The organism is Deltaproteobacteria bacterium, from assembly GCA_016874735.1.
In the GTDB taxonomy this organism is placed as follows: Bacteria; Bdellovibrionota_B; Oligoflexia; order Oligoflexales; family CAIYRB01; genus CAIYRB01.
In genome coordinates this window covers 57,672-115,342 of the sequence record VGTI01000005.1, presented here as the reverse complement: position 1 = coordinate 115,342, position 57,671 = coordinate 57,672, and the positions used below count along the sequence as shown (strand labels likewise).

The window sequence follows — 57,671 nt, the reverse complement described above, 5'->3', positions numbered from 1 at the left end:
TGAGCACGTAACTCAACTGAAAAAAGTACCGGTTGGCGTGGGTCACGACGACTTCGTGGCTGTGCTTACGTTAAACCGTCCCGATGTTGCTAACGCCCTAAGTGCTTCTGTGATCACTGAACTCACCACTCATCTGCAATGCGTGGCCACTGATCCTCACTGCCGTGCCTTAGTGCTGCGCGGCAACGGGAAGCACTTCTCAGCTGGTGCCGATCTGGGCTGGATGAAAGAGGCCACTCAGTTAGATTACGATGGCAATGTGCGTGACGCCGACAAGTTGATCGGTCTCTTTGAGTCCCTGGCTAATCTGCCCTTCCCCTCCTTGGCCTGCGTGCAGGGATCCGCTTACGGCGGTGCCGTGGGGTTGGCCGCAGCTTGTGACATAGTAGTGGCGGTAGAGGGCGCACGCTTTTGTTTAAGCGAGGTGAAGCTCGGATTGATACCGGCAGTGATCCTGCCGTATCTAGTGCGCAAGGTGGCCCCCGGTACTCTCAGATACTGGGCTGTGACGGGACGCCTCATCGCTACATCCGAGGCTTTAGCAGCGGGACTGGTGCAGCGTGTTGTCGCAGCATCTGAACGCGATCAGGCGGTGATCGAGGAACTTAATTCCTTACTCCAAGCAGCACCTGAGGCACAGGCGGCGGTTAAGCAGCTACTACGCGAAGTTATCGCAGATGGGGCTAAGCAAGGTCCCTACACAGCTGCGGCGATTGCCGAAGCGCGCGTATCGCCGAGTGGACGTGCAGGTCTTGCCGCATTTTTTGCTAAGAGCTCCCCATCTTGGGCCATTCAACTTGCTCCCAACTGGAGACTGGACTGATCGTGACAAAGACTATCAAACGTTTATTTATCGCCAATCGCGGAGAAATTGCGCGGCGGATCGCTATGACGTCGCAAAGGCTTGGGATCGAGACAGTAGTCTTGACCGACCGTCCGACGCCGCCAGCCTATTTATTGGGGATCGTGACCGATTTCGTCAAAATTGACGAGGAATCGCCAGCGGTATATTTAGATGCTGCGCGCATGCTTAGTTATGCGCGGCAGGCAGGCTGTGATGCGGTGCATCCGGGCTTCGGTTTTCTCTCAGAAAATGCTGAGTTTGCAGCGCAGACTGAGGCATGTGGCATGACTTGGGTGGGACCGAATCCGGTCGCCATCACGGCCATGGCGAGCAAGGCATCGGCGCGATCCTATGCCGAGAAATCCCATGTACCTTGTGTCAAAGGAGTCTCCGGATTCAACGTGCCCGACAGTGAGCAGGGCGACTTTAGTGAACTCGAGGCATTTGCTGCGACCGCTGGTTACCCTTTGCTACTAAAAGCTGCCTATGGTGGCGGTGGTAAGGGCATGAGACTTGTGCATAAGCGCGAAGAGCTGAGACCTAATGCCCTCCGAGCACAGTCTGAGGCGAAAAACTCATTCGGTAACGGTAGTCTCATCTGCGAGCAGTATCTGGGCGCGCCGCGTCACGTTGAGGTTCAGATCCTGGCAGATAAACACGGTCGTGTTGTAGCCATTGGTGACCGCGACTGTTCCTTGCAGCGCCGCCATCAGAAGATCATTGAAGAAGCGCCAGCCGTTGGCCTCACTGCCACAACGCGCGCTGCTCTGCATCAAGCTGCTGTCAATCTTGCTGCTGCCGTGGGCTATGATTCTGCGGGCACAGTGGAGTTCTTGGTCGACTGGTCCGAGGGATCGCGCACAGCAGAACTCCAGAGGTTTTATTTTCTTGAAATGAATACACGGCTGCAGGTGGAGCATCCCGTCACCGAAGAGGTGTTCGGTCTCGATCTCGTCGAGTGGCAATTGCGGGTGGCACGAGGTGAGAAATTGCCGACCGAATTTGCGAGCCTGCGTCCTCGTGGCCATAGCGTCGAGGCGCGCATCTATGCCGAAGATCCGGAGCGGGACTTTTTCCCTGCCCCTGGTCCGGTTGCTGCCTTTGAGCCCGCATTGGGTCCTGGGGTCAGGTGGGAGCTAGGGCTAGGTGAGGTCGATGAGGTTACCGGACGCTTTGACCCGATGATTGCAAAGTTAGTCACCACTGCTGCCGATCGACCAGCTGCCCTGGCGCGTCTGGCAGATGCCTTGCGGCGTACGGTGTTTGCCGGCCCGGCCAATAACATGGAGCTACTGGACGTTCTGGTGAGCGATAGCGCTTTTGCCATAGCTCCAGTGACGACGCACTACTTGGGCGAGGTGACTGATCAGCTTAAAGCCAAGGTGGCGGCGCGCCGCGAGCCTCACGCTGCCGCGGCCGAAAGCCTGCTCGATGACTTGCTCAGTCATAAGCTGGTTGTCGCCGCAGAGACTAAAGAGGTAGGGGGCGGGCATCTGAGTCGGACCCAGGCCATTTTTGGGGCGGCCACCGACAGGGCAACTGGCAACGCCGTTAGCCTCATCAGCACCAAATCTAGTCAGGCGACTCTGGGAGCGGGTTATGGCCAGGAGATTGCAAGCAGGTCGGGTCACGGCATAGTTAAAGGTTTGAAATCCCAACCCTTCTGGTATGCTTATCTAAATACCAGTAAAGAGCAGATGGGGTGGATCGGTCTAGGCGGCGTAGTTTACACGCGCGTTCTGGCCGGAGCTGCCGCGAGGCTGGACAGACAGCGTCGGGGCGGTAATACTTCTGAAGTGGTGGCACCTGTTCCAGGTAAAGTCATCGCCATCAAGGTAGCAGCAGGTGATACGGTCACGATCGGTCAGACCCTGCTTGTGTTAGAGTCGATGAAGATGGAATTCGAAGTAAAGGCGTCGGGGGCTGGGACTATCGCTCAGTTCAGCGTCAAGCAAGATGATCAAGTGGCCGCAGGGCAGCAGTTGGCGGTCTGGGCTACTTAGAGGCAAAACCCTTAAAGCACATAGGCGAGGTGGAGCGTGGCTAGTGAGCATAACTTTAAACGCTTTATCAAAGAGTCTGGTTTTAAAGTACTGGCTTTGGCCAGACTCAGCCAATGCGAATACAGCGTTGTCTTCTATCTCCTCAATTGCGCCGCCTCGGGGCTAGACCAGTTCATCACGACTGAGGCAGAGTTGGCGTCGCTCATTGGCTACGATGATGCGACGCTTCGGACGACGCTGAGCGAGCTCGCTACCAAGCACATCATCAAGATCCACTACGGCGATCTCAATGCCAACGGTGACTCGACTTCAGCCAGTGTCGGCCTGCAGTACGATGTCAGTAAATGGGTCCTGACTTACGACGTTCAGGCCACATCCCACGATGCGATTGTGTTTCCGTTTAGGCGTACCGGCAGTGCTGCCCTACAGGTGCTTGAGGGCCAAAAGCGCGATCCTCGCAGTAGTAAGCGTGCCGAGGGTGAGGGTAATCATACCTGGCAGCGGGTGATCGAGTCATTCATCCAAAACCGGAGTTTAGACGATGACGAACTCGAGCAAGTCGAGGCGGCTGCCAAGATCTTGGTCGAGGTGCACCCGGTCGATCAGGTGCTGCTGATGCTGAGGCACTTTAATCTGCGCATTCCCACTCTCAGTCTTCTTGCTAGTAGCTGGCAGCATTATCAGGAAATATTCGAGAGTGAGACGCAAAAGGTCGACATGCTCGGAGCGCGCCAGAAGCATCAGGAGCTTGACCAAAAGCTGCGTGATCAGGGCGAGGCCCTGCTGGCTGAGGCCCAAAGCGCTCTGACTGAAGAAGAGCGGACCGTACTTCAAATCCTGGTGAAACACCGACATCCGCGGCGTCAGCTGTTTTGGGCCTATCAGCTACGCAGCCGCTATCCCAATTTAGCGAGTTTTTTCGCCGATAATGCATCGCTGATGCTACCGGTCACGACCGGTGGTGCTGTGGTCAAAAGACACGATTAATTTTGCTTAACCTCGGAGGAATCGGCTTATGAAACAGGCTCTGACAGCGCTCTTCTTGGTCGCGGGCGGCATGACTTTTAAGCCTGCCTTGGTGCAAGCTTCTGAGCACGCGGCGTTTGCTGAGGTTTCGACTGATGAATTGGACAAACTTGTCAGCTCCAAGGCCGTGTTCTTGATCGATGCTAACGGCGCTAAGACCTATGCCAAGGGCCACATCCCTGGTGCCATTAACTTCGCTGCTAACGAAGATAAACTGGCCACTGTTTTGCCTAAAGACAAATCGGCGTTGATCGTTGCTTACTGCGGTGGACCTCTCTGTTCAGCCTGGGAAGCGGCCGCGGCAAAGACTAAAGACCTTGGTTACGCCAATATCAAACACTACAAGGGCGGCATTAAGGTTTGGAAAGAGGCTGGCAAGAAGGTGGATAGCTCGTCCACTTAAAAAGCAGAGTGGGCTAGTTAGGAAAGTACCAGAAAAAGCTCAGTTCCATATGGGGCATGGGCTTACTGGTGAACGTCAAAACGTCGTTACCCTTGCGCACTTTTTCGTCCGCATACTCTTGCTCGGTCAGGCCTGGCACAGCGGTCGGATCTGACGCGACGCTAAAGGCCGTGCCTAGCGGCAGCGTTAATCCCAGGCTTATAGCCGTACCGAAGTTGCCTTTACCAAGCGCCTGCCAACCCACGCGCGGCGTGATGAGCGTTTGGCTCGCCTTTCTAGTCCAGAAGATCTCGGTGACGTCATCGTTGATGGTCACGGTTGAGCGAGTTTTGATCGTCAAGTCGCGCTTGCCGACGGCACCGCCGACAAAAAAACTCGCACCTTGCACGGGGTAAAACTTCCCATCGACGCCTATGTAAATACTCTGCGCTGAAAACTCCGTCAGCGGGATCGTGAGATAACCCAGCTGCAAGCCGGCCATCAGCTTGCCTTTGTAAATATAGGCAACCTGCGCGGCAGTCTGCGGCAGGAAAACACTAAACAGACCCACACCCGCACCAAAGCTGTGTAGCTTCATTGAGGAGGACGGCAGGTCTGAAGAAGGAGCATCAACCAACGGAGCAAAATCGCTCGTAGCTTTCTTGGCCTTGGACGCTTTACTCTTCTTGACGGCGGCTTTGTCAGCGGCGAATCCAGAAGACGCTATGCTTAGCAGGCACGTAACTAGCGATATTGTTAAGACTCGCCTCATGCAGCCTGCTTATGATGAATGGCTCCTCAGGACGGGCTCGAACCGCCGACCCAGTGATTAACAGTCACTTGCTCTACCTACTGAGCTACTGAGGAATTTCTTTGGAAAGAAAAATGCCAGTCAGATCAGATTGATATATGATTTTTGAGGACCCGTCAAGCGTCTTCCGTGCGTTTAGCCCGATTGTAGCAGCATCTTATTGATCACCCCGGTCATATAATCGATATCAAAGGGCTTTGTGACGTAGTCATTAGCACCTGCGGCAAAGCCATTTTGAATGTCTTGGGTGCTCTTGCGCGCCGACACCAGGACGAGTGGCACGGCTTTCAGCGAATGATGGTCCTTGATCAGTCGGCACAGCTCGTAACCGTCTACCCAAGGCAGATTCACATCGAGCAAGATGAGATCGAGTCGCGTCGTCTCCAGAACTTTTGAGAGCTCCAGGCCATCGACGGCCATGATGACTTTGTAGCCCTCGTTTTCCAGGATGCGTTTAAGAGCGGATCGCATAATCTCGTCGTCATCGACAACGAGAATGGTGCGCGTGTCGATGCGTTGGCGTAGTTCGCGAAAGTCGGCAAGGCTCACGACCTTCTTGTTGACGATCTTTTGGCGTTTGATCGTCTCAATCTGGCGGCGGAGCGACTTCTCGGCCTGCGGTGCTAGATTTTCCTTCTTCATGCTAGGATCCTAGGTCTGAGTGGCCAAGTCACATGGGATACTCAGTCTTATCGGCACCGTGGCGTTCAACTTTAGGGCCGGGGTATAATTCTTTGCGCCCCGGCAAATGATGCTCAAATAACCGTTAGTACTGGGAAAATTATACAGTGACTACATCGTCTAAGCTCACAGTCTCGTGGCGTATGAGTCAGCCTCCGGTGGCCGCCAAGTCCTGGCACAATTGGCGTGATTTTGTCCTCTCACCAAGCGACAACAAACTAGAGGCAGCACTAGGCTGGCCAGCTGGTACTGTTGCTGTCCTAGAACAGGGCTTTAAGTTGGGGCTCGGTCGCACATTAGGGTGGGAAGTAGACGGCGCAGTGGGCGAGGATCATGGCTTGGCCGCGCTGCAGGCGGCTGCGCGGGTGTTTCGTCGTGGCGTTGCCGCCAGACATGTTGGCAACACGGCATTAGAGCGCGTCATCCAGGGCACCTATGATATCGCAATCGTGCAGCAGCAGCCTGATCTGAATGACGCCGCTACATTTTACATCTTAGACGGGCGTGTTGCCGCACTTTGGCCCAAGCTCACCATGGGACCAAAGCGGCTTGTCTTGACCCTAGACGAGCACAGTAAAAGCCTGGCCTCAGTTGCTCAAATCCTCGCGTCACCGCATGCGCAAAAATCCGCGCGTTGGTGTGTCGTCGGCGGCGGTCTACTCACTGATGTCGCCGCTTTCGCCGCCTCACTCTGCAGCGCGACGGTGCAATTTGTACCGACGACGTTGCTCGCCATGGCGGACGCCTGCGTAGGCGGCAAAACTGGTGTTAATTTTGCTCCCTACGGCAAGAACCAAATCGGAACTTTTTATTTTCCCTCGCACGTCACAATTTGGCCTGGATGGCTGGCGACTTTACCCGAGCGTGAACTGCTGGGCGGCGCTGCTGAGTGTCTCAAACACGCCTTTTTGCTAGGTGACATGGTGTTGGCTGAGTCTTTAGCCGCAGCTCTGCGTCAACGCGACCTGACGGCACTCGCGACTTTGCTTCCGGCTGTCATCAAACTCAAAGTCGATGTCGTGACGGCAGACCCAGCGGAAAATGGCATGCGGGCCATCCTCAACTTTGGCCATACACTTGGGCACGCGCTCGAGGCCTATGCGCATGCGCACCAGTCTGGCGCCGCAATATTGACCCACGGGGAAGCAGTGGGCGTCGGCATGGTCTTTGCCTTGCTCCTTAGCAGCAAATATGCCGGACTGAAACCGCTTCAATGCCAGGAGCTCATTGAGGTCCTTAAGGCCGCAGGCTGCGTCTTGTCTGCTGCGGAGCTAGGCAAGCGGCTCGGCGCCACTGATCTGGCCTCATCCGCGCTGCGTGCGGCACTACGGGCACTCATGGCCAACGACAAGAAGACCATGGCTCCTGCAGGTGCGGAGCGCGCAGAGTGGATTTTGCTCGCGACTCCCGGAGTCACAGCCCGATCATCTTCCGGTGCTTGGACGACTAGTCTGTCGCTAGCTGTGATTGATGAGCTATGGACTGATTTTTTGCGCGTGCTTTAACCGCGTATCGCTGGCAGCTGTCGTTTCATCAGCTGGAATCATGAGCTTGATCAAAAGGTCCGTTCCGTATCGCACGTAAACGAACCATCAGAGAGTTCGCGGAAGTTAAGATCAATGGGGCGACAACACACTTGACAGTCTTCTGTGTAGCGTTGCGCACCAACAGATGAGTCAAAAAAAGTCGTAAATGACTCGCCGCACCAAGGGCAAATCACATCAATAGGATCTTCCATAAGCTTTTACTCCCTGTGATGATCATGTGTAACGAGATAACTGTCGTTCCCAAATCCGCTGATCGGTGTCACTATGTATCATGGGGAGACATAGTCATGATCGTCATTATCGGAGCTGGGCTCGCTGGTCTGACTGCAGGGCGTGCACTTTTGAACGCTGGCTGCCGTGATTTTATGATTTACGAGCGTGAGACGCAAGTCGGTGGACGCTTAGCCACGGAAACTGACGGCGAGTTTTTGTACGATGTTGGGTTTGCCGTTCTCAATCCGGCCTATCCCATGACGGCCAAGTACTTAACTTTATCTGAGCTTGGTCTGCAGTATTTTGATGCCGGTGCCGTGTTACTGCACGGCAAAGGACAGATGTCCACACTGTTTGATCCACTGTCCCATCCCGAGCGAGCGCTCTCGATGATGGCGCAACGATTTCCCTCCTGGGGCGATCGCTTGCGGACTTTAGCTTTGCGATTGCAACCCAAAGCACCGCAGAGGCCGCGAGATGACGGGGCGACAGCCCTAGAGGGACTGCGTCTTCTCGGCTTTTCTGAAGCATACATTGAATCTTTTTTTCGGCCATTTTTTGCGGGTGTCTTTTTAGATCGCGATTTATCGGTGTCCGAGGAATTATTTCGCTATCTTTTTGCCTTTTTCAGCCAGTCCCGTGTCGCACTTCCTGCCGGTGGCATGAATGCTGTTGCCGTCAATTTAGCCAAGGCGATCCCACAGGATCACTTGCGATTTGGTGTCGCTGTAGAATCGATAAGAAACGGGAAGATCACGCTTTCCGACGGAACAGTCGTACAACCCAAAGCTACGATCCTTGCTGTTGACGCGCGTGCGGCGGCGACTCTTATGGCCGATCAGAGTGATCCGCCATTTAGATCGGTGACAACGGCCTATTTTGCGGCGGCATCGAGACCGTGGAGGTCGCGCCTTTTAGCCTTGAATAGCTCCGGTCAGGGCTGGGTCAACCACCTGGCGACTTTGTCCGATATTCAGCCTTCCTATGCCAGGAAGGGGAGGCATTTAGTCGCTGTGAGTGGTGTACTGCCGTTACCCACACAGTCCTCCGCGCAGGCTCAAGATTTCTTGCGGCATGAACTTACAGGATTACTGGGGCCGGAAGCGGCTAGGTGGGAATGCTTGCGTACCTACCAGGTGGATCACGCCTTACCAGTGCAGTTTGGGCGCAAAGGTTATGAATCAGAGGGACTGATTTTCGCCGGTGATTATATGGAGAACCCGTCCATTCAGGGAGCGATGTTATCGGGTGAAAAAGCCGCACATATTGTCTTGCAGCGGAGGTAAGTATGAAAAACCAGACTGAGACTTTGATTATAACCGGTGCATCTAGAGGCATTGGAGCAGCTGCCGCAAGATTATTCTGCAAGAAAGGTTTTAGAGTCGTAGGTATCGCCCGCACCCGTAAAGCCCTGGACCTTTTGCAGATGGAATTCGGGGAGTCATTTGTGCCCGTAGTAGCGGATCTGAGCGATTTGGATCATGCCGAGGCGACGATCGTCTCCCTTTTGAAAGACCGTAAACTCAACCTGAGCGGCATCGTATTAAACGCGGGTGTATCATCCAGTAGTACGTTCGTCGATTCCTCCCGCGCCACGCAATCACTAGAAATGAATCTAAACTTCCACTCGCCGTCTATTTTTCTCCGCCATGCCCTTAAGCGGTTTAGTAAGTTGCCTCGAGGCAAAATCATTACTGTGAGTTCCCTAACGGCTCTCGTGCCATTCCCCAACAACGCGTCCTACGCCGCATCTAAAGCGGCGTTCTATCACTTACTGCGCTCGGTACGCCTAGAGTCTGGATATAAAAATGTTGAGATTAGCGCCGTACTTCCCGGTCTAACAGATACGCAAATGTCGGCGTCCTTTGAGTCAGTCTTGCCCAGTGCGGCGCCAGAGGATGTGGCCGATGCGATATGGCAGTGCTGGAAAAAACCGGCCTTTCCTCTAGTTGTTGGTCGGCTCAACCAGGTTGCCGAGAGTGTCAATCGTTTGCAGCCTTGGTTGTTCGACCGGGTGACTTCATCCATTGCTAAGTGGTTGCCCCATGAGTAGAGCTGCTGCCAGCGGAGAGTCTAAGCCTACATTAATGATCACTGGCGCGGCCGGCTTTATTGGTACTGCGTTGCGTCAGTGTCTCCGTGTGGAATATGACCTTATTTGCATTGACTTGCTACCTGCGCCTAGCCTGTCGTCTGGTGAGGAGTGGCATCAAATGGATGTCACAGACGTGGCGTCCGTCGAGCGTCTGTTGCGCCGTTTACAAAAGCCACTGTCAGGTCTGATTCATTTAGCTTGGTACTACGATTTCTCAAACCTGCCGCATCCGCGGTATCAGGCGGCAGCTGACAGCATGGCCACTTTAGTGGCAGCATTCGGGCGCTATGCCGCGTCTGACGCTCCGTTTATTTTCGCCTCCAGTATGGCAGCCATGGCACCGACTGTTCCCGGTGTCAAACAAACGGCGGCGTCGCCTCGTTCTGCAGCGTGGCAGTACCCCGCTTCGAAAGTGCGGGGAGAAAAAGCTCTGCGATCGGTCACGATCACGCAACCAGTAGTTGAGTTAGTGTTTGCAGGCGTCTATTCGGACGCTTGTGAGCTAGTGCCGCTATTTCAGTCGATCGAGCGCATTCGCCGTGGGAATATTCAGAGTTGGTTTTTTCCGGGGCGTACCGACCGTGGATTAACCTATGTCCACGTCGATGATGTCACGCGAGCCATCCGCTCTGCCCTGCGTGCAAGCTACCCCACGCCTCGTTTGATCCAGCGACTGCTCGTAGGCGAGGCAAGGCCGGTGACCAACCAAGAGATCTTTGACGCCGCTAGCGCGGCCTTCGGTCGCGTGCGCGTGCCAATCCTAAAAGTGCCGCCTTTCCTAGCTTGGCTCGGTGCTCAAGTCATCGGTCTTTTCAGTAGATCAAATTTTGTTAAGCCCTGGATGATCGCATTTGCCGAGGAACATTTCGAGTTTGACCTGGCGCACACCGAGGCGGTCATAGGTTGGACGCCGCAAAAGCGGCTTCTAGACACCTTGCCGACCATGCTAGCAATGGCCTCTGGTGATACGGATATGTGGCTCAGTCGTAATGAACGAAGGCCCTGGCGTCGTGCGCCGGAGCTAGGTTCTGGCTAGATGAGACAGAACCAAGGCCCACGCACGCGCAAAAGCGAAACTCACATCGATCGACGATACTGCCCACCCACGCGGTAGAGCGTATTAACGATGTCGCCTAGGCTAGCGTGACGCACCGTGTGCATCAACTCAGCAAAGATGTTGCCGCCTTGCATGACGACTTGGCTAAGACGGCGTAAAGCTTCCTCGCGCGTCTTGGTGTGACGGTCCTTGAAGGCGGCCAGACGTGTCAGCTGATCGTCCTTCTCTTCATAAGACGCGCGGATCAGCGGAATTTCGGGGCGCACGTATTCACCACTTAATACTTTGGGATTTAGGTAGGTGTTGACGCCGATGATTGGTAGTTCGCCCGTGTGTTTCAGGTGCTCGTAGTAGAGGCTCTCCTCCTGAATCTTGGTGCGTTGATACTGCGTCTCCATCGAACCAAGGACGCCGCCACGTCGCGATAGCGCCTCGAATTCCCGCAGGACGGCTTCCTCGACCAGATCTGTCAGGTAATCAAGGAAGTAGGATCCCTGGTTGATGTTCTGGCAGAAGTTAGGGCCAAACTCTTTGTTGATGATCATCTGAATCGCCATGGCGCGCCGCACGCTTTCCTCAGTTGGCGTGGTTACGGCCTCATCGTAGGCGTTGGTGTGGAGCGAATTACAGTTATCGTAGAGAGCTAGCAGGGCCTGGAGCGTAGTGCGGATGTCGTTAAAGTCCATCTCCTGCGCATGGAGCGACCGTCCAGATGTCTGGATGTGATACTTGAGCTTCTGCGACCGTTCGTCACCTTGGTATATGTCGCGCATGGCGATAGCCCAAATGCGGCGTGCGACGCGGCCCATTACGGCGTACTCGGGGTCGAGCCCGTTCGAAAAAAAGAAGGAGAGATTGGGCGCAAAATCATCGATGTTCATACCGCGCGCCAAGTAGTACTCGACGTAGGTAAAACCATTAGCCAGGGTGAACGCTAGCTGCGTGATGGGATTAGCTCCAGCCTCGGCAATGTGGTAACCCGAAATCGATACGCTGTAGTAGTTGCGTACCTTTTTGTCGATGAAGTACTGCTGCACGTCGCCCATGAGTTTAAGGGCGCATTCCGTCGAGAATATGCAGGTGTTCTGCGCCTGATCTTCCTTAAGGATGTCGGCTTGTACCGTACCGCGGACCACTTGCAGCGTTTGGTCGTAGATCCGCTGATGCTCCTCAGGAGTTGGAGCTCTACCTTTATCGCCGCAGAATTTATCGACTTGCTGGTCGATAGCTGTGTTTAGGTACATGGCGAGAATGATGGGTGCAGGTCCATTGATCGTCATGCTGACGCTAGTAGACGCGGCACAAAGATCAAATCCGCTGTAGAGCTGCTTCATGTCATCAAGTGTGGCGATGGAGACACCGGATTCACCGATCTTGCCATAGATATCAGGGCGACGATCAGGCTCTGATCCGTAAAGCGTGACGCTATCAAAAGCGGTGCTGAGCCTTTTGGCGGGATCGTTCTTACTCAGGTAGTGAAAGCGTGTATTCGTCCGCGACGGTCCACCCTCGCCAGCAAACTGGCGTTTGGGTTCCTCTTGCTCGCGACGGAAGGGAAAAACTCCAGCCGTATAGGGGAACTCACCCGGCAAGTTTTCTTTCAGAAGAAAGCGGAGCGTTTCCGCCTTACTCGTGGCAGCCGGTAGCGCGATTTTGGGAAGCTTCTGTTGGGCGAGAGACACAAAGGTCGGTTGGACCTTGATATCTTTGCCGCGGACTTGATAGGTGAACTCGTCCGCGAGATAGGACGTGCGGATCTCTTGCCACCGCCCCAGCTGCTCTTGCCAACGCGGATCAACATCCCGCCAAGCGGCGGCCGCGGCAGTTTCGCTGGTTTGAGCTTCCTCATGCTTACCTTTATCACGGAAGTGTTGGGCGGCGATCTCAAGGGCCTCGGCCGTTTGTGCCGCCTTAACTTGCTCGGCGCTAGCCGCATGGTAGCGCCGGACAGCGTGAGCAATTTCTGCCAAATAATGGATTCTGTCATCAGGAATCAGCGCATCGCGGTTACTCGAGACCACGGCGTAGCTCCGTTTGGTCGCAACGTCGTACCGACGGCCATTGATTTTACCGTTAATTTTACCGGCCAGCGCTTGATAAAGGCCATTAACGCCGTCATCGCTGAAGCGGCTGGCTATGGTGCCGTAGACTGGGTAGTTTTCGTCACTTACGCGTTGTCCCTGAAACCGCGTCCGCCGGAGCTGGGTGCGGACATCGCGCAGGGCATCGGGAGCCTGCCGGCGCTCGAACTTATTCACCGCAATGAGATCGGCAAAATCAAGCATGTCGATCTTTTCGAGCTGAGTCTGAGCGCCGTACTCACAAGTCATCACATACATAGAGATATCAGCGACATCGACAATTCCCGTGTCACCTTGGCCGATACCACTGGTCTCGACGATGAGAAAGTCGAAGTCTTGGCTGCGCATGACCTTAATGGCGTCTGCCGTACTCTTCGCTAACTCGCGTCCGGCATCTCTGGTGGCTAGCGACCGAATAAAAACGCGCGGATCGGCAGCGGAGTTGATGCGGATGCGGTCACCGAGTAGGGCGCCACCGGTTTTCTTTTTCGATGGGTCGATACACAGGAGACCGATGCGAATCTCGGGGAAATCCCAAAGAAAACGCATGATCAACTCATCAGTAAGCGAGCTCTTGCCAGCCCCACCTGTACCGGTGATCCCGACCACGGGCACTTGCTCAAAGCGCTTGCGTGGGTCAGCGATCGAGGCGACTAGTTCTGTTGCACTGTGCTTGCCGCTTTCGAGTAAGGTGAGTGCTCTGGCCAGCTTGGTCGTCTGATGGTCGCGCCGCTGACCCCAATCCGTGTAGGCAAAATCTGCCTCCATCAACATGTGGCCGATGATACCGTCGAGACCAGCACGCTGGCCGTCCTCGGGGCTATAGATTTTTGTAACGCCGTAGGCCTCGAGCTCAGCGATTTCACGCGGGACGATGACACCACCACCACCGCCGAAAATGAGGACGTCACTGGCACCGTTTTGATTGAGGAGGTCCCGGATGTATTTAAAGAGCTCCATATGCCCGCCCTGATAGGACGAGAGCGCGATGGCTTGAGCATCTTCCTGCAAGGCAGCTTGCACGATCTCCATGGCGCTACGATTGTGACCTAAGTGCACAACCTCGGCGCCTCGAGCCTGGAGCAAGCGCCGCATGATATTGATGCTGGCGTCATGACCGTCAAATAACGCGGTAGCGGTGACAAAACGCACTTTGTGGCGTGGGCTGTAGGTGCCCATCTTTTCCGGAGCGGTTTCAAGAAATCGACGGCTTGCTGGAGCCTCGGACTTTGAAGCGGACATGCACTGCTACCTCTAACCCAGGGGTTTCTTAGGGCCGGAGTTTAAATCAGCGCACCACGTTAAGTAAACCGCTTAAAAAAGCCGCCGAAGCCCTAGTCGCACCGTTTGTGTGGTGAGCTGATAGCGGCGTGAACTTGAGTCCAGATTGCGGGCAGCAAGACCGTAGCCCTCGTAGTAGCTGACATCGGGAATCACAACCGTCGCCATCTCCGTGGACAACCCTAAATCGATCCAGACGTTGCGGTCGATCAGGAGAGCGTTGACTATGCTGTAACCCATGAGCTTTGCAGTGCTTCCCGGGAAAGGGCTGCCACCGAAAAAGCCCCCTGGACTATAGCCGAAGGTCGCCTTGGGAGCGACTTCGCCACCAACCTCGAGACTGTAGTTGCCGCTCCCGAGCCGCAGCTGGGAGCCGAGCAAAGTAGCGTTGATAAAATGGGATTCCGCAGCATTGCCAAAGGCCGAGCGGCGCAGCTCGACATGACCGCCAAGATCGAGTTGCCAGGCGCCCGCAGTCCACGTGCGTCGCAATCCTGAGCTCAGACCCAGACGCGTATAAGTGGCATTATTGGTTCCAGGAGCTCCATTAGAAGCTCCCATCTTAGTGCCCGTAATCTCCCAAGGGCGCACGTGCCAATGAGCTCCCAAGGCGCGTTCCTGTCCGATGGCGAGGCCGATTGGGATGCCTAAGTGGGTTTGGTTTTCCGCTTTATCGGTGCTGCCGTTAGCCCGGACACCGGTCCTCGGGTTCATAGGCACCTGAATGTCTTGAAAAAGTCCGACGCCCGAACTGACGGTGAAGTAACCACCGGTTGACCGCGGTTCCGCCTTGAGGATCGATTCGTAATCAAAATCCTGGGCACGAGCGACAGCCGACGCTCCGGCAAGGGCCAGACAAATCACACCAAATAAACGGCTCACGGGCAACTCCACATCAACAGCAACAAAGCAGATTCAGCGACAACAGGCAAGGGAACGTGTCCGGACGAGCGCAGTCCGGCTGTGGCCCACGGAGCAAAACCTAGGCCAGCTACAGAATCGAGTTTTTATAGACCCTTACGCCTACCTCGGGCGGCATGACTCCGCGTCGCCTGTCGACTTTCTTGACAGGCTGGTGAGCTGGCATATTGGGCCCAGGCTTGACTCATCAAGTCTCGGGCCGCTTGAGTGCTGGGTGCTAGGCGGCTGGCGCCCCGCTCCGACCCCAGCCACACTGAGGTCACGATCTGCCGGTCAACGCCCACATACCAGCCATCGCGCAAATCATCGCTCGCTGCGGACATGCCTCCTGTGTTTACCACGGCGCCAGCCTTGGGCTTGGCATGACCCTCGGCCATCGCCACATCAAGGGCGCCACGGATGTGATCCGCACACGTAGAGGACATGACGATGGTGTCGGGCTGCCTGGTACGCTGGTAGATCAACTTACCCCTGCCGTCGACAATCCGCTCGATGGCGTAAGGCTCCTCGATCTTGCCACGTGCAGCAAAGGCCGCGTACGTCAGTGCAATCTGCAGGGGGCTAGACTTGATCTCGCCTAGAGCAAGGCGGAAGTCGGGTGCGGCTGGGCCTAGTCCCAGACGTTTGGCAAATGACGCTAGGGTACCTAGTCCCATAGTCGCGACTAGCGGCAGACCTAAAGTCGCATCTCCCGATCTCAACACATCAAATAGGGTTGGGGCCACGCTCTTTCCGCGCCTCGGTATCCCGTAAGGATCGTCATCTACATGGCTGGTCAACTTGAGTCCTTGCTCAAGAGCCAAAGCCACATAGATGGGAGCGATGAGTTGCCCAATCGGACGCCACGTGGCAGAGGCACGATTAAATTGCGACAAATTGAAGCTGCTGCCGCCTTGCATCGCGAGGATGGCCCCGTTATCGGGACTTACTGAAACCAGTGCGGCTTGTAGGTCGTGAGACGGCCCCTGCTTGGGAGCCTTTAATGCCGCAGCTTGGATGAGGCTTCCCACGGTCTCCACTGCCGCGTGTTGCAAATCCGCATGGAGCGTCGTGTAGATCTTCAGTCCATCGGTGGCGAGATTGAGAAGTCCCAACTTGCGTTCAATTTCGCTCGCCACCTGCTGCATAAAGTACGGGGCTTGATCGTCAAAGCTCTCGCGTGTCGGATATACCTTCACACTCGAATTAGCCCATAAACTAGCTGCCGTTCGCGTGATGACGCGGTCGACCAGCATGCGCTGCAGTACAAATTTTTGGCGTCGATGAGCAGCGCTCAGGTTTTTGTGCGGAGCATAACGTGAGGGACTTTTTGCCAGGCCAGCAATCATGGCTGCCTCGCCAATGGTGAGTTCTGTAGCATGCTTGCGAAAATAATTTCTTGCTGCAGCTTCGATCCCGTAGCTAGCGTTTCCTAGATAGATTTTATTGAGATAAAGCTCGAGGATGCGATCCTTGCTCAGGCGCCTTTCGATGGCCAATGCCAAAATAGCCTCTTTGACTTTGCGCTCGAACGTACGGTCTTGGCTGAGAAAGCTGAGGCGCGCCAACTGTTGCGTGATAGTGCTCGCGCCTTGACGAAACCCACCCCCACGCAAATTGATGAAAGCAGCGCGGATGATGGCCATGGGGCTGACACCACTGTGGTTGTAAAAACTTTTGTCCTCCGCACTTAAAAAAGCTTTCACCACCATTTGTGGCATAGCCTTCAATGGGACAAAGTAGCGCCTCTCGGTGGCAAATTCGCCAATCTTGCGTCCCTGATGATCAAACACTTCGGACGCGAGGGTGTCACGCTTAGTACCGAGTTGCTCGATGAGTGCAATTTGTGGGGATAACTCAGCTCGTAACTTGATGCAGTAGATAGCCAGCAAAAGGCATAGCGGAGTTAGGAGCAGGACGCTCACTGCTGCAAAAGTCTTAAGTTTGGTGTGCATATCTTGATTTTACCATGAGGCGGGAGCGCGGTCTGCATTGCTAGCCCCTCGTGACGTTCGGCTGAATTGCTAATTAATATCTGATATTCTAGGGCTTCCCGGTACTTGTAGTGGGTGCTGGGTGCGGTGTGGCGGTTGCTCGTATGGGGAAAGACGCATACACTCCGAAGTCCCAAGCTTTGAGGAGGGCCCGATGCAGGACGAGGCGCCAGCGCCATCAAAAATGGCCTCTCTAGTCGTTGTCTATGTCACAGTGTTTGTCGATTTGCTGGGATTTGGCATGATTCTGCCACTGCTGCCATTCTACGCTATGCACTTTGGTGCATCCGGACTTTGGATCGGCATATTGGCTACCGCTTATTCTGCCGCGCAATTTGCCGGCGCGCCGGTGGTTGGTTGGCTTTCCGACCGTTTTGGCCGCCGGCCGGTTCTCCTGGCTGCCCTGGCGGGCTCAGCGGTATCATTGGCCCTGGCCGGATTTGCCACAAGCCTCACCATGCTGATCGTGGCCCGAGCCCTTGCCGGCCTTTTTGGCGGCAGTATCGCTGCGGCACAAGCCTATGTAGCTGATGTGACCGCGCCGGGGGAGCGTTCGCGGTATATGGGTATGCTCGGTGCTAGCATCGGTATGGGTTTCGTATTCGGACCAGCTCTTGGGGCTGGGCTTTCGGTATTTGGCTTTGGCACGGCTGCGCTGGCGGCATCGGGGATCGCCTTTGCCAATCTGATCGGAGCCTACTTTTTGTTGGTAGAGTCGCGACACGGCGGTTCCACCACGAGCCGTCGTGCGAGCCTGTGGGTCGGCATCATACAGTCGATAAAGGCGGGACACTTACGACTTTTACTGATCGGCTCTTTCTTAATCACGTTTGCCTTCGTCGGTATGGAGACCACCTATGCGCTGCTTAGCGCTAAAAGATTTGACCTGTCGGCTCAAGGTTTGGGTTATGTGTTTACCTATATCGGAGTGGTCATTGTCGTGGTGCAAGGTGGTCTCATTGGACGGATGGTGAAGCGCCTTGGTGAGCAGCGCGTAGCCATGCTTGGAGCCGTAATTATGATGATGGGGCTGACCCTGATTCCCCTAGCGCCGTCGCTGGCATGGTCTGTTGCTGCCTTGAGTCTACTTGCGGCAGGGCAAGCCTTTACTTCGCCCACGATAGCGACCATGCTATCAAAATGTGCAGGCGTGGATGAGCAAGGTGAAGTATTGGGTCTGAGTCAGTCTTTAGCGGCGGCGGCTCGTGGCCTGATGCCCGTGATAGCTGGCGGGCTTTTCGACTTAGGGGCTGCCCTGCCGTACATACTTAGTGCAACGGTATCGCTGATTGCAGCAATTTTAATCGGATTGGTGCCGGTAGATGAAGGATCCACCAAATGGCGTGGTGCTAAACATTACGGTAACTGAGTCAGCAACCTGAGGAGAAACCGTGCGACTATGTAGCCTATGGTGGGTGGTATTGTGCGGCTTGACGGAAGTCAGCTTAGGTCAACCGTCGGAATTAAATTATGGTCATGTTGCCGTGTGGCATCACGGTCGGCCGGTAGTGAAGAGTGTAATGCTGCCACAGGCGATTCCAGGGCGGATCCTAGCGACGCCACTGCTGCAGGTGAGCCCGCTGCCAGATAATTTGCAGCCCACGTCTGAAAACTGTTTTTGCTATGATGTCAACGATGACCGTTTAGCGGTTGTTCATGCTTTTTATTACGCCCATAATGCCATCGTGAATTACAATCAGCTGCTGCGCGAGCTGAAATTGCCGCAACTACGCGATACCGTTCTTACCCTTGTTAAAGATGCATCAGCTCCTACCATGGGTACGACATCGTCACGAAAATCAGCGCAGATAGTGATCCGCTATTCAAGTCCGGCGATCGACCCATTCACAATAGATCGAGAGGTCGGCCGCGCTATTTTGCAAATGCTTCTGCCACATTTTCGCTGGCGGATGGCGTCCGGTGACAGTCCTCTGGCACCGCGAATTCGTGCGGAAGAAGATGGCATTGAGGAGGGCACGGCCAATATCCTTGCAGCGCTAGAATTAGGCACCGCCGGTAATTTGGCGCAGACGAGCGATACGCTGGATGCGCCTATCGTGCAGGATGTTGACACCTTTGTCCGGTTCCCCGACGTCGTCATGACGCGGCGGCAAATAATGAGAGAGTTGACGCAGTCGCCACGTTTTGCTGCGCGGTACGCGGGCTATGTATCGCGGCTACTTAAGCAACTAGACGAACCACAGCAGAGCGAATATTTGAGTCAGCTCGATCCGAATGTTAGTTCAGCTATCATCAATCAACCGCTTTGGCAGGTTGCGGTGCGGTATGGTTTCCGCGCAGCCAAAATTCTGGTGCTAAGGGCCCTTGGCTCGTGGTCGTCACCAGACTATAGCTACGTGGCCTATGGTCGCGAACTCGTGATGCAGGCCCAATTGATGGGATCCAAGTGGGCAGATGTTCTCAGCGAAGAATACCAGCGACGGGGATTGCCAGTTCCCGACGCGCGAATCGCGTTAAAACCGTCAGAACAAGCCACTCAAGCCACTCATGTGAGGTAAGCTATGTCCCCCGAACAAGCCCCAGTAGCAACCACCAAGCGCCTTGAATTTGCCATAGCTGCCGCCAAAGCAGCCGGTGCTATCACTTTACGTTATTTCCAGGACGGAGCTCTGCGGGTTGAAACTAAATTAGATAGATCGGTCGTAACTGAGGCGGATCGACTCGCAGAGCGACAACTACGAAATGCTATCGCGCAGGATTTTCCCGACGACGCCATCGTTGGTGAGGAGTATGGAGCGAAGGCAGGCGAGAGTGGTTGGACTTGGTATCTCGACCCCATTGATGGCACGCAAGCTTTCGTGCGTGGGGTACCGCTTTTTGGCACATTAATCGGTGCCGAATACCGCGGTGAGTCTAAAGTCGGAGTCATCTTCTTGCCCGCCTTAGGAGAGATCGTCTACGCGGCGCGCGGACAGGGGTGTTTTTGGGAGCGTGGTATGCACTGGGATGGCCTCTGTGGTTTTTCGCAGGTAGCGAGGACTAAGGCAGAAGTATCAGCAATCAGTGATCTGAAATCAGCACTCTTTTGCACTACTTGGATGCAAAGTTTTGTGGCGACCAACCGGGTCGATGTGTTCTCGCGGCTGTGTGAGGCGACGGGAGTATTTAGAGGCTGGGGCGACTGCTACGGCTACGCCTTGGTAGCAACCGGTCGAGCCGAGATTATGGTCGATCCCCAACTCAGTGTCTGGGACGCAGCACCCATGCAGGTTATTCTCGAGGAGGCCGGCGGTCTTTATACCACGTTTGAAGGTAAGCCAGATATCCACGGTGGCAGCGGTGTCGCCACCAATGGACGTCTTCATAAATCTGCACTTGCGGTGATCAAAGGATCCTGAAATCGCTGAGTCCAAGCCTTAGCGATAAAAGTTTTGGATCATCCAAAGCTTGCCACCTACTTGCGCATAACCACAGGACACCTGCCTGTAGGCAGCGTTGGCCATATTCTCGTAGTGACCACCACCTGGGCCCTCGCCCCACATCATTTTGAGACAGCCGTTTTGGGCCGTGCCAGTCTCACCACCCCACCCCGGGCATTCGTTTTGCGCGGATTCGCCGCACTTACCAAAGTTACGGTGAGCGGCTCCGATGGCGCCGTCGTCAGCAGACTGCTTATCGACACAGCTATTTGTGGTTGCGTCATTTTTCAACGTCAAGGCCGAGCGCCCTATAGAAGCGCGGTAGGCGTTTATAGCATTGAGGCAGTCAACCCGCAGATCGCCAGAGTTACTAACTAGGGCTATTTGGTTGGTTGAGTTTGTAGTTGTGCCATTGCTAGCACCGCTGTTGGTGCTCGACTGACCACCAAAACCATTATTGTTTAGTCCGCCGAGTCCTCCACCAAGCCCATTCAGGAGACTACCGAGGTCGAAACCTCCGAGTCCCCCGCCGTTAAAGAGGCCACCGAGGCTACTGGTGAGCCCACCGAGCCCACCGCCATTAGTGAATTGACTAATTAGATTGCCGATAAAGCCTCCGGGCTGGCCGTTGCCGCCACCAGGAGTGATCGTTGTTGGTGGCACTGCCGTCGTGGGCGTCGTGGGAACGCTAGCCGTGGTCGTGGCAGGCGTCGTGGCCGGCGGCACAGCAGCTCCGCCAGTGTCATCTTCGTCCTCCTCTTCGGAGGCACCAGGAGCCGGTGCTCGTGCGCTACCGCTGGAGGCAGGCTTGCACGCGACTAAGCCTACTATGTTTAATGAAATTAATAGTAACCAACCATCCGCTCGAACTCTTTTCATAAAAAACCCCGACTGCGACAACTCCGACTGACGGCCCTTATCGGCACTTTCGGGTAAAAACTTTAGATAAAAGTTAATTGTTTGCTTTTTTTTGAGCGCTATCATCTTAAAGTTCTCTGCATTACATGAGTTTAGCTTAGCAGCTCTAGTAGGTAGGCCACGTACCATCCAGCACCCATCATGAGCACACCTACCACGGTATTGACGTGCCCGCGCCAGTGCAGCCATACCACTGGTAACCCGATGCTCGCACCGATGAATACATGCTGTTTCATCTCGTCGCTGAGAAACCGCAGTGTTGCGGCCAAGACCAAGCCCAGGGCAAGCGGGCGCAATGCGATCTCGATGCGGCGCACGTATGATTTACTTCGGTGGCGGTAATAAATTTGCGTAACCACACTCGTGAGCGCTATGGGAGCGAGATACATGCCGATCGTGCTAGCCGTTGCCCCCTTAAATCCAGCAACCTGATAACCAACGAGAGTAGCCATAACCATATTCGGTCCAGGCATAAACTGACCTAGTACATAAGAGCGCATGACGGATTCGGTATCAAGCCAGTGAAAAGTGTTTACAACGGCATCGCTGATCGAAGGAAGCATGCCTATGGCACCGCCGAACGCCAGAAGGCTGGCACTGGCGAAGAGGAAAAATAGCTGCCAATAAATCACCAGCTAAACTCCCATAAGAGGCAGACGGCCGCGGCGACAAGTACCACGATGACCACGGGTAGCCCATAAAAGCTGGCAACCGTGACACTAGCAGCAATTAAGGCGCGGCCCCACCACTTACGACTAGCTCCAGTGGCCGGCTTGCCTTGGTCGTTCAAGGTCAAGCGCAGGCCAATAGCAAGCTGCCAGATGAAGCGTGCCGTTAACAAGAACGCACCGATCGCCATTCCTTGGAACCAGATTTTGACACGAAGATCATGAAGGGGCGCGATGCTATATACAGCTATAGCTAAGATGGCGCCGGGTAGTATCAGTGCCACTACGGCTAGTATAGCCGCCAATCTTCCCACCAAAAGCGATCCAGCGCACATGGCGAAATTGACCAGGTTTGGTCCAGGCAGCATCTGCGCTAGTGTAAGTAATTCTTGAAACTCATCTGCGCTTAACCACTTGTGTTTACGGACGATCGCTTCCTCAAAAAGTTGTAGACGCGAAGCGACACCAATACTGAAGGTGCCAATCTTGAAATTGAGCCAAATCCACTCAGTATGCGTTGCCCGCGTCATCAAGGTGCCATCAAGGATTATGCGTCAAAGAATCTAAATCAATCGACGATCAGTGAATGGTGCGAAAGAGGCCAGCATAACGCTTTAACAGTAAAGCCATATCGATGTCTCGGTCATAGATAGAGTACCAGCCCTGAGGTTCGTGGGGTGGATCACCAGTAAAGTCATCGCCCAGTGACCATGAGGATCCGGGTTGGCGTGGACGTCCCTCGCCACCCCAGGCCCAGAAGTTGGCCCCGGCCAGTTCGTCGCTAACTTTAGCCGCTGAATAGACGCGTCCAAGTAGCTTGTTGAAAAAATGCAAACGATGCGTCGCAGGGGCTTCTGCTTCATAACGACCTAGATCACGAGCGATACCAAATTCAGCAAGCACCAGCGGTTTACCAACTTTGGACATAACGGCGCGTGATTTGGCGAGGCTTGCGATCGCTTTTTTGACAGCTTCTCGATAAGTCCTGGGGTCAGCCGGATTATACCAACCAGCATTTTGAACCCAGATATGAGTCGTACCATAATCGATATCAGATAGCTCGTTCACGTCCTGCATCGTTTCGCCCTCGCTCCCCGAGATGACCAGGTGATGGGAGTCGAGCGATTTAATGAGCCTAGCGCTGTCAGCTACCCAGTCGACGAAGGCGCGCTTATTGTCGTAGGCATCTGGTTCGTTAGCGAGTTCCCACGACATGATAGTTGGGTCATCTGTGTAGGCGACTTGCGAGATACTGTTGACGCGCCTTACCATGAATTCGATATGGCGCGCGAACGCAGCTTTGGCCGCGGCGTTAGTAAAAAACTGCTCGACGTAACCTTTGTAGGTATTCCAATCGCCGCCCTCAGCCGGAGGTGGATAGGGTATGGGGCCTACACCAGCCCATTGCAAATATTGCGCAAAGCCACCCGACCAGTGCCAATAGTTACCGAGACAGAGGACAGCCCGCATCGAACGTTTAGCCATTTCCACCAGAGCAAAATCAAGACCACTGAGTACGGCTTGATTATACTCTCCGGGTCTGGGTTGCAGCGACGGGGACATGCGCCACGGTGCATCGTCTGGCCCCTCGGTGCCGGCCATGATTCGCAAGTTGCGAACGCCCAGTTTTGCCAGCCGATCGAGCTCGCGCACGAGTCTTGCGCGTCCTGCAGTATTACCCTCTGCCCCGAGATTCGCGGCATACCAGAGGTTGGTCCCGAGGTAGGCGTAACGTCTAGCGCCAATCACAAAATGCCGGCCCTGGACTTGGACAAACTCGCGATCGCCACTATTAGGACCTGCATAAGCTGCAGGTAAATCCATGATGCCAAGAACCAGTAGCAAACATGCAAACATGAACTTCGTAAGGCGATCACAGTCCCAGGGCAGGAGCATAGGCAGTATCCTCGGTCCAGATGGTGAAATTGGAATAGGTAGGTAGAGCAGGTAGGCAGAAATAACCTACCTGTTAGTTTGGCAGAAATTACTGGGCGAGGAAAGTGGCGCAAACTAATTTGCGACCGGTAAAGACCAACAAAAATTTATATTTACTTAGTTATCTTCTGGCTTTGGCTCAGCCATTCAAGCTCGCGACCGACATCGTGTTTTACTCTGGGGCTTATCGATATGTCGTGATTTTCAAAATAGCTCAGATTGTGTAGATCGAAATTAACTGGCCCCAGTTTATGGCAGGATATACAGCTAGTGTGCGCCACGTGGGTTTGGTGTGGGTCAGCAATACGAGCCGCTTTGCGTTTACGCTCGGGAAAAGTCCAGATTACGGCAGCGTCGAGCTCAGCCCAATCAGCGCCTTTGTTGGTCCGCTCTAGCTGATCCTTCAGGTCGACAAGGGACTCGTCGTCGCGGCGCACAGTGCCTCGTGCCTTAAGTCCATAGCTAGCCAAAATACGCCCATCACGTGCTGATTTAACCGTAAGCTCCTGGCGTTTTAGTTCGCTCCCTGCCGAAATGGGCTCAAAAGCGATAAACACCCACTCATCGATCATCGGGGGATCACGCCCCTCAGGCAACGAGAAAGCGGTGAGTTGTGTGAGATTTTGTGGTTTGGCAAAAGTGTGGAGAAAGCTACTTAAACGTTGCAAAAAGTCAGCAGTGGATTCCTGCTGGGAAAATTCAGGGCGCTCGCCTAGATCGTCGTATAGTGAGACCGGGTTGCTGCCGCGTAGCTGTTTTAACTTGGTGACCAGCACATCGACTAATTGCCGATTTAACTTATCGAACTCTAGTTCTTCGGCAGCCTGGAGATGCTCAGCACGTTCGTGAAGTTCTTGCCAACGGAGAGCCTGATCCTTATCAAGCCCAGCCTCCGGCTCAAATCTGTAAAGTGCATGAAACGCTCGATCGTCAGCGTGGGCTTGCCATCTGTCACGGACAAAATGTTGAGTGATGGGTTGCCACACCAAACGGAGCTCAGGCTGACAAAGTCTCGCATTGCGTGGTGTGACGAAAGGGAGAAGCGGCTGACATGGGGCAAATCGCATCGCCACTAAACGCCAGTCCTTTAGCTTATTTTCCGTCTCCAACGCGTCGCCGACACTCGTTTGATGAAAAGCGTCAAAGATAGCGTGCCACCACGGTGCAGGGAACAATGCCTCATCAGCGGCTATCTTTGTATGACCAAGGGCCGGTAACACCACAGCTAGATCTTTGGCTCTCGTTATGTCCCTTGAAGCTAGTTGAGACGACGGAGCGGCAAGGCCCAGGGCGGAGTGGAGCAACAAACTAGTCACGACGACAAAAGCGTTGGATGGGGGCATAGGGGTACCTCTCAATTAGGAGGCGGGAGGTTATCAAATGAAAACGATTCTCAAAATACCAAATTTTAGAAACTTTTGAAAACAAAATAAATACAATAGGTTAAAGTGTTTCTGTCCAGATCGCGCGCTCAAGAGGGAAGGCCATCAAAATGATATTGATTCTCAATATCAAAGATGGCAGTCTGGGTTCGTAGACGTCATTTTGTGTAACTCACGGAGCCAACCATGCAGCAGATGATAAGGATCCAGCAGTGCCCAGGCGGATTGGTGCATCTTTCGATAGGGGCCATGACGGTGCGCCTTGATCAGACGAGTTTTTTGGCTGTTGCGACAGTCATTCATGCCGCAGCGACTAGACTGCAGCAACAATCTGTAACTGCCGAGGCGCCCAAACTGCGGGTGATTAACGGAGAACAGCAATGAATTGCGTGAAATATCTCTTGGCAATGATGGCGATATCTAGTCCAACGTATGCGGCAGCAGATCCCACAGCACCCGCCAGCTTGATACGGCAGATGACTGGCTGCTTTAGCGTCGTCTTTCATTATATTGAGGACGGGACACACGACAAAGATTATCCCCCAGTCATTGAAAAAGCCGAGTTAGTGAGTGAATCACCTTTAGTCATAAACCGGACCCTAATTATACAAGGTCACCATCAACCTCATTGGACAGAGGAGTGGACGGAGCTAGAGGACGGCAAGTGGCGCCAGAGTGTAACCGGTCCGTTCGGTGATTTGCGTTATAGCTGTGAGGGTCCGTGGATACTAAATCAATGGAATTGTCTCGCTGATCCAGCTGCGAAGCCAAGGCGTGACAGTGATCGCCCTTACGATCATCTGCGTCGCCAAAATACGCTGCAAATAAACGAAAATCGTTGGATTCATGTCCAGACCAATCAGAAAATCGCGACCGATCAGTCAGTTTACTCGGTCGAAATTGGCTGGAACACATACGAGAGGGTAGATCAGCAACAGTGCCTTTGACTGTCGGCTGAGGTAGTAGCTTCGTGGGCCTAAGACTCTTGTCTCAGGCCCTTTTAGTTTGAGGGCATTGTCATCTGACCGTAGGACTCCCAACGCATCATCTTGACCACGGCCTGATCGTCAATCGCACTAGGCTGCATAGCGCGTGTTAGTGCGAGGAATAGCGCTAAACCGCGAAAATGGGATGGCCCAAGGCGATACTGAATGCCGCGCCAATAAGCGGCGAGGTCAATGGCACTACCGTGCATATCGACGACCATGGGATCTGGAAAGTAATGACTAGGCTCTACGTGCATCCGCGCTTGAGCCAACTCGGCGGCCTCAATGATTTTTTGTCGCCACTGCGTGCTAAGTGGGCGTTTCGAGCATTGCCACACGGCAAACACAAAAGGCAAATCAGTGAGGTCGCGCCAGATTTCGCTCAGATCAATCACGCTGCGATAAGCAGGACGTTTGACCAAAGCCTCGTCACCGATCAGCAAATCGATGGGACGCATGGTGCTGACTACGGCACTTAGGCCGCTACTGGAACCAGCGCGTTGCTCGTAATTCGCCTCACCAAACCATAGCCGGTAGAGGATGCGTGCCAGCTGAGTGCTAGTGGCCGAAGCTGGTGTTACCGAAAGCACGGGCACTTTCTCAGTGGGCACAGGGGGTAACGCGTCAGCAGCGGTAAATATGTAGTTGGCGGCACTGCGCACATCGCCTTCGTACCTTTGAAGCGCGATCTTAAAGATTTTTCTTAGGAGCGCTTGCCGACGATGAAGTAGTTCAGTCAACTCACCATCGTCCTGATGGAGACCAAGATAGACACTGAGCACTGGTCCTAGCGAAGCGATCCCGACAGGCACCGCCACTTCCATGGCGCTGTTTTTAACCAAGCAAACGCTGGAGCTAGGAGCTAACTGAATCTTGGCCTCGGCTAGCCACTTGTTGACTTGCGCTGGATGACCACGGTGGAACTCTAGTTCGGGTCCCAATAAACGCTCAAGCTCTTGCCTTAGTGGTAATAGGTTCCAATAAGGAATCCAACCTAGACGAAGAGGCGACGAGGCTTGCGCCTTACCGGATTGACCTAACAAATTAACACTCCTTGATCGCTTCCTCAGCGCATTCGATCGTACGAGTGATGTCGGCATCACTATGGGCCATCGAGACAAAACCTGCCTCAAAGGCTGAAGGCGCAAAATAAATCCCGCGCTGTAGCATGGCGTGGAAGAATTTCTTAAAACGAATGGTATCACCTTCCTTGGCCTGCTCCAGTGACGTGACCGGTCCAGGATGGAAGAAGAAGCCAAACATCCCACCCTCACTATCGGCCGTGAACGGCACGCCGCGACGACCCATGGTGGCTTTGAGTCCTGACACTAGCTTGGCCGTACGGGTCGCCAGGGCGGAAAAGGCTCCTGGCCGTCTAATAATCTCGAGAGTCTTTAGGCCGCTGGCTACGGCTAGAGGATTACCCGACAGCGTTCCTGCTTGGTAAACGGGCCCCTCAGGTGCCACCATAGCCATAATCGATGCGCGGCCACCATAGGCGGCTAGAGGTAGCCCACCGCCGATCACCTTACCAAGCGTCGTCAGGTCAGGGACGATGTTGGTGAGACCTTGCATCCCGCCTATAGACACGCGGCAACCTGTCATCACCTCGTCAAAGAGCAACAGTGTACCTGCCGCGGTGCAAAGCTCGCGTAGACCTTCCAGGAATCCTGGCTCCGGCCTGATGAAGCCAGCGTTGCCAACGATTGGTTCCAGAATGACGACAGCGATTTCGCCCCGGTTCGCAGCGAACACTGACTTAACTTCGTCCAGGTCGTTATAAGTCGCTACTAGGGTATTTTGTGTCGCAGCCGCGGTAACTCCGGGGCTATCAGGCAGTCCTAGAGTCAGGGCGCCGGATCCGGCTTTCACGAGGAGCATGTCGGCATGGCCATGATAACACCCTGTAAACTTGAGAATCTTATCGCGCCGTGTGAAAGCCCGTGCCACCCGCAGCGCTGCCATGCAGGCCTCAGTGCCGCTGGAGACCAAACGTACCCGCTCCATCGAGGGATAGATGTCACGAATCGTCGTGGCCAGCTTAGTCTCGCCCTCCGTCGGCGCACCAAAACTAAGTCCGCGTCGCATGACCTGGCTTAAAGTCTCAACCACCTCGGGATGCGCATGACCGGCTATAGCCGGTCCCCAGCTGCCGACGTAGTCAATGTATTTGTTGCCATCGATATCATAAATGTAAGCGCCCTGGGCGCGGTCAATGAACAGGGCATCACCGCCGACGGATCCAAACGCCCTCACGGGTGAGTTGACACCACCAGGAATCACACCACGAGCAGCGCGCATGGCCTGCCGGGATTTTTCGCAGTACATCAGAATTCCTTATCATCTTGCGTCAAAACATATAGCCTGGAGGGGCGACGATAATTTTTTTTTGCCCCACCCGCACCTACAAAATGACCAGCTAGCCTAGAGAGGGGGGGGCGAGGTCGACTGATGCGTATCCTCCATATCGATACCGAGCTTACTTGGCGCGGCGGTGAAAACCAACTGCGACTCTTGCTCAACGGGCTAAAAGGCACCGATCTCGAGAACCATGTGGCTTTGCGCCCTGGCAGCCTCGCCATAGAGCGCCTGCGGGGGCTAGCCCAGCAGATCGTGCTGCCAATGCGCGGTGGCTTTGATCTATTCGCCGCCAGACAGCTAGCCAACTACTGTAAGTCTAAGAAAATCGATATCATCGATGCCCATACATCTAACGGGCACGCCATGGGTTTGCTGCTGCGGCACTTTTGCCCAGGGACGCGTCTGGTTGTCCATCGGCGCGTCGACTATGCGCCGCACCGTGGCCTGCTCAATCGGCGTAAGTATCTGTCTCCTAAGGTGGATCGCTATGTGGCGATCTCTCATGCCATAGCCAACGTGCTCACCCAATACGGAGTGCCCGCGGCCCGTCTGGAAGTTGTGCGCAGCGCCATAGACCCGGCAATTTACGAACATATAGACGCGGTCCAGGCGCGGCGTGAGCTAACACAGAGCTTCGGTCTCGACTTTGGTACCATGCTGATTGGCAACGCCTCAGCGCTCACCGATCAAAAAGGTTACGAGGTCTTACTCGATGCTGCGGCGATCCTGAAGCGGCAGGGCGAAAATTTTCATGTTTTCATCGCGGGCGATGGCCCCCTTATGAGCGACTTGGAGTGCCAAAGGCAGACCCTAGGACTGGCGCATCACGTCACTTTCCTCGGCTTTATTAAGGAAGTTCCGACTTTCCTCCGGGCCTTGGACATTCTGGCGGTGCCTTCTCACTTTGAGGGACTGGGCACGATCCTGCTCGATGGATTGGCAGCTGGTTTAGCCGTCGCCGCTACGGCGGTCGGTGGCATCCCCGAGGTGATCATGCCGGAGGTGACGGGCCTACTCAGCGCCGATGGCGATGCCGATGGACTTGCCCTAAATTTGACGCGGCTCCTGCACGAACACGATTTAAGGAAGCGTCTTAATGCGGCTGGGCGTGCTCACATCGACGCGGAATTTTCTGTCGGTGCGATGATTGCCGGCAACCTCGATGTTTATCAAAAACTTCTGAGATCTTAGGCCATAGCAGTGGGATTTGGCTGGGCCGTCAGTTAAGGCGGTGTGCCTTGACATTGCTCTTAGGGACTCCACCTTTGAAGTGACGGGATCTATGTTTCAGAGCTTGGCTCCGAGCATGCCCGCATGGCCCCCACAAAGATTGGAGACACGATTCTTATGGATATGCAAAAACTCACACAAAAATCCCAGGAAGCTCTCGTAGCGGCGCAGCGCGAGGCCGTCGAACATGGACACGGCGAGGTGAGCGCGGAGCACCTGTTGCACGCTCTGGTGACGCAGGAGCAGGGGTTGATTCCTCGGTTACTCGAAAAGATGGACATCAATGCCAAGGACGTCGTCCGCGATGTTGAGAGGCTACTGACGCAAAAACCTAGTGTTTCTGGGTCTGGCTACAGTCCTGATCGGATCACCGTGACACAGCAACTGTCGCAAGCCATTATCAGCGCCGAAAAAGAAGCAAAGCGCCTCAAAGATGCTTACGTATCGGTGGAACATCTCTTTCTCGAGTTGATCAACGATAAAGGCAAGGTTGGGCAACTCTTGGCCAACTACGGCCTGAATAAGCAAGGATTTCTGCAGGCTCTCACCGCCGTGCGCGGTAACCAGCGAGTGGAAAGTGCTACGCCTGAGGACACCTACGAGGCTCTGACGCGGTATGGTCGTGATTTGGTGCAAGCTGCCCGTGACGGCAAGTTAGACCCAGTGATTGGACGCGACGAAGAAATTAGGCGCGTCATTCGCATTCTCAGCCGCAAAACTAAAAACAACCCGGTGCTCATCGGTGAGCCAGGGGTAGGCAAGACGGCAATCGTTGAGGGTTTAGCGCACAGAATTGTGCGCGGTGACGTACCCGAGGGACTCAAAGACAAAACCGTCTTTGCTCTCGATATGGGTTCTTTAGTAGCTGGTGCCAAATATCGTGGTGAATTTGAGGAGCGACTCAAAGCTGTGCTCAATGAGGTGAAGCAGGCTGAGGGGCGGACCATCCTCTTCATCGACGAGCTCCACACGATCGTCGGTGCTGGTAAGGCAGAAGGTGCGATGGACGCCGGCAACATGCTAAAGCCCATGCTAGCGCGCGGCGAATTGCACTGCATCGGTGCCACCACTCTGGACGAGTACCGTCAATACATTGAGAAGGACGCCGCTCTTGAACGGCGTTTCCAACCTGTAACGGTGGATCAGCCGACGGTGGAGGACACGGTATCGATCCTGCGTGGTCTAAAAGAGCGCTTCGAGGTGCACCACGGGGTTAAAATTGCCGATAACTCTCTCGTAGCCGCTGCGACTTTGTCGCATCGTTATATCACAGATCGATTCCTGCCCGACAAGGCGATCGACCTTGTGGACGAGGCATGTGCTAAGTTGCGTACGGAGATTGACTCGCTGCCGGCTGAGCTAGACACGGCGCAGCGTCGCGTGATGCGTCTTGAAATTGAGGAGGCTGCACTTAAAAAAGAGAAGGATGCAGCTAGTAAAACGCGTCTGGCGGAACTGCAAAAAGAATTGCAAGACGCGCGCAGCAGTGCTCACGTCATGCGGGCACGCTACCAGACGGAGAAGCAGCACCTTAACAAAGTGTCCGAACTTCGCGAAAAGGTCGAGGAGGCCAAGCGCCTCATCCAGGTCGCCGAGCGTGATTACAACTTGGACCGAGCGGCCGAGCTGCGCCACGGTAAGCTACCTCAGCTGACGGCAGAGCTTGAACGTGAGGAGAAAAAACTCGCAGAAAAAACTGGCGGAGAAAGCCTTCTCAGCGAGGAGGTCACGGCTGACGAAATCGCTGCGATCGTCAGTCAATGGACCGGCATTCCGATGACTAAGCTGGTCGAGGGTGAGCGCGACAAGTTGCTCAATTTGGATAAGCTTCTCCATCAACGCGTGATAGGGCAGGATGTGGCCGTGCAGCACGTGGCTGATGCCGTGATTAGGGCGAGGTCTGGGATCAAAGATCCTAATCGTCCGATCGGCTCCTTTATCTTTCTCGGACCGACCGGGGTAGGTAAGACCGAACTAGCTAAAGCGTTAGCCGAGGCGCTTTTCGATAGTCGTGACGCTGTCGTCAGACTGGATTTGTCGGAGTACATGGAGAAACACTCGGTTTCTCGCCTGATCGGAGCTCCTCCGGGCTACGTAGGATACGAGGAAGGCGGACAACTCACAGAGGCTGTGAGGCGCAAGCCATACTCGGTTGTGCTCTTCGACGAAATTGAGAAAGCTCATGCCGATGTGTTCAATGTGTTGCTGCAGATTCTGGATGATGGTCGAGCGACCGATAACCAAGGTCGTACGGTTAACTTTAAGAATACCATCATCATCATGACCAGTAATATCGGTGCTCAGTATCTGCTAGACGGGATCGATAAACACGGCATGATTGCCGACAAAGCGCAAAAGGCGGTGGAAAGCGCGTTGAAGGCGCATTTTAGGCCGGAGTTTTTAAACCGTGTTGACGACGTCATTTTGTTTAAGCCGCTAACGCAGTCTGAGGTTGAGCACATCGTCGATCTCTTGATCGACAGTCTGAGGCTACGGTTGGCTGATCGCCAAATCAAACTTGAGATGACAGAGGGTGCCAAGGCCTTTGTGGCCAAAGCCGCTTATGATCCGGTCTATGGTGCTCGTCCCCTTAAACGCTACCTACAACGTGAGCTAGAAACTCGCCTTGGTAGACAGCTCATCGCTGGTAGCATTCAAGACGGATCGCGTGTCACTGTCGACGTTAAGGACGGTGCACTTAGCTTAAGTTGCGAGCAGCCTCATTAAAGCTAAAAAGGTCGATGCCCAGTCTGAAGTGTTCAGACTGGGCATCTTTTTTTCCTCCAAAAGAATTTAGATTAGGTCCCTCTACTCACCACGGGCTGCCATGTATTTTTTCAGGCATCCCATTTTCATAAGGGGTAGCAAACGTTGGCTGTCTGACGCATTAAAGTTGATCGTAATCACGTTAACGATGGTCGGCATGCTGTTGATCACTTTCGCTGCTTCGGCTGGATTTTTCGGCGGCTCATTGGCGCCTACATCAGTTTTAGCAACTTCGGTGGTCGCTGCGGGTGCTGCGGCTTTATCACCAGTTGGTGCCGCGGTTGTTCCCGTACCCGGTTCAGTCGCGATGGTGGGCTCGTCAGCAGGTTGCGCAACGGCGTCACCTTGTTTCCACACATGACTAATGTCTACCTTGACATTGACAGTGATCGTCGAGCGGCGTCCTGTGCCAGATTTGTCGCTATTAGCGCCGGAACCAAAGCCTGTCGCATCGAAGATTTCGGTGACAGCTTTGAGGTCGAGGCTAAAGGCAAACGGTAGCAGGCCGCGAAGCATAGGGATGATATGACGCGCAGATTTGGGGTTGTGCGGCATCTTGTTGATCATGTCGTCCACAATCAAGTCAGTTCCTTTGCCGGGAGCCACAACAGGTGGCAGTGGCATAGGTGCCGGTACCGATGTTGGTGCTGGTGCGTTCGTCGTATCGTCGCCTTTGGTGGCGTCAGCTTCACCTGGCTTAGTCACTTGGACGCCAGTTGCTTCCGCAAGAATAATGAGCCCGTTTTGCTCCGCACCGTTATCGAGGCGTTTGCCTACACCGAAGCCCTTGGCCGTATCCAGCGGCTTTTCGGCCATAACATCATTTGGATCGGTGATCGTGGCCAGCCCATAAGTGTGTGCTGACACGTGGGCGATATTGACGGCCAATTGCTTGTCGCTGATGTCAGCCGGGGTGAAAACAAAAGCTATGTCGTTATGGTTGGCGTTACCAACATCGAGTGGGGCCACGCCCAAACCGCTTGGGTCCGAGCAGCCTAGGTCGGCTAAACTGCCACCGACAACGACGGTGGTGTAATCACCGCTAGTAGGTTGAGTCACTGTGACTTTGAGATCAGCTCCGGCATCGGTGTAGTATTTTTGCACCGTGCTTGCGATGACCTCTTGGCTATCTGTCGTCAGTGTGGACGCAGCAATTTGTGCCTTGTCCCCGCAGACTTGAAAGGACTCGCCCTTCGCCGTTCCCTTGGCGACAGTGGCTCCCCCGAAGTTCAGCCAAAGGACTTCGCCCGTGGACGTCGCGGTTGTCGTCGCAGCGCCACTGTCAAGTAAGCCCAACTTTGCTGCAAACAACTGGTCGTAGTAAGCCCTCGGAGGAGCGGTGACGACTTCGTTTCCGCCCGCGGGCGGCCCTTTGCGGACAAGTCCACCGCAACTCGTCAAACCAGTAGCTGTAACCACCGCCACGGCAGCGCGTGAAAGTTTTTGCCAATCGTGCCTCATCTAAATCTCCTCTAGGTAGTGGGTCTAACGAGCCGGCAGCGGTACCGCCGACAAAATCGACTCCGGGGCCTTCGGCAATCATTTGGAAAACCTTTAGAAAATAATTTAAAATTCCATTATTTCATTGACTTGAATCAAGCTCGGGAGAGGCCTGAAGCAGCCGATGGGTACCGTCGTCATGGATTTTCGGCGGATGTCGGAGCGGCAAGAGCCACCAAAACTGGTACAAAGTGTATAGGATTTGTATAATAGAGGTGGGTGTCTGGTGCTTGACCAGAGTCCGGCCAATCATCCCCCCTAGCATTTAGTGACTTTCATGAGTGGTGATAGTTTCAGTGTAAAGGCTATGACGAGACTAACGGGGCTCAACGAGCATACCCTGAGGGCCTGGGAGCGTCGTTATGGTGCCGTCACACCGCGTCGCGGCGATAATGGTCGCCGGGTCTACTCGCGCGAGGACGTCGAGCGGCTGCGTAATATCGCGGCGCTGGTCGAGCGCGGATTCGCCATCGGTCGCATTGCTACCCTCTCGGATCAGGAATTGGCGCAATTATTGGCCGATAATTTGGAGCTGGACCATATTGGTAACGGCGCACCGAAGGCGGAGTCATCGCTAAATCCAGCAGCTAATCGCGTGCCGACGCAGCTGGAGCGGATTCAGGAAGCGCTCCTCCAGTTTGATCTCGCTAAAATTCATGGCACCCTGACTGAGTCACGGTATCTCATGGGCGCGCGCGGTTTTGTTTTAGATTTAGTAACGCCGCTTATGGAGGCGGTAGGGTGGATGACACTGTCTGGTCGGATCACCATCGGTCACGAGCATGCACTCAGCGCGATTGTGCGCGCGCACTTGTCATTTATGCTGCTAGAAATTCCTCGTCGCGAAACTTCAGCTGATGGTGAGAATAATTCTTTTGCCCTGACCACGATGGAAGGTAATTTCCACGAGATCGGTATTTTAGTAGCCAGCGTGCTGTGTGCCTTACGGGGTGTCACCAACTACTTCCTCGGTCCGAATTTGCCGGTCCCGGCACTGACAGAGGCCGTGATCGCACTCAATGCCAGACATATAGTGATAGGCTCAACGTCGCTACCTCCTGGGACCTTGCCTATTACCGAGCATGAATATTTGCAGGAGCTGGACAAGAGACTGCCACCCTTTTGTGAAATCTGGGTGGGTGGTCCCTTGATCGAATTTAAGGAATCTAAGCTCAAGCATAAGTTTAGATTCATCCGTACCCTAGTCGGATTCGATGAGATGGTAGGGACGCTTTGACTCCGTCAACTTGAGCACACCGGATTCTGTGACGACCCAGCCCATGAGCTGATCATGGGGCTCCACCGGTAATTCGGGCAGAAGAAAGTTGTCGGTAGTCACGGCAATGACCTTGGCATCAGATCGCATGAGATACCGATCGAAATAGCCGCCACCATAGCCCAGCCGTACGCCATTGTGTGACACGGCTAGGGACGGAACGAGAATAGCCGTTGCTGCTGTTGGGACTAGCGCCGGGCTATCTGGGATTGGTTCTGGAATGCCGTAAGCACCTATGCGTAGAGGATCGCCGGCAGACCATCGGTAAAAATGCATCCCGTCACTAGATGTCACCGGTAATGCGTATTCAAGGTTGGGTAGCATGGTGGTCACGGGGAGGGGGTCAATTTCCCCACGGACTGGCATGTAGAGAAAAACCGTGGTCACTCTTTGCTCCACCAACCAGGTAGCAAGATGGCGGCATATCATGCGGCTTACGTGGTCGCTTACGTTGCGTGATATCAGCGCGCGCTGTCTGAGGAGAACTTCACGATAGGTTTTTTTTGTAACGTCGATGGAATGGTCCATGGGCAGAGCCTTTCCTGCTAAAGGTCACAAAATAAAAAGGGCCCGCTCGACGCAGCGAGCGGACCCGTTCTTTATACCTCTAGTCTGGAAACTTGGAAAACTAACTTAAGCTCTTACTGGACAGTGACGCTTACGGGTTGGGTGTATTCCCAGCGTCCAGAGATTTCTGAGAATGCACCTAGGCGCATCTGGAATTGTCCAGCTGGTACCCCTTGCAGCTGCAGAGAGTTACCCGAGGAGGCAAACCGATACTGGGGATTAGCCCAGCTACCGTTGGTGAACTCCACTCTGTAGTAAGCGACTTTACTGTCACCCTGCCAGGAGACGGTACCACCGCTGCCAGCGATCGTGCTGCCACTGGCCGGTTGTTGCAGGGAGATATTGCGGCGCGGCGGCGCTGAGACTTTGAAGGACCGAACCTCGGTTGCACCCGAGCTGTTCTCTACCTTCCAGAACCAGGTACCCGGCCACGGATGATTGAAATTATAAGAGCTACCACTGACTGGTACGCGCATGACCACAGGGCTCATGCTGGAGTTGCGTGAGAAGACGATGTAGCCACTGCCACCGTTCCAGGAGAACGTAGCTGGACCTTGAGATTCGTCGTAGGTGATGCTTGAGCCATCAGCAGGCTCAGCCAAACTGATGGGACCACTGCTAGCTGAGAAGCTACGCTGAACCCTGGGTGCTGCCGCTTGTGCGGGAGCTGGAGCCGCTTGTGCCGGAGCAGCAGGTGCAGCTGCCGCTGCTACAGGAGCTTCAGGTTTCGCTTTTTCTTCGGTCTTAGTGTCACTCGCTGTTGCTTCCGCTGGGTCTTCGGCATCGTCGGCGCCGCCTTCGGCATCGGTTTCGCTGGCGACATCTTCTCCAGTCGATTCCGTGTCGTCACCGCTCATGTACATAAACAGTGCAACGCAAATGACTAGGAACAATACGCCACCAAGTACAATCGACTTGGTTTTATTACTGCTCGAGAATCCACCTTCTTTAAAGATCTGTGAGACCGCATTGGTGTTGGTCCCAAAGTTGCTGGTGAACTCCCCTTTCAAGTCCGCCGTGAAAGGGTTCGACTGCGGTGTCGATTGGGATGAGAACGAGTCGTTCATCCCCGTGTTGCTGTTCGGTGCTTCGTTCATTGCTCTAGTCTCCATGATCGAGGTACTGGATATAAGAAAACGATAAATCGTTTACTTAGACTTCTACGTCGTGGGATCGACATGTGGTGTGCAAACTTTAGTCGTAGTGGCGAAGGCGTATCAGGAGAGCGGCGCTAGATGCTGTTTTTATTATAAAGTTTCTTCCGTCCGCGTGGCAACAGGTGACCGCTTTGGAAGCCACCCAGAGTTGCATCTCGGAGATAAAATGCTTTGTGATTTGAGCAAGTTTTAGACCTAAAGATAACCATCACGGCAAATCAGGATAAATCCTTCTCCGGCCGTGATGATCTTTCGAGCAAATAATTTAAGCAGTTTTCAGGGTAGCGCGTCCCACAGCTTGGTTGATTTCTTTCAAAACTTCTTTACCTTCGCGGTTCATAATCAGGATCTTAAGCGTCTGTAACTGCAGCTCGACTTGCTCGCATTCCGAGCACACGTAGCCTTGCATACCATGTGAAGTCCACATCAACATGTTGCCACCGCATTCAGCACAGTGACCTCGATGATTTGCTCTCTCCGCTTCATCGGCTCTGGCTTTCTCCTGAGAGCGGATTTGGTCAATTAATTCAGAATCTAACTTGTGAAAGTATTCTTCTTCGTTAGCTCTGAAATCTTCCCGAGGATGCTTTGCTGACATAGGACCTCCTATCAGCGAGGTTAAACCTGCTATCCTCTAGTAAGGGGTCTATCGTCAGTTTTAAAAAAAACTTTCGTACTTTCTTTATAAATAAGTAGTTACAGTAGGTTACGATTCAGTCGCGCCCCGGCTCTGGGGCCGTGTGACTGCCGATTTGTGCGATTTGGACCACCCTAAACAGGAAACTATTTGTTCGGGCACCAGCCGGTTTTGAGACGGAGAGCGTTACCCACGACAAAAAGACTCGATAGACCCATAGCTGCACCAGCGAGCATAGGGGACAGGCGACCTAACGCTGCAGCAGGGATCAAGATGGCATTATAGGCAAAAGCCCAAAATAGATTTTCTTTGATGTTGCGGAAAGTCGCACGTGAGAGTTGCATGGCTTCGGTGATCTTAGTGACGGCGTTGTCGCGGATAATGACTCCAGCGACGGCCACGGCGGCTTCTGCTCCACTGCCCATCGCTAGACCGACGTCCGCTACCGCTAGGGCCGGCGCGTCGTTGATACCATCGCCTGCCATGGCAACGACGCGGCCTCCTGCTCGTAAGTCTTGAACGAGTGTTGCCTTGTCTTTAGGAGTCAAGGGAGCATGGAATGGAATATCGCCGACAGAGCGCGCAATCGCCGCGACTATATCGGCGCGATCTCCGCTAGCAATGATGCTCCTTACACCCAATCGCTTAAGCTGAGCGATCGCAGACGCCGCGTCAGGACGCAGATGATCTTTTATGGCAAACACGGCGAGCACAGATTTTTCATCACTTAATGCCACGGCATTGCTGAGATCGTTAGGACTCAGCAACGATTTGCTGTGCTGATAGTTATCGAAAGATTTGCAATGGTCCAGCGATCCAATCGTGAGATTACCGATACCGATGAATTTACCTGTCACACCGTAACCAGGTCGCTCCGTGACGTCTTGAGCGGCTAGGGACTTTTTCGATGAAAGTTCTGTATCGATAAAGCGCACCACTGCGGCAGCTACAGGATGTAGCGATCCTATCTCAAGAGCACGTGCCGCACTGAGAATCGTCGTCCGTGGGATGGACTGCATTACGATATGACAGCCGTCAACTTCCATTTGCCCAGTAGTCAACGTACCAGTCTTGTCGAATACCAAAGTGTCGACTTTGTGGAGCGTCTGTAGGCTCATAGCATCACGGATTAGGATGCCATGCTTAGCCGCTATGCCGGTCGCCGCCATGATAGCAACAGGAGTGGCTAAACCAAGCGTGCACGGACAGGCAACGACCAGCACGGCGACCGCTGGGCTTAGGCCGAGAGTGGCACTGCCCGTGACCACGGTCCATGCTAACCAGGTGAAGAGTGCGGTCAGCATCGCTGCTGGTACGAACCAAGAGGCAACTTGATCTGCGAGCCGCTGGATGGGGGCCTTACTATTTTGCGCAGCCTCAACGACCCCTACTATCCGCGCCAACTCCGTGTCGCTGCCCACACCAATTGCCTTGATGACTATGGGCCCAGATAGATTCAAGGTGCCCGCCATCACCTGTGTGCCCGGCTCAACTTTTGTAGGGATACTCTCTCCAGTCATCATGGCCGCGTTAACTGTGGAGTCACCACGCTCGCATACGCCATCAACGGGAATACGCTCACCGACACGTACTAACACAAAGTCGCCAGATTTTAGGAGAGCTGCAGCGACTGGAGTCACCGTTTCCTCACCATGAACATCGCACTGCCAAAGCTGGGCAGTTTCGGGTCGTAACTTGGCAAGCTGGCGCAAAGCCGTCGAGATTTGTTGCCGTGCTCTCTCCTCCAGAAACTTACCAAGCAGTACGAAGGCGATGATCACAGCGACGGACTCGTAGTAATAATGCGCATGACCGTCTAATTGGAGATAAACCGAATAGCAAAAGGCGACGCCAGTGCCCATGCTAACCAATGTGTCCATGCCCAAAGATCGCAGTCGGAGCTGCTTCGATGCGCGCAGGAAAAACCCACGCCCCGGCCCGACCATCAGCGCCAATGTCAACACAGCCTGCATATAAGCAGAACCTGGAAATGGCGGGAATATCATGGCTAATATAAAAACTGGTAGCGCTAGAGCAGCGGCTAGGGCCGCCATCCTCTTGGCCTCGTTGAGTTCACGTTGCTCGCGCTCTTCTAATTTATCTAAATGACCTGAGAGGTTAGCTTTATAACCAAGCGACCGGATCAATGCCGCTATCTCAGATGCCCGTGCGCTTGTGGTGACTACGGCGGTTTTGGTGGCGAAATTGACGGTAGCTGCGTTAACACGGAGGTCGGCTTGTAAGCCTTTTTCGATCCGTGCCGCACAACTCGTGCAGCTCATACCCTCAATGTCGAGCTGGAAGGAATTAAGGCCGTCGTCGCTCATACAGATCCCCCCTATCGGCTGCCTATCAACTTACGAGCTTAAATGTAATCCTGAAGTATTTGATTAAGATGAGTTTGGCCCCAAGACAGCTCTAACTCCAAAATAAATACTGGCACCCCCGTGTCTTTAAAGATCGCGGGGTCGCGCCAGTAGTCTTTAGCCGTGGTGAACAACGATCTGTGACTTACCGCTAGCTTGATCAGAGCCTCTTTAGGTATGGGTTGGTGGTCCTTAAGACTGAGGCTCTCACCGATTTTTAAACCCAAAGATGCAACGGCATCCCTAAGTTGTTGCGGTGCAGCTATGCCGCTGACTAAGGCTGCTGGAGTATGTAATTGGGGATCAAAGGGCACCTGACCACTCACACTCACGGTCGGTGCGCTCGTGATCATGCGCGTCTTCAATATGGGCGTGCCACGTCGGACTTGTGACTGAACTTTAGTCACCTGCATGGCGCTAGGAGCGGTTTCACTGCTCCGCGTAAATATGACGAGATCGGCCCGTCTAAGACCTTGGGCTGACTCGCGCGCTAGACCCAAGGGCAAGAGAGCGGGTAGGGGATGCGACGCGTCTAGGAGGACGATATCGAGATCACGCTCAAGCCTTAAGTGCTGAAAGCCGTCATCGAGGAGCCAATGTGTGGGCTGATAGTTTGGGAACTCGCGGAGAAAAATTGCGGCAGCGCGCACCCGGTCGGGACCTGCGATCACCGGCACTTCAGGTAGTTTTGCCGATTGCATGCGCGCTTCATCTGGGATCAAGGTGGTGTTTGAGGCTGGGCGCACGACCTGTCCAGAGCGCAGTACCAAACAATCCCCGGATTTGATAGGAGCACCGTAGCCTCGCGTGAGGATAGCTGGGCGAGCCCCTCGACCCAATAGTAGCTGCGCCATAGCCATAGTAACCGGGGATTTGCCAGTGCCGCCGACTGCTATGTTGCCGATAGACCAGGTTTTACCCGGCAACCGCGTACGCTTACCTAGACCCAGACGGTAGTAGAGCGCTCTGCAACCCACCGCAGCACGGAATATGAGACTTAGAGCCCACAGCAGCGGCAGCAGGATGGGTCTCAATCTAAACCTCCGCTCGCCGTCACATAGTCGCGGTAGCGTTGTTGGCGCAACAGCTCATCGTGGGAACCGACCATCGTCACGTGGCCGCCTTCGACAAACCAAACTTGATCGAAGGCACCAAGCCAGGTTAACCGATGAGTCACCGCAAGGAGGACGCGGTGGTCGCGTCGCGAGGCTTCGATGAGGCGCACGGTGATATCACGTTCACTCCGAGGGTCTACAGCTGCCGTCGCTTCGTCCAGTAACCACAAGGGGCGTCGTCTGAGTATAGCTCTGGCAATCACTAGGCGCTGGAGTTGTCCTCCAGAAATATTACTACCTATAGCTCTGAGCCTAGTCGTTAATCCATCCGGCCATGACTTGACTTCAGCCTCTATATTGACTGTGGCTAGCGCCTCCCAGATCGCGGGATCGGACGGGATCTCTTCCGGCTCAAGTCCGTAGATCAGGTTTTCTTTTAGGGTGTCATCGAATAGGAAAGGATCTTGGCTCACCATCGACACTTGGCTGGCAAAGTCGCTCCAGCGGCAATCGGCATCCCAACTGATGGGATGCGCCAGTCCTGACAAGGTTTTTAGTAAGGTAGATTTACCCGACCCACTAGGTCCGATGATCGCGACCGAGCGACCTGAGGTAAGCTCGAGGCCGCTGGCCTCGAAGCGACACTTCCCGTCCATGCCGGCTTTGATTGCTTTGAGTTTGATATTGGCGCTTAGTGGGCGCTTTTTGTTATCAGTAGCAGGGTCTGTTTCCTGCTCATGCTGGGCGTTGGCGATCATGGCTTCGAAGACGTTGACACTGCTAGCTAGAGCACCTCTGGTCTCATGATATCTGGCAAGTTGCTCGCCTATTTCTCTTAGGGGGCGCAAAAGTAGACCTAAGGCCACGAAAAACTGCAGCATCAGATCGGGTGTGAATTTACCTAGGTAGCCGTGACCTATGGCGTAGACCGCGCTAGCAAAAACACTAAACCCAAAAAATTCAAGCACCGGTGCAAATGCGGATCGCACCATGATCGAGCGGCGGATCATATGGTAATACGCACGGCTCACAGTGCGAAAACTGGCAGTCTCTACGGCCTCACCTTGCTGCGACCTGATGAAATCAAAGCGTGAGCGAAAATCAAGCAGCGACGCTGCAATTCTGGCGAGCTCGCGTTGGTAGATCTCGGCAAATTTAGCAATCCTCTTACCTGTACGTCCCATACCGAAGGCAATCAAAGGCGAAAGCACGCCGAGAACTAAGGCAGATGGCCAGTGAACGATACTCAAGATGACAAAACACCCACCGACGGCGACGCTGTCGCGGACCAAACTCGTCAAAATGTCGGTGAATCTACTTTGTAGTAGCATGACGTCGTTCATGATGAGGGACATCCATGCGCCTGCAGGTCTTTTGCAAATCTCAACGAACGGTAGTCCCAACAACGCACTGAATAGCCGTTCACGGTAATTTTTGGCCAAGTAGAGGGCTAAGCCTTGCTGATTCAATTGATAGAGGTAGCTGGCCAGAGCCTTAGTCAAACCCGCTAGGAGAATAGACGTGGGTACGACAACGGTGAGCGATTCGGTTGCGATGGTTATGTCTTTGAGTTGCGGAAACCAGGCTGCCGATTTCTCCGGTAGTAACTCAACCAGGGTGAATTGGCTAATGCCTTGGGATTGAAAAAGTGCCTTGATAAAGCCCTTTACCAAAAGTAACAGGAGTGCCTGTGAGGCCGACAGTATCAGAAGAGAAGCGCCGATCCCGACGATCCTATGACGCTGCGCGGCCAGTGGCTGCAAAAACAGCTCGCGAACAAGTTGGCGATGTTTCATGCAGGTTTAACCACAGCCTTCGGTATCTCGGGAAACCGCGGGGCTATGATATCTGCCGCATTTTGCGCCGCCATTCCCTGTAATTTGTTACGAATGTCCTCAAAGAGGAAACGCATCTCTTGATTGCGCTCACTATTGGTGAGCAGGGAGCTCACGCTAGCTGCGACGTCATGAATGGAGAATTCCTGAATAAACTCCGCGACGACACGCCTGCCCGCTATGAGGTTGACGAGGCTGACGTATGGCAGATGTACCATCCGCCGGGCAATTTCATAGGATAGCGAGCTCATGGTGTAAACCACCACCATCGGTGTGCCGAGCAGAGCGCACTCTAGCGTCGCTGTACCCGAGGCTACGACGGCTGCATCAGCAATAGCCATGATTTCTAAACTCATGCCACGTACGAAGCGAATGTTTTCCAGTTGCCACGATTCTACTTGGATATCGCCACCTGACTTAACGGGCGCTAAGTTTAACTCTTGCCCCATATACGACCTGACGACGTCAGCCACCAGAGGCATCGGGATATTAGGTGCCACCGGGATGACGAAAAGTGCGTCGGGTAATTGCGCCTTCAAGGTCTGATGCAAGCGCAGAATTGTCGGTAGATTGAGTAAAATTTCTGAATTCCGACTACCTGGTAGACAAGCCAGGATCTTCTTGTGAGCGGCGACACCAAAACTGTCGCGGCGCACGACGACCTTACTGATACGGTCCTTAAGTGGCGAACCGACATATTGGTAATTCACGCCCCGAGTTCGGAAGAACTCCTCCTCGAACGGCAGTATTCCCAACACCGTATCGACGTCGCGCTGTAGTTTTTCCACGCGATTGGCGCCCCATGCCCAGAGCTTGGGCGCGACGTATTGAAATACGGGTATCCGTCGCATCGTCAGTTGCTCAGCAAGCCTGAGATTAAAGCCTGGATTGTCAATCAAGACGGCAAAACTGGGGTGCATGCGATCGACGTAGGCTAAGATGCGTGATTCCAGCATCCTGAGTTGACCGATTTTTGCGAGGACTTCGCCGACTCCCATGACGCTCAGTTCTGCGATGGACGCAATGGGGCTGACCTTGGCCTTGGTCATTGCGGCGCCAGCAATACCAAAAGCTTGATGCCTCGGCAGTCGCTCGCGCAGGGCTGCCACGAGATCGGCGCCTAATAAGTCGCCAGAGTGCTCACCAGCTGCGATCAAATAGGTTTGGGTTCTATGACTCAGCGGCAGACTCCTCGTTCACTACTGCGCAAGAACTCCACAAAAATACGACGCTCTTCAGAACTATCGATGTCCGTTTCAATTTTTTTGATGGCGTCGTCGACAGTGAGGTTTTCACTGTAAAGCATCCTGTACATGGCCTTTAAATCACGCAGAGACTCAGCGGAGTAACCGGCGCGTCTCAGCCCTACGACATTAAGGCCAACTGGGGCTGCACGATCCCCCTGCACCATGCAGTACGGCGGCACATCTTGCACAACCATACTACCACCACCGATCATCACCCTTGTGCCAATACGACAAAATTGGTGAACAGCGGAGTGTCCTCCCACGAAGGCGCGGTCCTGGATGATCACGTGTCCACCAAGGGACACACCATTCACGAGCACGATGTTGTCGCCGATCTGACAATCATGCGCCACATGGGTGTAAACCATCAGCAGATTACGCCGACCGATCTTCGTGATACCACCGCCCGACTCGGAACCAATAGAGATGTTGGCATATTGCCGGATGGAATTTTCCTCGCCGACGATGAGTTCAGCGTCCTCGCCATGAAACTTTAAATCTTGTGGTACTACGCCGATTGTGGCGAATTGATAGATAACGCTGCGCGCACCGATGGTCGTGCGATTTTCAATGGTAACGTGCGAGGCAAGCTTCACGTTATCGCCTAATTGCACCTTGGGGCCAACGAAGCAAAAGGGACCGATCTCAACCCCACGACCTAGCTGCGCTCCCGGAGCCACCACGGCTGTTGGGTGTATAACCACCGGAGCATTTAGATCCGAGACCGGTATATCGAATAAGCTATTGTCTTTTTCCAACTTCGCACCCCAAGGGCAGTGTCACGACGACGGACACTCGTTGTGACTATTTGATGAATGCCGATAACTTGACCTCGACTACTGGTTGGCCATCAACAAGACATTTGGCCTCAAACCAGAAGAACGGAGCGCGCCGTTTAGTGACGCGGACATCATAGGTAACGACATCACCGGGGACTACGGGGCGGCGAAACCGCGCATGAGTCACCTCGGTCAGGAGGCATTGACTGAGGCCTCCATCGACATAGAGGTGGCCCAAAATGCCAGCTGCTTGGGCTATGCCCTCGATCAGCAAGACTCCTGGCACCACAGGGTTGCCCGGAAAATGTCCGGCCAGAAAAGGGTCTGACACCGATACGTTTTTAACGGCTAAAATCCGCTCATCGGGCACCAACTCTAGGACGCGGTCGACCAGCAGAAAAGGATAGCGATGGGGAATACACTTCTCGATGGCCTTAATGTCCATCGGCATGGGTGGAACTTCAACGTTCATGACCTAAGCCTCAACGGCGCCCCCCAGGGGGCGCATATAGTTATTTCTTTTTCTCTGCCTCTGGTTTGTCAGTTGCGGGCTTGCTCGCGGGCAGCTTGCCGTACTCACTGATAACCTCTTGGGTGAGATCAACTGGACTGTCCAGATAAAGTAGACCGGCGCTATTAGTTTCAAAGACTCCGGTGAGCTTTTTGCCCTTGGCGATTCTGTCAACCAGCTGAGCAACCTTCATGGCAATTTGCTGGGTCGCTTTTTGCTCTTTGCGCTTAATGTTTGCCTGAAACTCCATCTCCGCATTGCGCAGCGTCATAAACTTTTCCTGAAATTCCTGCTGCTTCTTCATGCGAGCATCTTCACTCAATAATGCCGCTTGATTCTTCCACTCGTTATTGAGCTTATCTAGCTCCTCTTTTTGTTTTCCGAGCTCGCTCTCTTTAGCCTTGATTTCGGCTTCAAGCTGGGCCCGGGCGGTCTTGCCCTCTTCGACGGTGAGGATAACCTGCTGCATGTCGACAACGCCGAACTTGACGCTGCCAGTGTCGGCCAATGCAGGGAGCGCATGGCCGCTGAGTGCCATGCCAACCGTCATACCAACTGCCATACCAATCGTCATTTTACCTGCAAGTGCCTTGAATGCTTTATTTAACTTCATAAATATCCTCCCGAGGAATCAGTATCCAATATAGAAGATGATTTGCATATCACCCAGTTTGCCATCTTGGATCGGATATGCCCATTCAAACCGAAAGGGGGCAATCGGTGTGATCCAACGGAACCCAAAGCCGACGTCTTGGTACATGCCATTAAGACTCAGCGGTTCACTGTCGTCATAAACACGTCCGATGTCGGTGAAGACTAGGGACTTGATGCCAGCCTCTGGAATAAGCGGCATAAAGTACTCGGCCTGGAAGACCAGCTTTTTGTCGCCACCCTTGTTGATCAGTGTGCGGCTGCCACCAGGTGATTGGAGGAGCGAAAACCTCGGGCCGATATCGAAGTAATCCCATCCCCGCATATCGTTAAATCCACCAAGACGGTAGCGATCTGCAAATGGGACGGGTGCCCCAAGGAGAGGGTAGATATAGGACACAAGTCCATGGAGTTTAAAGTAGGTCCGGTAGCTGTCGGTAAAATCAACCGGGAGATAGGCCGTGGCATCTGCCGAGGACTCCATGTAGCTCCAATCACCGCGCAGCAGGGGACCGCCGGTGAAATTTTGGCTGAGCGACACGTCTGATCCGGAGGTTGGGTCTAAATAGTTGTCCACATCTAGGCGCAGCAAGCTGAAGATCATGCTCGATACCACGCCTTGTTGGAGGAAGGCCGGCAACACATAGCTGTCTTGCTGATCACGCGTGATTTTTTGCAATTTATAAGTAGCGCGGGCCCGCACCAGCTCAAAGATTTGCCTGCCGACAAATACCGCGCCGCCGACGCGCCGCTCCTTGACCTGGCTTTCGTCTAGGTACCTTACCTGTGAGTTGCTGAAGAAGAGGTTGGTACCAGCACTCCACACACTATCGTTGACGTATGGGTCGGAGAACCCAAGATCAAGCGAGTAGTTATCCTGCCCGTTCCACTTGCCAGTGGCATTCGTCGCCCAGCCCTTACCGGACTGATTTTTTTCGTCATAGCGCCCCTGGCCGAACAACTGCGATCCAACCTGGCCGGTTGATGAGTTCGGCGTGTAGCCGACAGCGGCTTGCAATTGACCCGTGGGTTTCTCTTTGACTTTAATTTTTAGGTTGAGGAGATTTTGCTGCTCCTCGTCTCGCTCTTTGATGACCTGTACTTCTTCAAAAAAACCTAAACGACTGACATTGGCACGCGAGGTGTTGAGTTTAGTGCCACTGTAGAGCTCGCTATCAGCGACTTTAAGCTCACGTCTGATCACGTTATCGCGCGTCTTCGTATTGCCCGTAATCGTCATCTTGCCAAAGTAAATCTTCTCACCTTTGGAGATTTCGTAATTAAGGTGTACCAGACGCTTATCGCGATCAAAGGTCGTGCGTGGGTTGACGTCAGCATAGGCATATCCAAGGTCGCCGTACTTATCGCTCAGCGTCTCGATGTCTTTAGCAAACTTAGAATACCGAAATAACTCCCCTGGGTGGAGTTTCATCGCCGCGGTCAGCTCATCTTTGGTAAATAGCAAATCGCCGCTGACGTCGATCGAACCAACACTATATTGCAGTCCCTCTTCAACCTGAAAGGTCAGGCGGACGAAATCGCGATCGGCATCGAGGAATTGGAAGGGCTTAGACGTTTTTACCTCGGCAAAACCCTGATCACGATAGATGTATGCGAGATACTCTAGGTCACGCTTGACCATCTCCTCTTGATAGAGGGACGAAGAGCCCAATGCCGAAGCGCGGGTATATGGACGTGAGGCCATGCCAGGAGTGCCGCTAATCAGTTCATTGACGGAAAAGTAATGAGCGCCGAGAATTTCCACACTGCCGACAAGTAGCTTGCCACCCTCGTCGACGTGAAAGGTAAGCCCCACGTCGTTGGTCCCTTTAGGGTCCAGAGTGTAGGTGACGCGCGCAAGGTAGTAGCCCTTTTCTGCGTACTGCTTCTCAATCATCCTGACGTCAGCGGTGATCGTTGCCTCATTGACGATGGTGTATAGCTTGGTTTCGAGCTTATCTTTGATGTTGTCGTCGGAAACCTCTTTGTTGCCCTCGTAAGATATACTTGTGATTGCGGGCTTTTCCTTGACGTCGATGACAAGGATAATGCCACCGCTGCTACCTGGCTTTTGCAGAAAGCGCACACTGGAAAAGTAACCGAGGTCAAATAAGGTGCGAATGTCTGCCTGCACCGTCTGACGATTCAGGGCAGCCCCCTTGTGCGTCTTGAGCAGGCCAATAACAGCGTCGCTCTCGACCTTGGCATTCCCCTTGATCTGGACGTCCTCGATGATCGGGCCGTTGGCGACGGCGGTGGGCCGTGCATCGCTTGCTAAAACCTGTGCCGGGGCAGTGGTCGATGCTCCAGTGAGTGTCAGGACTGTCCCACAAAACGCCAAGGCCGCCAGTGTATGTAAACAATACATTGCTTGATGATTACATCTCACGAGTAACCACCTCCCTCAACCACACGTCCGTCTTCCATGACAACTTGAGCTGGGAGGCGCCTCGCCAGATCCAAATCATGAGTCACTAGGATCATGGTCACCTTATTGGCTACACAAACATTAATTAGCAGCTCTTGAATCTCACGACTGGTCTTTTGATCCAAGTTGCCCGTGGGCTCGTCAGCTAAAAGAATAGGGGGAGCCATGATCAAAGCTCTCGCAATCGCTACGCGTTGCTGCTCACCACCAGACAATTCACCCGGGCGATGCTGTAGCCTTGCACCGAGGCCGACTGCGGTCAAAAGCTTCGCAGCTCGCTCGGCCACGGCTGGTTTTGGAGCACCGGCGATGAGTCCAGGGAGCATGACGTTTTCAAGGGCAGAAAACTCTGCCAGCAGATTGTTCATCTGAAAGACAAATCCCACCGAGCCATTACGAAACTCGGAAGCGGCCTGATCGCTCATGCCTGATACATCGGTCCCGTTGAGGATCACCTGACCGGAAGTCGGTCTGTCCAGAGTGCCAATGATATGGAGCAGCGTACTTTTGCCAGCTCCTGATTTGCCGATGACAGCCACGACGCTGCCGTGGGGTATGCGCAGATCGACCCCACGCAGAGCCTCAACTTGCTCGTTACCAATTTTGTAAACTTTACGCACGTCGCGCAGCTCGACGCTGTAATTACCAACGTTGGCCGCGCCGTGCTCTATATTCTGATGTTGTTCAGACAAATAACACCTCAGTCGTGATCAGAGATAACGTAAACCCTGACCGGGATCCTGCCTTGCAGCTGTTAACGCTGGATAAGTCGACGCCAGCAGGCTGAAACCCCATGCGCACAAACAGATAACTCCATAATCAAGCCACAACCATCGACACGGTAGCGATCTGAGATGATAGACGCCCGCTGGCAACGGTATCAACGCAAAGCTTTTGATCAGCGCGCATACGGCTATCCCTATCACTAGGCCGAGCAGTATACCCACGGTGCCGATGGTAAATCCATGGGTCATGTAGAGGCGTGTGATGTCGCCGCGGTTCATACCCAAAGATCTTAGCAAACTGACTTGGCCCCGTTTATGAAACACGGTCATCATCATGGTGCCGCTGATGGAAAAAGCAGCGACGATCACGATCAGCATGAGGATGGACCCCATAGCAAACTTTTCCAACTTCAGTGCAAACAGCAGCGACGAATTCGCCTTTTCCCAGGTCAAGGGTATTAGGTCGCCGCAGTCCTTTGGTAAGGTACCGGCAACCTCTTCGTGACCGAAAAGGCGATGGACGGTCTTTTGCACGGCGAGCGGATCTTTAATATTAACCGCGATGCCGGATACGTATTCGTCCTGATCGAGTGATTCGTCGTAATCAGCCATGAATTTACGACCCTCAGCCAAACTCACGACGGCCCACCGCGCATCATAATTGAAAAGCCCGGTACGAAATTTACCGACTACGACGTAGCTGCGAGACACAGTGCCTCCAGCTAGGGCAGTACCGACGTTGCTCTGGGGAGAGAGCACCACAATTTCGTCACCAATGTCGGCTCCTAGCTGATCCGCGAGCTGCTGGCCCAGCATGATGCCGGGAACCTGTTTAGCCCCAGTCATGCCACCTACAGCTTGCAGAGAGCCGATGTCTTTCATATCGCCTTCGACCACAGAATTGCCAAAGCCCCATAGGTGACCTTGCCGCTGTGGATCGACGCCAAATAGCGTTGCTGAGGTCAAATGCGAGCGCTGTTTCAGGACGACGTCGGCCTCGGTGTAAGGTTCGATGGCCGTGGCTTCTGGTATCAGCTTTTCGAACGTAGCTACGGGATGGTTCTTAAGACCAAAACCAGCGACAGCATTACGGTTTAGTATTTCTAGGTTCGGTTGACCGCGTAGCATCTTACCGCGCAGATCTTGCTCAAAGCCCCCCATCACCGAGAGTACGATGATGAGCGCCGCCACGCCGATGGCAATACCGGCAATCGATACCGTGGTCATAACCGAAAGGCCTCCTCGTCTCCCTTTGACAACGAGGTTTCGCCACGCGATCCATAAGATGTAGAGTTTGGGTCGAGCCCGCCCTACGGTCATTTGATCTGCTTCCTTCACTGCAACCGTTCTGGAACCTAATAGGCAGTTACCATAGCGCAATGTGCCACCTATAACAGCCCAATTTTTAAGGTTTAGCATCGGCCATGGGGCGGCTCATGGCCTTTAAAATACCCGTGCCTTCAGTAATTAAAATTAATTATTTACATTTATATTTAATTAATATATCTAGTTAATATATATTTATTTTATCTGCCAGATTAATAATCATAACAAAATCCAATAATGATAGGGAACCAAGCCATGATGCGCCCCACCCCGACTAAGCTACAGATAGCAGCGGCCTTTTTAGTGATCGCTCTGGCCGCATGCGGCCGCGCCAATTCTAGTAGTCCGGCGCCCGCACCGACCCCCACGCCGACGGCGACCCCCAACAAAAAGACCAAGAAGATCAGCAATAACGGCAACACCAATAAGCCGACGCGGCCGCCTGTCAATGCACCGGATGCAACATCGCCGACGCCGCCTGTGAGCGACATCGGAGAAGCACCGGCCACAGTGGCGGCGACCAAGTCACTCTCGAGCGAGTACGCTAGCAGCTGTGCTGGCTGTCATGGGCACGACGGTAACGGCCGGATCGGCATTCGGAACAAGTCGCTCCAGGAGTACCGTAGTGCGGTACGCCAGGGGCGCGGCAGCATGTCGGCCTTCAGCGCTTCGCAGTATTCGGATGCGAGCCTCAAGAGTGACCACGCCGCTCTCGGTGGCACCAACTAATCTCAGGCTTGTCACTGGGCCCTATAGAGTTTAACTTACTGCCGCTGCAATATTTAACTGCAGTGGCCGATCCTGCGTAATATTCTGAACAGTCAGACCCATCCCTCACACTAGGGGAATCACGTGAACTTCCGGCTCCTCGCCATAGCGATGATTCTAATGTCGATGGCCTCCATTCAATTCGGAGCAGCCTTGGCTAAGAATCTCTTTCCGCTAGTCGGTGTAGCCGGTACCGCTATGGTGCGTAGCACTTTGGCCGCACTGCTGCTTATCACCGTGCGCCAACCGTGGAAGGGCGGACCCCTGACACGCGTCGCTGTTTCTGAGTTGGCTCTCTACGGCGGTGCCCTAGGGGCGATGAGTCTTTTCTTCTACCTCTCGCTGGCGCGGATTCCACTAGGCGTCAGTGTGGCCCTGCAATTCCTGGGACCACTCGGTGTGGCCGTCTGCTCGTCTCATCGGTTGACGGATTTGCTATGGGTAGGACTCGCTGCCGTTGGCATCTTCTTACTACTCTCGGCTAATGGTGATTTAGGCCCCCATCAGCACTTAGATCTGAAAGGTGTCACCTTTGCCCTGCTCGCGGCCATGTGCTGGGCTCTCTATATTTTCTTCGGGCAACGTGCAGGTAAGCACTTATCGGATGGACGCGCTTCAGCCCTGGGTCTTGTCATTGCGGCTCTCGTGATCATCCCATTCGGTATTCACCACGCTGGCACTGATTTAGGCAACAAAACGATTTGGCTCTATGCACCACTGGTCGCGGTGCTGTCGAGCGCGTTACCCTATTCGCTCGAAATGATGGCCATGACGCGCCTGCCGGCCAAGACTTTTGGTGTGATGATGAGTTTTGAGCCCGCGTTTGCTGCAATTCTCGGCCACTTCATGTTGCACGAGGATCTGCACTGGCAACAATGGCTATCGATTGGTCTGATCATAGCGGCATCGATTGGCAGTATTGTGTCTGAGGGACCCGCCGCTAAGGCTGCCACTGCCTGATTGTCACTAGTCACGATCTTTACGATGGCATAAACCAGTGTACCGACCAGACTCCGAGAGATGCTGCGAGGCAGTAAAAGCCGAATAGATGCCAGCGACCATGCTCAAGCCAGCTTGATAACCAACGCAGTGCAGCTAGTCCAGCCAGGAAGCTGAAGAACATACCGGTGATCCCTGGAGTGAATAAACTGAAGTCTACTTGGACGACACCGGTAGCTGCATTGGCTTTGAGCAGGCGGTGAATTTGCAGAGCGAGTACCGGTGGCGTTAACACCACTGCCAGGGCAAAGCTAAACGTTTCGGCCTGATCGCGTGCCAGTCGTTGCAATAGTCCGGCAGAAATAGTGGCACCTGAGCGCGAGAATCCGCGAAAAGGCAAGCACAGACCTTGGACGATGCCGATGACGGCTGCACTCCGATCTGATAGTGGTCGCGGGGTGACGTTTGCCATGCTCGGTCGCCTAATCGCAAAACCGGCGATGATGATTATCAATGCAGCAGCGGTAAGGCTGCAAGCGATGAGAGGCAGGTTTTTAAAGAGATGCTCAATTTCGGCATCTGGCTGAGCACTGAGTATAATTTTTTCAATCACGAACTTTAACCCGAGTCCAATGACTCCGGTAAAGCCCGTCGCAATGACGATGTAGCGCAGGTAATCAAGGCTAGTTTTTAGCCCAGCCTGCCAAAGTGCGCGCCATTTCGGCCAGAAAAATAAAATGACGGCGAACATTGTTCCCGTGTGCAGCATAACCAAAAGGAAGGTCATAGCTGGGGCGCTTGGGTCTAATCCCATGAGTTTTTCGGCAACGATCACGTGCGCCGAACTGGACACTGGAAGTAGCTCGGCCAGACCCTGTACTACAGCTAGAAGGACAATCTGAAGAAAGCTAGGCTGCATCGCAACTCTCTCGTGCTGGTAAAAAGTGGCTAATGCTTCAAAGGCTACGGGTAGCCCGTGCGACGGTCAAGCGTAACTGCCAAAAAAAGGAGGGCGCCAGGATCCGTTGAAGATCCCGGCGCGGGGTGCAGGGGTTACCGCGGACGGCAACCTGTCTACTGCGGAACTGGGGTTGGTCTATCCGGACATGAGAACTATGCCGGCCTGCCCAAACCACAAGTAGGAAGAGTGTCCACTAAGGCTAACTTCCGTCCTTGTCTTCATTTGAGTCGTGCTGTGCATGAATTCTTGCATGGGGTAGGTTTCCGATTTTGTCTGCGCTTTCCATGGCCCTTGCGCTTTAGACAAAAAGGCTTCGGAGACCTTGCCAAAAAGCTTTAGAAAAAATTGCGACGACGCATACAATAAATAATGATAATAATATTTTAGGATTTGTCTGGCGGGCGACTTGTCGGGCCCGGCGCGAAGATCCGATGCTACGCAAAAACTGATTTCGGCGGCTGAGACAATCGTGGCATTAGGCACTGGCCAGAGCGCGACGGAGCAACTCTTGACCCTCATCGTGCTTGCCGGCGCTGAGATAGGCTTGGCCTAGAGCCATCATTAGGGTCTGGTGTTCACCAATGACCTCTAGAGCGCGATTTAGCACCGCAATGGCCGTAGATTGCCTGGCAAGTTGACCGCATGTCTGCGCCAGGGCGATGATGGCTGCGGGTATCTGATGGCGTACGACGCATTTTTCCAACCAAACCACAGCCTCATCAAGAAGACCAAGACGCCTGAAGACCATAGCGATGCCTAACATGGTATCGGCATCACCCTCTTTGTGAGTGAGTGCGCGGCGGAAATGCGTTAAGGCAGCCTCGTTGTCATGGGTCTGCCAATAAGTTTGAGCCATGCCGCGGAGACAGAGAAAGTTGTGATCGTTCAGTAGAAGTCCTTCTTGAAACGATTCCAATGCTCGGTCGTAATCGCGCGCTGCAACGTGAGCATCTCCGCGTAATCTAAAGATTTCAGCACGTTCATGAGGTGTCACAACATCAAGTAGGAGTGCCTCTTCTATTTGAACAAAGGCCTCGATCAGCGCTCCTCTCTTGATCAGCATTTCAATGGCTGCGACCAGAGATTGTGGCGATCTAGCGTCGGTCGGTTGGCGGCCATAAGTGGCGATGATTTCCTCTATTTCGGTGATAAAACGTGGACCGACGGTCTGTAAATGGTGGCGCACCCGCACATGCTCAATGAGTTGCGCGCGCCTTACTGCGAGTAGTTTAGGTTCTACCACAAGTTCTTGAATTTGAGCCGCAATCAGAGGGCCAGATGGATCGGCATAGCTTAACCCCTGTGGTGCAACTAGCTCGGCAGCAACTGTACCAGCCCCGACAAGTGGCATGATCCCAACGGCCATACCTTCGAGCAAAGCAAGCGGCAAGTCCTGACGCGTGTCATCAGCGGCGACCTTAGGATGGAACATCAGGTCGACCGCTGAGTACAGGTCTAGCAGGAAAGGTTCCGGATCCTGGTGGAGGAAAAACACCTGTTTGCCTAAACCTAGATCGTGCGCCAGATATTTGTAGTCCATAGCGGCGCTCCCTTGGCCAACAAAAATCAGTTTCAATCGTGAGGCTATCCCGCCGATTTGACCCTGAAGTAGGTGGAGCGCTTTGATGAGCTGTTCACCTTGGCATTCAGGCACAAGGTCGTGCTGCAGTAGCATGACCACATCATCAGCTTTCAGTCCGACGTAATCGCGGAACTTACGCCGCCCATCCACAGAAAATCTGAATTTATGGGTGTCAATGACTGGTGGAAGCACCGTTACTTTTTCCGGAGCTACATGTTCAAGCAGTAGCGTACTTCGTGCCATTTGTGTTGTGGCCCAGAAGTGACATGCCTTACCCGTAACGTCAAATTTGATGGCTTTGAGGTTTGCGTATTGCTCGTAAAGATAGGGAGTATATTCATTGACTACCACAGCCAGCGGGACGCCGTATCTGCGCGCTGCTCGTAGTGCCTGAAAGGTTGCTAGGCGTGAAGTTTCCACGCCAATGATCATGTCCATGTGACTGAGCTCTTCCTCAAGGCCGCGCATGAACCCTGGCATTTCTGTTATGTTTTCAAATAGTCTAAGGCGCATCCCCGTACTGTGCAGGGTAATAAGCCTCTCACTATGATGAGCGTAGATGCAGGTGTCAAAAGCGTCTTTGAGCGGCTCAAAAATGCTGAGGAAGCGAGGTTCGAAGGACCCCCCATAGACGATGCCAACGCGGATTTTTTTCGTCATAAAATGATCTCTCTAATGACTCAAGACACGAACCGGTTTTGCTGAAACCTCTGAGCTAGGTAAACTTTTGACCGCAAATCTCTGCCTGAATGGTGCGCCTAAATCTAAACTTTCGATGGAAACACCAAAGCTAAGCTCGGATGTATACATCGTCTTTCCCGCGCGGACGTTGAAGTAAACGTGTTTTTCCTCGCCCGAAGCAAGCTCCTCAATTTCAACGGAATCGTTAATAAGGCTTAATTGGTAGCCTGATAGGTTGACCAATTTCACGTTTAGATTTGCCGCATCGATGGCGCCCTCGTTGCGGACGTCAAGGCGAATTCTGGCAGCTTCTCTTGGTTCTAGGACGCTACTTATGTGCCCGTTTTTATCGTCAACAAGAGTCGCCAGGACAGATACCTGCGCCGTTGGTTTTTCATCCACTTGAACGACAAAATCTGAGCTGACGCCGCTGATCGGCCAGGCATCCGTGGCCACTCCGATCCTGAGGGCTAGCGGCCCGGCTGGGAATTGTGTGGGTACGGTAATTTGAATGACGCCTTTTTTGGTCGATTTTGGCGCTATATCTCCGATTAAAGTCTCACGCGTGTCAATGCCGGCAATATCAGAGCGCACAAAGATCGAAACGCGGTCCACCTGGACGTCTTCCGTGTTAAAAACGGACCAGGCGATATTGACGGTATCTCCCGGCGTGACCGAGCCGCTGTTATTGTTGCTGAGGAGCAGTTTTAAATTAGGAGCGATAGCCGGGCTTAGATGATCAGGCTTGGACCATTTAAGACGAAATTTATCCATCAGCCAGCTGGCCACCTCTTTGTCATTGCGGGTCGTCACATCACGTATCACTGGACCAATGAGTCCCATCCAGTGCGAGGCTCTAGCTCCACTCTTTGGTAGGTGATCACCGTAAGTTTCGTGAATTCGATCGAAAATCTTTAGGGCAAGCTCTGCCTCTCGATCTTGGTATTTTGGAGTGAGCTCAAACTCATCCCGTGGTGTTGATGGTGATAGATAATAAGACTTTCTTACCGGTTGACGCTGCGTCAGAGGGGAATAATTTTCGCTCTTATCTAAATGGTTTTTCAGAAATCGTTCGTTGCGATAACGGCCTGTGCCGAGGAGGTTGTCGTTTTGATCCAGTTTTGCGACAGGTTGCAACCAAATATCGGGAAGGATTCCCACATTCTGAATCGATCTACCTGCCGGGGTGTAATAACGGGCAATGGTCAGTTTCAAAGCACGTTCGCCGGGTAACTCAAATACGGTCTGTACAGACCCTTTACCAAAGCTAGGTTGGCCCAGGATAATAGCGCGCTGATGATCCTGTAAGGCACCTGCGACAATTTCGCTAGCCGAAGCCGAATCGCCGTCAATGAGGACTACCATCGGGAACCCGACCTCATCAAAACCGCTTCCGGCCGTTTCGACTTCGTCGTGACGCCCCTTGGTGGATACTATGACGCCTGACTCAAGAAATAGGTCGGCTACTTGCACGGCCTGGTCGAGTAACCCGCCCGGATTAGCCCTTAGGTCGAGAATCACACCATGTAAATTGCCGTTATGCTTGAGTTTGAATTTCTTAATCGCCGTGAGCACTTCTCGGGCTGTGCGGCTAGCAAAAGTTTCCACCGTTAGGTGGAGTACGTTGAGGCCCTGTTGGTTGATCTCTTTCACTGAAACGGAGTCGACGTGAATTACTTCTCGCTTAAGAGAAATCTCAGACGGCGCCGAAGCTCCCGGCCTAAGCAGTGAGAGCTGTACCCGAGATCCTGGTTCACCACGCATGTACTCAACTAGATCGTCCAGCGAGAACCCATAGGTGAAAACACCACCGATGCTGAGTATGCGATCGTTCCGCTTGATACCAGCGCGCTGTGCGGGGCTATGAGGAAGGGGTTTGATAACCGTCAGGAGGTGATCACGAATGCCAACTAACACTCCTAATCCACCAAAAGTTCCCTCGGTGCCCTGCCTAAGTTCTCGGTAAGCCTCTGGGCCTAGTAGCGCACTGTGTGCATCCAATTCGGCGAGCATAGCGTTGAGCAGCGCGACGGCACCTGGAGGATTTTTCTCTGGAACTTCTCCGTACGTTAATTCGATCCCGGAATCATCGATGATCCGAGCCATGGCTACGAGCACATCAACTACTTCCGCATAACT

General features: G+C 53.8%; 48 protein-coding genes and 1 tRNA gene (2 of these 49 cut by a window edge). 18 read left to right on the top strand and 31 right to left on the bottom strand.

Going from position 1 to position 57,671, the window contains the following annotated elements:
* The 4 genes in view from FJ146_05265 to FJ146_05250 are tightly spaced (at most 36 nt apart) and all read left to right on the top strand, a layout consistent with a single transcriptional unit that may run on beyond the window.
* Nucleotides 1-823: the 3' portion of an enoyl-CoA hydratase/isomerase family protein gene (locus tag FJ146_05265; GenBank protein ID MBM4251357.1), read on the top strand. The gene continues 5 nt to the left of window position 1, outside the view; the window shows 823 of its 828 coding nt (coding positions 6-828); its start codon lies off the left edge, out of view; the stop codon is at nt 821-823.
* Nucleotides 824-825: 2 nt separating this feature from the next.
* Nucleotides 826-2,847, top strand: coding sequence for a hypothetical protein (locus tag FJ146_05260; GenBank protein ID MBM4251356.1), 2,022 nt, complete (start codon nt 826-828; stop codon nt 2,845-2,847).
* 36 nt (nt 2,848-2,883) lie between these two features.
* Nucleotides 2,884-3,834, top strand: coding sequence for a hypothetical protein (locus FJ146_05255; GenBank protein ID MBM4251355.1), 951 nt, complete (start codon nt 2,884-2,886; stop codon nt 3,832-3,834).
* Nucleotides 3,835-3,862: 28 nt separating this feature from the next.
* Nucleotides 3,863-4,276: a rhodanese-like domain-containing protein gene (locus tag FJ146_05250; GenBank protein ID MBM4251354.1), complete on the top strand. Its 414-nt coding sequence runs from the start codon at nt 3,863-3,865 to the stop codon at nt 4,274-4,276.
* 13 nt (nt 4,277-4,289) lie between these two features.
* Here FJ146_05250 and FJ146_05245 read toward each other — a convergent pair whose 3' ends face one another.
* The 3 genes from FJ146_05245 to FJ146_05235 all read right to left on the bottom strand — a co-directional run bounded on the left by FJ146_05245 (nt 4,290) and on the right by FJ146_05235 (nt 5,708).
* Nucleotides 4,290-5,027 (bottom strand): hypothetical protein, encoded by a 738-nt coding sequence (locus FJ146_05245; protein ID MBM4251353.1) that lies wholly within the window; start codon nt 5,025-5,027, stop codon nt 4,290-4,292.
* Between the two features lie 19 nt (nt 5,028-5,046).
* Nucleotides 5,047-5,122, bottom strand: a tRNA-Asn gene (locus tag FJ146_05240).
* A gap of 79 nt (nt 5,123-5,201) precedes the next feature.
* Nucleotides 5,202-5,708, bottom strand: a complete 507-nt coding sequence (locus tag FJ146_05235; GenBank protein ID MBM4251352.1) for a response regulator — start codon at nt 5,706-5,708, stop codon at nt 5,202-5,204.
* A 146-nt stretch (nt 5,709-5,854) separates the two neighbouring features.
* Between FJ146_05235 and FJ146_05230 the strand changes: the two genes are divergently transcribed.
* Nucleotides 5,855-7,252 (top strand): 3-dehydroquinate synthase, encoded by a 1,398-nt coding sequence (locus FJ146_05230; protein ID MBM4251351.1) that lies wholly within the window; start codon nt 5,855-5,857, stop codon nt 7,250-7,252.
* 50 nt (nt 7,253-7,302) lie between these two features.
* On the opposite strand, the gene FJ146_05225 is transcribed toward FJ146_05230, so the two are convergent.
* Nucleotides 7,303-7,485 (bottom strand): CPXCG motif-containing cysteine-rich protein, encoded by a 183-nt coding sequence (locus FJ146_05225; protein ID MBM4251350.1) that lies wholly within the window; start codon nt 7,483-7,485, stop codon nt 7,303-7,305.
* Between the two features lie 15 nt (nt 7,486-7,500).
* Between FJ146_05225 and FJ146_05220 the strand changes: the two genes are divergently transcribed.
* The 3 genes from FJ146_05220 to FJ146_05210 are packed head-to-tail and all read left to right on the top strand — an operon-like array spanning nt 7,501 to nt 10,638.
* A complete protein-coding gene (locus FJ146_05220) occupies nt 7,501-8,793 on the top strand; it encodes an FAD-dependent oxidoreductase (GenBank protein ID MBM4251349.1) in 1,293 nt (430 codons plus the stop codon).
* A gap of 2 nt (nt 8,794-8,795) precedes the next feature.
* On the top strand, nt 8,796-9,560 hold the full coding sequence (locus FJ146_05215) for an SDR family oxidoreductase (GenBank protein MBM4251348.1): 765 nt from the start codon (nt 8,796-8,798) through the stop codon (nt 9,558-9,560).
* Nucleotides 9,553-10,638 (top strand): NAD(P)-dependent oxidoreductase, encoded by a 1,086-nt coding sequence (locus FJ146_05210; protein ID MBM4251347.1) that lies wholly within the window; start codon nt 9,553-9,555, stop codon nt 10,636-10,638. The genes FJ146_05215 and FJ146_05210 overlap by 8 nt, the downstream gene beginning before the upstream one ends.
* Nucleotides 10,639-10,679: 41 nt before the next feature.
* Here the strand turns inward: FJ146_05210 and FJ146_05205 are convergent, their stop codons facing one another.
* The 3 genes from FJ146_05205 to FJ146_05195 form a co-directional block, all read right to left on the bottom strand.
* Complete coding sequence (locus FJ146_05205) at nt 10,680-13,919, bottom strand: methylmalonyl-CoA mutase (protein ID MBM4251346.1); 3,240 nt, start codon at nt 13,917-13,919, stop codon at nt 10,680-10,682.
* A 135-nt stretch (nt 13,920-14,054) separates the two neighbouring features.
* On the bottom strand, nt 14,055-14,903 hold the full coding sequence (locus FJ146_05200; protein MBM4251345.1) for a hypothetical protein: 849 nt from the start codon (nt 14,901-14,903) through the stop codon (nt 14,055-14,057).
* Between the two features lie 125 nt (nt 14,904-15,028).
* Nucleotides 15,029-16,876, bottom strand: a complete 1,848-nt coding sequence (locus tag FJ146_05195) for a hypothetical protein (protein MBM4251344.1) — start codon at nt 16,874-16,876, stop codon at nt 15,029-15,031.
* Between the two features lie 193 nt (nt 16,877-17,069).
* Between FJ146_05195 and FJ146_05190 the strand changes: the two genes are divergently transcribed.
* The 3 genes from FJ146_05190 to FJ146_05180 are packed head-to-tail and all read left to right on the top strand — an operon-like array spanning nt 17,070 to nt 20,274.
* The gene (locus FJ146_05190) at nt 17,070-18,284 is read left to right on the top strand and encodes an MFS transporter (protein MBM4251343.1); all 1,215 of its coding nucleotides are present in this window, start codon (nt 17,070-17,072) and stop codon (nt 18,282-18,284) included.
* Nucleotides 18,285-18,306: 22 nt separating this feature from the next.
* Nucleotides 18,307-19,434 carry a hypothetical protein gene (locus FJ146_05185; GenBank protein MBM4251342.1) on the top strand — a complete coding sequence of 376 codons (1,128 nt, stop codon included), beginning with the start codon at nt 18,307-18,309 and terminating at the stop codon, nt 19,432-19,434.
* A gap of 3 nt (nt 19,435-19,437) precedes the next feature.
* Nucleotides 19,438-20,274: a histidinol phosphate phosphatase gene (locus tag FJ146_05180; protein MBM4251341.1), complete on the top strand. Its 837-nt coding sequence runs from the start codon at nt 19,438-19,440 to the stop codon at nt 20,272-20,274.
* A gap of 18 nt (nt 20,275-20,292) precedes the next feature.
* On the opposite strand, the gene FJ146_05175 is transcribed toward FJ146_05180, so the two are convergent.
* From FJ146_05175 to FJ146_05155, 5 genes are all read right to left on the bottom strand, one after another.
* Nucleotides 20,293-21,174: a hypothetical protein gene (locus FJ146_05175; protein ID MBM4251340.1), complete on the bottom strand. Its 882-nt coding sequence runs from the start codon at nt 21,172-21,174 to the stop codon at nt 20,293-20,295.
* A 131-nt stretch (nt 21,175-21,305) separates the two neighbouring features.
* On the bottom strand, nt 21,306-21,848 hold the full coding sequence (locus FJ146_05170) for a chromate transporter (GenBank protein MBM4251339.1): 543 nt from the start codon (nt 21,846-21,848) through the stop codon (nt 21,306-21,308).
* Complete coding sequence (locus FJ146_05165) at nt 21,842-22,411, bottom strand: chromate transporter (protein MBM4251338.1); 570 nt, start codon at nt 22,409-22,411, stop codon at nt 21,842-21,844. Before FJ146_05165 ends, FJ146_05170 begins: the two co-directional genes overlap by 7 nt.
* Before the next feature lie 49 nt (nt 22,412-22,460).
* Nucleotides 22,461-23,777: a beta-mannosidase gene (locus tag FJ146_05160; protein ID MBM4251337.1), complete on the bottom strand. Its 1,317-nt coding sequence runs from the start codon at nt 23,775-23,777 to the stop codon at nt 22,461-22,463.
* Between the two features lie 152 nt (nt 23,778-23,929).
* Nucleotides 23,930-25,159, bottom strand: a complete 1,230-nt coding sequence (locus FJ146_05155; protein MBM4251336.1) for a hypothetical protein — start codon at nt 25,157-25,159, stop codon at nt 23,930-23,932.
* A 225-nt stretch (nt 25,160-25,384) separates the two neighbouring features.
* Between FJ146_05155 and FJ146_05150 the strand changes: the two genes are divergently transcribed.
* Both FJ146_05150 and FJ146_05145 read left to right on the top strand, forming a co-directional pair.
* Nucleotides 25,385-25,582: a hypothetical protein gene (locus FJ146_05150; protein MBM4251335.1), complete on the top strand. Its 198-nt coding sequence runs from the start codon at nt 25,385-25,387 to the stop codon at nt 25,580-25,582.
* On the top strand, nt 25,579-26,145 hold the full coding sequence (locus FJ146_05145; GenBank protein ID MBM4251334.1) for a hypothetical protein: 567 nt from the start codon (nt 25,579-25,581) through the stop codon (nt 26,143-26,145). The genes FJ146_05150 and FJ146_05145 overlap by 4 nt, the downstream gene beginning before the upstream one ends.
* 53 nt (nt 26,146-26,198) lie before the next feature.
* Here the strand turns inward: FJ146_05145 and FJ146_05140 are convergent, their stop codons facing one another.
* Both FJ146_05140 and hemL read right to left on the bottom strand, forming a co-directional pair.
* Entirely contained in the window at nt 26,199-27,284 is a 1,086-nt protein-coding gene (locus FJ146_05140) for a hypothetical protein (GenBank protein ID MBM4251333.1), read from the bottom strand.
* On the bottom strand, nt 27,229-28,512 hold the full coding sequence (gene hemL / locus FJ146_05135; protein ID MBM4251332.1) for a glutamate-1-semialdehyde-2,1-aminomutase: 1,284 nt from the start codon (nt 28,510-28,512) through the stop codon (nt 27,229-27,231). The genes FJ146_05140 and hemL overlap by 56 nt, the downstream gene beginning before the upstream one ends.
* A gap of 123 nt (nt 28,513-28,635) precedes the next feature.
* Here hemL and FJ146_05130 point away from each other — a divergent pair, with 123 nt between their 5' ends.
* Together FJ146_05130 and clpB are read left to right on the top strand one after the other, a co-directional pair.
* Entirely contained in the window at nt 28,636-29,736 is a 1,101-nt protein-coding gene (locus FJ146_05130) for a glycosyltransferase family 4 protein (GenBank protein MBM4251331.1), read from the top strand.
* Between the two features lie 156 nt (nt 29,737-29,892).
* Nucleotides 29,893-32,502 carry an ATP-dependent chaperone ClpB gene (gene clpB, locus FJ146_05125; protein ID MBM4251330.1) on the top strand — a complete coding sequence of 870 codons (2,610 nt, stop codon included), beginning with the start codon at nt 29,893-29,895 and terminating at the stop codon, nt 32,500-32,502.
* Nucleotides 32,503-32,583: 81 nt separating this feature from the next.
* Here the strand turns inward: clpB and FJ146_05120 are convergent, their stop codons facing one another.
* A complete protein-coding gene (locus FJ146_05120; GenBank protein MBM4251329.1) occupies nt 32,584-34,002 on the bottom strand; it encodes a hypothetical protein in 1,419 nt (472 codons plus the stop codon).
* 316 nt (nt 34,003-34,318) lie between these two features.
* On the opposite strand from FJ146_05120, the gene FJ146_05115 reads away from it, so the two are divergent.
* A complete protein-coding gene (locus FJ146_05115; protein MBM4251328.1) occupies nt 34,319-35,278 on the top strand; it encodes a MerR family transcriptional regulator in 960 nt (319 codons plus the stop codon).
* On the opposite strand, the gene FJ146_05110 is transcribed toward FJ146_05115, so the two are convergent.
* The 13 genes from FJ146_05110 to FJ146_05050 form a co-directional block, all read right to left on the bottom strand.
* Nucleotides 35,243-35,845 carry a 5-formyltetrahydrofolate cyclo-ligase gene (locus FJ146_05110; protein ID MBM4251327.1) on the bottom strand — a complete coding sequence of 201 codons (603 nt, stop codon included), beginning with the start codon at nt 35,843-35,845 and terminating at the stop codon, nt 35,243-35,245. The genes FJ146_05115 and FJ146_05110 overlap by 36 nt on opposite strands.
* A 113-nt stretch (nt 35,846-35,958) precedes the next feature.
* Nucleotides 35,959-36,981, bottom strand: coding sequence for a hypothetical protein (locus FJ146_05105; protein MBM4251326.1), 1,023 nt, complete (start codon nt 36,979-36,981; stop codon nt 35,959-35,961).
* Nucleotides 36,982-37,306: 325 nt separating this feature from the next.
* On the bottom strand, nt 37,307-37,639 hold the full coding sequence (locus tag FJ146_05100) for a hypothetical protein (GenBank protein MBM4251325.1): 333 nt from the start codon (nt 37,637-37,639) through the stop codon (nt 37,307-37,309).
* A 185-nt stretch (nt 37,640-37,824) separates the two neighbouring features.
* Nucleotides 37,825-40,005 (bottom strand): cation-translocating P-type ATPase, encoded by a 2,181-nt coding sequence (locus FJ146_05095; GenBank protein ID MBM4251324.1) that lies wholly within the window; start codon nt 40,003-40,005, stop codon nt 37,825-37,827.
* Between the two features lie 38 nt (nt 40,006-40,043).
* The gene (lpxK, locus tag FJ146_05090) at nt 40,044-41,078 is read right to left on the bottom strand and encodes a tetraacyldisaccharide 4'-kinase (protein MBM4251323.1); all 1,035 of its coding nucleotides are present in this window, start codon (nt 41,076-41,078) and stop codon (nt 40,044-40,046) included.
* Nucleotides 41,075-42,895 (bottom strand): ABC transporter ATP-binding protein, encoded by a 1,821-nt coding sequence (locus tag FJ146_05085; GenBank protein ID MBM4251322.1) that lies wholly within the window; start codon nt 42,893-42,895, stop codon nt 41,075-41,077. Before FJ146_05085 ends, lpxK begins: the two co-directional genes overlap by 4 nt.
* Nucleotides 42,892-44,121, bottom strand: coding sequence for a lipid-A-disaccharide synthase (gene lpxB / locus FJ146_05080; GenBank protein ID MBM4251321.1), 1,230 nt, complete (start codon nt 44,119-44,121; stop codon nt 42,892-42,894). The genes FJ146_05085 and lpxB overlap by 4 nt, the downstream gene beginning before the upstream one ends.
* Nucleotides 44,112-44,885, bottom strand: a complete 774-nt coding sequence (gene lpxA, locus FJ146_05075) for an acyl-ACP--UDP-N-acetylglucosamine O-acyltransferase (GenBank protein ID MBM4251320.1) — start codon at nt 44,883-44,885, stop codon at nt 44,112-44,114. The genes lpxB and lpxA overlap by 10 nt, the downstream gene beginning before the upstream one ends.
* A gap of 100 nt (nt 44,886-44,985) precedes the next feature.
* Entirely contained in the window at nt 44,986-45,411 is a 426-nt protein-coding gene (locus FJ146_05070) for a beta-hydroxyacyl-ACP dehydratase (protein MBM4251319.1), read from the bottom strand.
* 61 nt (nt 45,412-45,472) lie between these two features.
* The gene (locus tag FJ146_05065; GenBank protein ID MBM4251318.1) at nt 45,473-46,084 is read right to left on the bottom strand and encodes an OmpH family outer membrane protein; all 612 of its coding nucleotides are present in this window, start codon (nt 46,082-46,084) and stop codon (nt 45,473-45,475) included.
* Between the two features lie 18 nt (nt 46,085-46,102).
* Complete coding sequence (gene bamA / locus FJ146_05060) at nt 46,103-48,511, bottom strand: outer membrane protein assembly factor BamA (protein MBM4251317.1); 2,409 nt, start codon at nt 48,509-48,511, stop codon at nt 46,103-46,105.
* A complete protein-coding gene (locus tag FJ146_05055; GenBank protein ID MBM4251316.1) occupies nt 48,508-49,221 on the bottom strand; it encodes an ABC transporter ATP-binding protein in 714 nt (237 codons plus the stop codon). The genes bamA and FJ146_05055 overlap by 4 nt, the downstream gene beginning before the upstream one ends.
* Before the next feature lie 39 nt (nt 49,222-49,260).
* Complete coding sequence (locus FJ146_05050; protein ID MBM4251315.1) at nt 49,261-50,694, bottom strand: ABC transporter permease; 1,434 nt, start codon at nt 50,692-50,694, stop codon at nt 49,261-49,263.
* Between the two features lie 162 nt (nt 50,695-50,856).
* On the opposite strand from FJ146_05050, the gene FJ146_05045 reads away from it, so the two are divergent.
* Both FJ146_05045 and FJ146_05040 read left to right on the top strand, forming a co-directional pair.
* Nucleotides 50,857-51,330 carry a cytochrome c gene (locus FJ146_05045; protein ID MBM4251314.1) on the top strand — a complete coding sequence of 158 codons (474 nt, stop codon included), beginning with the start codon at nt 50,857-50,859 and terminating at the stop codon, nt 51,328-51,330.
* A 150-nt stretch (nt 51,331-51,480) separates the two neighbouring features.
* Nucleotides 51,481-52,329: a DMT family transporter gene (locus FJ146_05040; protein ID MBM4251313.1), complete on the top strand. Its 849-nt coding sequence runs from the start codon at nt 51,481-51,483 to the stop codon at nt 52,327-52,329.
* Nucleotides 52,330-52,348: 19 nt separating this feature from the next.
* Here FJ146_05040 and FJ146_05035 read toward each other — a convergent pair whose 3' ends face one another.
* The 3 genes from FJ146_05035 to FJ146_05025 form a co-directional block, all read right to left on the bottom strand.
* A complete protein-coding gene (locus FJ146_05035) occupies nt 52,349-53,227 on the bottom strand; it encodes an undecaprenyl-diphosphate phosphatase (GenBank protein MBM4251312.1) in 879 nt (292 codons plus the stop codon).
* A gap of 517 nt (nt 53,228-53,744) precedes the next feature.
* Nucleotides 53,745-55,511, bottom strand: a complete 1,767-nt coding sequence (locus FJ146_05030) for a glycosyltransferase (protein ID MBM4251311.1) — start codon at nt 55,509-55,511, stop codon at nt 53,745-53,747.
* 12 nt (nt 55,512-55,523) lie between these two features.
* Nucleotides 55,524-57,671, bottom strand: the 3' portion of a protein-coding gene (locus FJ146_05025; protein ID MBM4251310.1) for a PDZ domain-containing protein. 447 nt of this gene lie beyond the right edge of the window; only the last 2,148 of its 2,595 coding nucleotides appear in the window; its start codon lies off the right edge, out of view; its stop codon occupies nt 55,524-55,526.

Bases quoted from the DNA above. Each gene is read 5' to 3' on its own strand.
- FJ146_05250 (MBM4251354.1), top strand. From the start codon at position 3,863: ATGAAACAGGCTCTGACAGCGCTCTTCTTGGTCGCGGGCGGCATGACT.
- FJ146_05245 (MBM4251353.1), bottom strand. From the start codon at position 5,027: ATGAGGCGAGTCTTAACAATATCGCTAGTTACGTGCCTGCTAAGCATA.
- FJ146_05235 (MBM4251352.1), bottom strand. From the start codon at position 5,708: ATGAAGAAGGAAAATCTAGCACCGCAGGCCGAGAAGTCGCTCCGCCGC.
- FJ146_05225 (MBM4251350.1), bottom strand. From the start codon at position 7,485: ATGGAAGATCCTATTGATGTGATTTGCCCTTGGTGCGGCGAGTCATTT.
- FJ146_05215 (MBM4251348.1), top strand. From the start codon at position 8,796: ATGAAAAACCAGACTGAGACTTTGATTATAACCGGTGCATCTAGAGGC.
- FJ146_05210 (MBM4251347.1), top strand. From the start codon at position 9,553: ATGAGTAGAGCTGCTGCCAGCGGAGAGTCTAAGCCTACATTAATGATC.
- FJ146_05205 (MBM4251346.1), bottom strand. From the start codon at position 13,919: ATGGGCACCTACAGCCCACGCCACAAAGTGCGTTTTGTCACCGCTACC.
- FJ146_05195 (MBM4251344.1), bottom strand. From the start codon at position 16,876: ATGCACACCAAACTTAAGACTTTTGCAGCAGTGAGCGTCCTGCTCCTA.
- FJ146_05190 (MBM4251343.1), top strand. From the start codon at position 17,070: ATGCAGGACGAGGCGCCAGCGCCATCAAAAATGGCCTCTCTAGTCGTT.
- FJ146_05180 (MBM4251341.1), top strand. From the start codon at position 19,438: ATGTCCCCCGAACAAGCCCCAGTAGCAACCACCAAGCGCCTTGAATTT.
- FJ146_05175 (MBM4251340.1), bottom strand. From the start codon at position 21,174: ATGAAAAGAGTTCGAGCGGATGGTTGGTTACTATTAATTTCATTAAAC.
- FJ146_05165 (MBM4251338.1), bottom strand. From the start codon at position 22,411: ATGACGCGGGCAACGCATACTGAGTGGATTTGGCTCAATTTCAAGATT.
- FJ146_05160 (MBM4251337.1), bottom strand. From the start codon at position 23,777: ATGCTCCTGCCCTGGGACTGTGATCGCCTTACGAAGTTCATGTTTGCA.
- FJ146_05155 (MBM4251336.1), bottom strand. From the start codon at position 25,159: ATGCCCCCATCCAACGCTTTTGTCGTCGTGACTAGTTTGTTGCTCCAC.
- FJ146_05150 (MBM4251335.1), top strand. From the start codon at position 25,385: ATGCAGCAGATGATAAGGATCCAGCAGTGCCCAGGCGGATTGGTGCAT.
- FJ146_05145 (MBM4251334.1), top strand. From the start codon at position 25,579: ATGAATTGCGTGAAATATCTCTTGGCAATGATGGCGATATCTAGTCCA.
- FJ146_05140 (MBM4251333.1), bottom strand. From the start codon at position 27,284: ATGCCGACATCACTCGTACGATCGAATGCGCTGAGGAAGCGATCAAGG.
- hemL (MBM4251332.1), bottom strand. From the start codon at position 28,512: ATGTACTGCGAAAAATCCCGGCAGGCCATGCGCGCTGCTCGTGGTGTG.
- FJ146_05130 (MBM4251331.1), top strand. From the start codon at position 28,636: ATGCGTATCCTCCATATCGATACCGAGCTTACTTGGCGCGGCGGTGAA.
- clpB (MBM4251330.1), top strand. From the start codon at position 29,893: ATGGATATGCAAAAACTCACACAAAAATCCCAGGAAGCTCTCGTAGCG.
- FJ146_05120 (MBM4251329.1), bottom strand. From the start codon at position 34,002: ATGAGGCACGATTGGCAAAAACTTTCACGCGCTGCCGTGGCGGTGGTT.
- FJ146_05115 (MBM4251328.1), top strand. From the start codon at position 34,319: ATGAGTGGTGATAGTTTCAGTGTAAAGGCTATGACGAGACTAACGGGG.
- FJ146_05110 (MBM4251327.1), bottom strand. From the start codon at position 35,845: ATGGACCATTCCATCGACGTTACAAAAAAAACCTATCGTGAAGTTCTC.
- FJ146_05105 (MBM4251326.1), bottom strand. From the start codon at position 36,981: ATGAACGAAGCACCGAACAGCAACACGGGGATGAACGACTCGTTCTCA.
- FJ146_05100 (MBM4251325.1), bottom strand. From the start codon at position 37,639: ATGTCAGCAAAGCATCCTCGGGAAGATTTCAGAGCTAACGAAGAAGAA.
- FJ146_05095 (MBM4251324.1), bottom strand. From the start codon at position 40,005: ATGAGCGACGACGGCCTTAATTCCTTCCAGCTCGACATTGAGGGTATG.
- FJ146_05085 (MBM4251322.1), bottom strand. From the start codon at position 42,895: ATGAAACATCGCCAACTTGTTCGCGAGCTGTTTTTGCAGCCACTGGCC.
- FJ146_05070 (MBM4251319.1), bottom strand. From the start codon at position 45,411: ATGCCGATGGACATTAAGGCCATCGAGAAGTGTATTCCCCATCGCTAT.
- FJ146_05065 (MBM4251318.1), bottom strand. From the start codon at position 46,084: ATGAAGTTAAATAAAGCATTCAAGGCACTTGCAGGTAAAATGACGATT.
- FJ146_05050 (MBM4251315.1), bottom strand. From the start codon at position 50,694: ATGCTAAACCTTAAAAATTGGGCTGTTATAGGTGGCACATTGCGCTAT.
- FJ146_05045 (MBM4251314.1), top strand. From the start codon at position 50,857: ATGATGCGCCCCACCCCGACTAAGCTACAGATAGCAGCGGCCTTTTTA.
- FJ146_05040 (MBM4251313.1), top strand. From the start codon at position 51,481: ATGATTCTAATGTCGATGGCCTCCATTCAATTCGGAGCAGCCTTGGCT.
- FJ146_05035 (MBM4251312.1), bottom strand. From the start codon at position 53,227: ATGCAGCCTAGCTTTCTTCAGATTGTCCTTCTAGCTGTAGTACAGGGT.
- FJ146_05030 (MBM4251311.1), bottom strand. From the start codon at position 55,511: ATGACGAAAAAAATCCGCGTTGGCATCGTCTATGGGGGGTCCTTCGAA.